This is a genomic window from Neobacillus driksii (genome assembly GCF_013409995.1).
Classification (GTDB): Bacteria; Bacillota; Bacilli; order Bacillales; family Cytobacillaceae; genus Neobacillus; species Neobacillus driksii.
The window spans coordinates 57,672-114,847 of record NZ_JACCBX010000003.1 but is presented as its reverse complement, the minus strand read 5'-3'; the positions used below and the strand labels follow the sequence as shown (position 1 = coordinate 114,847).

General features: G+C 38.2%; 64 protein-coding genes, 1 pseudogene and 1 other annotated feature (2 of these 66 cut by a window edge). Of the genes and pseudogenes, 51 read left to right on the top strand and 14 right to left on the bottom strand.

From position 1 onward, the window contains the following. From F4694_RS06775 to F4694_RS06750, 6 genes are all read left to right on the top strand, one after another. Positions 1-860 carry the 3' portion of a spore germination protein gene (locus F4694_RS06775; protein WP_179596189.1) on the top strand. 658 nt of this gene lie to the left of the window's left edge, so only the last 860 of its 1,518 coding nucleotides appear in the window; its start codon lies beyond the left edge, outside the window; the stop codon is at positions 858-860. A 12-nt stretch (positions 861-872) separates the two neighbouring features. After that, entirely contained in the window at positions 873-1,994 is a 1,122-nt protein-coding gene (locus F4694_RS06770; RefSeq protein ID WP_179596187.1) for a GerAB/ArcD/ProY family transporter, read from the top strand. After that, entirely contained in the window at positions 1,978-3,138 is a 1,161-nt protein-coding gene (locus F4694_RS06765) for a Ger(x)C family spore germination protein (RefSeq protein WP_179596185.1), read from the top strand. The genes F4694_RS06770 and F4694_RS06765 overlap by 17 nt, the downstream gene beginning before the upstream one ends. 75 nt (positions 3,139-3,213) lie before the next feature. Next, positions 3,214-3,789, top strand: a complete 576-nt coding sequence (locus tag F4694_RS06760) for an SCO family protein (RefSeq protein WP_179596183.1) — start codon at positions 3,214-3,216, stop codon at positions 3,787-3,789. Between the two features lie 107 nt (positions 3,790-3,896). Further along, entirely contained in the window at positions 3,897-4,721 is an 825-nt protein-coding gene (locus F4694_RS06755) for an SGNH/GDSL hydrolase family protein (protein WP_179596181.1), read from the top strand. 6 nt (positions 4,722-4,727) lie between these two features. Further along, positions 4,728-5,306, top strand: coding sequence for a YpmS family protein (locus F4694_RS06750; RefSeq protein ID WP_179596179.1), 579 nt, complete (start codon positions 4,728-4,730; stop codon positions 5,304-5,306). Positions 5,307-5,337: 31 nt separating this feature from the next. On the opposite strand, the gene F4694_RS06745 is transcribed toward F4694_RS06750, so the two are convergent. Beyond that, positions 5,338-6,084: a DUF4397 domain-containing protein gene (locus F4694_RS06745; protein WP_179596177.1), complete on the bottom strand. Its 747-nt coding sequence runs from the start codon at positions 6,082-6,084 to the stop codon at positions 5,338-5,340. Positions 6,085-6,392: 308 nt separating this feature from the next. Between F4694_RS06745 and rsgA the strand changes: the two genes are divergently transcribed. The 3 genes from rsgA (at position 6,393) to msrB (ending at position 8,557) form a co-directional block, all read left to right on the top strand. After that, entirely contained in the window at positions 6,393-7,463 is a 1,071-nt protein-coding gene (gene rsgA, locus F4694_RS06740) for a ribosome small subunit-dependent GTPase A (protein ID WP_179596175.1), read from the top strand. Positions 7,464-7,641: 178 nt separating this feature from the next. Further along, complete coding sequence (msrA, locus tag F4694_RS06735) at positions 7,642-8,133, top strand: peptide-methionine (S)-S-oxide reductase MsrA (protein WP_218895574.1); 492 nt, start codon at positions 7,642-7,644, stop codon at positions 8,131-8,133. Further along, entirely contained in the window at positions 8,123-8,557 is a 435-nt protein-coding gene (msrB, locus tag F4694_RS06730) for a peptide-methionine (R)-S-oxide reductase MsrB (protein WP_179596171.1), read from the top strand. The genes msrA and msrB overlap by 11 nt, the downstream gene beginning before the upstream one ends. Positions 8,558-8,581: 24 nt before the next feature. On the opposite strand, the gene F4694_RS06725 is transcribed toward msrB, so the two are convergent. Further along, the gene (locus F4694_RS06725) at positions 8,582-9,208 is read right to left on the bottom strand and encodes a DUF502 domain-containing protein (RefSeq protein WP_374757412.1); all 627 of its coding nucleotides are present in this window, start codon (positions 9,206-9,208) and stop codon (positions 8,582-8,584) included. Positions 9,209-9,294: 86 nt separating this feature from the next. Between F4694_RS06725 and F4694_RS06720 the strand changes: the two genes are divergently transcribed. The 3 genes and pseudogenes from F4694_RS06720 (at position 9,295) to F4694_RS06710 (ending at position 12,172) form a co-directional block, all read left to right on the top strand. Continuing rightward, positions 9,295-9,450, top strand: a complete 156-nt coding sequence (locus F4694_RS06720) for a YjcZ family sporulation protein (protein WP_179596167.1) — start codon at positions 9,295-9,297, stop codon at positions 9,448-9,450. Positions 9,451-9,626: 176 nt separating this feature from the next. Continuing rightward, the gene (locus F4694_RS06715; RefSeq protein ID WP_179596165.1) at positions 9,627-11,093 is read left to right on the top strand and encodes an NAD(P)/FAD-dependent oxidoreductase; all 1,467 of its coding nucleotides are present in this window, start codon (positions 9,627-9,629) and stop codon (positions 11,091-11,093) included. A gap of 105 nt (positions 11,094-11,198) precedes the next feature. Next, positions 11,199-12,172 (top strand): annotated as a pseudogene (locus tag F4694_RS06710) (S66 family peptidase). 22 nt (positions 12,173-12,194) lie between these two features. Here F4694_RS06710 and F4694_RS06705 read toward each other — a convergent pair. Then, positions 12,195-13,559 carry a TrkH family potassium uptake protein gene (locus F4694_RS06705; RefSeq protein WP_179596163.1) on the bottom strand — a complete coding sequence of 455 codons (1,365 nt, stop codon included), beginning with the start codon at positions 13,557-13,559 and terminating at the stop codon, positions 12,195-12,197. Between the two features lie 181 nt (positions 13,560-13,740). Between F4694_RS06705 and F4694_RS06700 the strand changes: the two genes are divergently transcribed. The 9 genes from F4694_RS06700 to F4694_RS06660 all read left to right on the top strand — a co-directional run bounded on the left by F4694_RS06700 (position 13,741) and on the right by F4694_RS06660 (position 23,769). Continuing rightward, the gene (locus tag F4694_RS06700) at positions 13,741-15,090 is read left to right on the top strand and encodes an aspartate aminotransferase family protein (protein ID WP_179596161.1); all 1,350 of its coding nucleotides are present in this window, start codon (positions 13,741-13,743) and stop codon (positions 15,088-15,090) included. Further along, the gene (locus F4694_RS06695) at positions 15,091-15,783 is read left to right on the top strand and encodes a CoA transferase subunit A (RefSeq protein ID WP_179596159.1); all 693 of its coding nucleotides are present in this window, start codon (positions 15,091-15,093) and stop codon (positions 15,781-15,783) included. Beyond that, a complete protein-coding gene (locus F4694_RS06690; protein ID WP_179596157.1) occupies positions 15,768-16,433 on the top strand; it encodes a 3-oxoacid CoA-transferase subunit B in 666 nt (221 codons plus the stop codon). The genes F4694_RS06695 and F4694_RS06690 overlap by 16 nt, the downstream gene beginning before the upstream one ends. A gap of 34 nt (positions 16,434-16,467) precedes the next feature. Next, the gene (locus tag F4694_RS06685; RefSeq protein ID WP_179596155.1) at positions 16,468-17,736 is read left to right on the top strand and encodes a peptidase; all 1,269 of its coding nucleotides are present in this window, start codon (positions 16,468-16,470) and stop codon (positions 17,734-17,736) included. 72 nt (positions 17,737-17,808) lie between these two features. Then, positions 17,809-19,236, top strand: coding sequence for an aldehyde dehydrogenase family protein (locus tag F4694_RS06680; protein ID WP_179596153.1), 1,428 nt, complete (start codon positions 17,809-17,811; stop codon positions 19,234-19,236). A 383-nt stretch (positions 19,237-19,619) separates the two neighbouring features. After that, positions 19,620-20,474, top strand: coding sequence for a putative beta-lysine N-acetyltransferase (gene ablB, locus F4694_RS06675; protein WP_179596150.1), 855 nt, complete (start codon positions 19,620-19,622; stop codon positions 20,472-20,474). 52 nt (positions 20,475-20,526) lie between these two features. After that, positions 20,527-21,912, top strand: a complete 1,386-nt coding sequence (locus F4694_RS06670) for a sigma-54 interaction domain-containing protein (RefSeq protein ID WP_257029163.1) — start codon at positions 20,527-20,529, stop codon at positions 21,910-21,912. Positions 21,913-22,045: 133 nt separating this feature from the next. Further along, positions 22,046-23,479: a lysine 2,3-aminomutase gene (gene kamA, locus F4694_RS06665; RefSeq protein ID WP_179596146.1), complete on the top strand. Its 1,434-nt coding sequence runs from the start codon at positions 22,046-22,048 to the stop codon at positions 23,477-23,479. An 11-nt stretch (positions 23,480-23,490) separates the two neighbouring features. Continuing rightward, the gene (locus F4694_RS06660; RefSeq protein WP_179596144.1) at positions 23,491-23,769 is read left to right on the top strand and encodes a YokU family protein; all 279 of its coding nucleotides are present in this window, start codon (positions 23,491-23,493) and stop codon (positions 23,767-23,769) included. A 35-nt stretch (positions 23,770-23,804) separates the two neighbouring features. Here F4694_RS06660 and F4694_RS06655 read toward each other — a convergent pair whose 3' ends face one another. Next, complete coding sequence (locus tag F4694_RS06655; RefSeq protein WP_179596142.1) at positions 23,805-24,908, bottom strand: AI-2E family transporter; 1,104 nt, start codon at positions 24,906-24,908, stop codon at positions 23,805-23,807. A gap of 115 nt (positions 24,909-25,023) precedes the next feature. Here F4694_RS06655 and F4694_RS06650 point away from each other — a divergent pair, with 115 nt between their 5' ends. Both F4694_RS06650 and F4694_RS06645 read left to right on the top strand, forming a co-directional pair. Beyond that, positions 25,024-25,245 (top strand): YozE family protein, encoded by a 222-nt coding sequence (locus F4694_RS06650; protein WP_308806323.1) that lies wholly within the window; start codon positions 25,024-25,026, stop codon positions 25,243-25,245. A gap of 125 nt (positions 25,246-25,370) precedes the next feature. Then, positions 25,371-26,081: a hypothetical protein gene (locus tag F4694_RS06645; RefSeq protein ID WP_179596138.1), complete on the top strand. Its 711-nt coding sequence runs from the start codon at positions 25,371-25,373 to the stop codon at positions 26,079-26,081. 10 nt (positions 26,082-26,091) lie between these two features. Here F4694_RS06645 and F4694_RS06640 read toward each other — a convergent pair whose 3' ends face one another. Further along, positions 26,092-26,259, bottom strand: a complete 168-nt coding sequence (locus F4694_RS06640; RefSeq protein ID WP_179596136.1) for a hypothetical protein — start codon at positions 26,257-26,259, stop codon at positions 26,092-26,094. A gap of 180 nt (positions 26,260-26,439) precedes the next feature. Between F4694_RS06640 and F4694_RS06635 the strand changes: the two genes are divergently transcribed. The 4 genes from F4694_RS06635 (at position 26,440) to F4694_RS06620 (ending at position 28,962) form a co-directional block, all read left to right on the top strand. Beyond that, on the top strand, positions 26,440-26,613 hold the full coding sequence (locus F4694_RS06635) for a YozD family protein (RefSeq protein ID WP_081954691.1): 174 nt from the start codon (positions 26,440-26,442) through the stop codon (positions 26,611-26,613). Positions 26,614-27,005: 392 nt separating this feature from the next. After that, on the top strand, positions 27,006-27,770 hold the full coding sequence (locus F4694_RS06630; RefSeq protein WP_179596134.1) for a serine/threonine protein kinase: 765 nt from the start codon (positions 27,006-27,008) through the stop codon (positions 27,768-27,770). Between the two features lie 13 nt (positions 27,771-27,783). Continuing rightward, complete coding sequence (locus tag F4694_RS06625) at positions 27,784-28,554, top strand: sporulation protein (RefSeq protein WP_179596132.1); 771 nt, start codon at positions 27,784-27,786, stop codon at positions 28,552-28,554. Between the two features lie 99 nt (positions 28,555-28,653). Then, entirely contained in the window at positions 28,654-28,962 is a 309-nt protein-coding gene (locus F4694_RS06620) for a YodL domain-containing protein (protein ID WP_179596130.1), read from the top strand. A gap of 38 nt (positions 28,963-29,000) precedes the next feature. Here F4694_RS06620 and F4694_RS32075 read toward each other — a convergent pair whose 3' ends face one another. After that, positions 29,001-29,129, bottom strand: coding sequence for a hypothetical protein (locus tag F4694_RS32075; protein WP_257029162.1), 129 nt, complete (start codon positions 29,127-29,129; stop codon positions 29,001-29,003). Positions 29,130-29,286: 157 nt separating this feature from the next. Between F4694_RS32075 and deoD the strand changes: the two genes are divergently transcribed. The 4 genes from deoD (at position 29,287) to F4694_RS06600 (ending at position 33,439) form a co-directional block, all read left to right on the top strand. Beyond that, positions 29,287-29,991 carry a purine-nucleoside phosphorylase gene (gene deoD, locus F4694_RS06615; protein WP_179596128.1) on the top strand — a complete coding sequence of 235 codons (705 nt, stop codon included), beginning with the start codon at positions 29,287-29,289 and terminating at the stop codon, positions 29,989-29,991. Positions 29,992-30,096: 105 nt separating this feature from the next. Further along, a complete protein-coding gene (locus tag F4694_RS06610; RefSeq protein WP_179596126.1) occupies positions 30,097-30,894 on the top strand; it encodes a M15 family metallopeptidase in 798 nt (265 codons plus the stop codon). A gap of 144 nt (positions 30,895-31,038) precedes the next feature. After that, positions 31,039-32,535, top strand: coding sequence for a lmo1851 family serine protease (locus tag F4694_RS06605; RefSeq protein ID WP_179596124.1), 1,497 nt, complete (start codon positions 31,039-31,041; stop codon positions 32,533-32,535). Between the two features lie 112 nt (positions 32,536-32,647). After that, on the top strand, positions 32,648-33,439 hold the full coding sequence (locus tag F4694_RS06600) for an LCP family protein (RefSeq protein WP_179596122.1): 792 nt from the start codon (positions 32,648-32,650) through the stop codon (positions 33,437-33,439). Positions 33,440-33,477: 38 nt separating this feature from the next. On the opposite strand, the gene F4694_RS06595 is transcribed toward F4694_RS06600, so the two are convergent. After that, positions 33,478-34,188, bottom strand: a complete 711-nt coding sequence (locus F4694_RS06595) for an AlbA family DNA-binding domain-containing protein (protein ID WP_179596119.1) — start codon at positions 34,186-34,188, stop codon at positions 33,478-33,480. Positions 34,189-34,304: 116 nt separating this feature from the next. Between F4694_RS06595 and F4694_RS06590 the strand changes: the two genes are divergently transcribed. Together F4694_RS06590 and F4694_RS06585 are read left to right on the top strand one after the other, a co-directional pair. Next, complete coding sequence (locus tag F4694_RS06590; RefSeq protein ID WP_179596117.1) at positions 34,305-35,246, top strand: CobW family GTP-binding protein; 942 nt, start codon at positions 34,305-34,307, stop codon at positions 35,244-35,246. Between the two features lie 62 nt (positions 35,247-35,308). Further along, positions 35,309-36,130, top strand: a complete 822-nt coding sequence (locus tag F4694_RS06585) for a hypothetical protein (protein WP_179596115.1) — start codon at positions 35,309-35,311, stop codon at positions 36,128-36,130. A gap of 47 nt (positions 36,131-36,177) precedes the next feature. Here the strand turns inward: F4694_RS06585 and F4694_RS06580 are convergent, their stop codons facing one another. Then, entirely contained in the window at positions 36,178-36,420 is a 243-nt protein-coding gene (locus F4694_RS06580; RefSeq protein ID WP_179596113.1) for a DNA alkylation repair protein, read from the bottom strand. A 177-nt stretch (positions 36,421-36,597) separates the two neighbouring features. Between F4694_RS06580 and F4694_RS06575 the strand changes: the two genes are divergently transcribed. Next, entirely contained in the window at positions 36,598-37,047 is a 450-nt protein-coding gene (locus tag F4694_RS06575; RefSeq protein ID WP_179596112.1) for a FixH family protein, read from the top strand. Positions 37,048-37,144: 97 nt separating this feature from the next. Here the strand turns inward: F4694_RS06575 and F4694_RS06570 are convergent, their stop codons facing one another. Beyond that, a complete protein-coding gene (locus F4694_RS06570; RefSeq protein WP_179596111.1) occupies positions 37,145-37,609 on the bottom strand; it encodes an Hsp20/alpha crystallin family protein in 465 nt (154 codons plus the stop codon). 148 nt (positions 37,610-37,757) lie between these two features. On the opposite strand from F4694_RS06570, the gene F4694_RS06565 reads away from it, so the two are divergent. Next, on the top strand, positions 37,758-38,540 hold the full coding sequence (locus F4694_RS06565; protein ID WP_179596110.1) for an SDR family oxidoreductase: 783 nt from the start codon (positions 37,758-37,760) through the stop codon (positions 38,538-38,540). Positions 38,541-38,639: 99 nt separating this feature from the next. Then, the gene (locus F4694_RS06560) at positions 38,640-38,798 is read left to right on the top strand and encodes a hypothetical protein (protein ID WP_179596109.1); all 159 of its coding nucleotides are present in this window, start codon (positions 38,640-38,642) and stop codon (positions 38,796-38,798) included. 50 nt (positions 38,799-38,848) lie between these two features. On the opposite strand, the gene F4694_RS06555 is transcribed toward F4694_RS06560, so the two are convergent. Together F4694_RS06555 and F4694_RS06550 are read right to left on the bottom strand one after the other, a co-directional pair. After that, complete coding sequence (locus tag F4694_RS06555; RefSeq protein ID WP_179596108.1) at positions 38,849-39,412, bottom strand: GNAT family N-acetyltransferase; 564 nt, start codon at positions 39,410-39,412, stop codon at positions 38,849-38,851. Positions 39,413-39,720: 308 nt separating this feature from the next. Further along, positions 39,721-40,845 carry an amidohydrolase gene (locus tag F4694_RS06550; RefSeq protein WP_179596107.1) on the bottom strand — a complete coding sequence of 375 codons (1,125 nt, stop codon included), beginning with the start codon at positions 40,843-40,845 and terminating at the stop codon, positions 39,721-39,723. Between the two features lie 174 nt (positions 40,846-41,019). On the opposite strand from F4694_RS06550, the gene F4694_RS06545 reads away from it, so the two are divergent. The 7 genes from F4694_RS06545 to F4694_RS06515 all read left to right on the top strand — a co-directional run bounded on the left by F4694_RS06545 (position 41,020) and on the right by F4694_RS06515 (position 45,980). Next, positions 41,020-41,343 (top strand): DUF4870 domain-containing protein, encoded by a 324-nt coding sequence (locus tag F4694_RS06545; protein WP_179596106.1) that lies wholly within the window; start codon positions 41,020-41,022, stop codon positions 41,341-41,343. A 108-nt stretch (positions 41,344-41,451) separates the two neighbouring features. Further along, complete coding sequence (locus F4694_RS06540) at positions 41,452-41,652, top strand: PLDc N-terminal domain-containing protein (protein ID WP_179596105.1); 201 nt, start codon at positions 41,452-41,454, stop codon at positions 41,650-41,652. Further along, the gene (locus tag F4694_RS06535; RefSeq protein ID WP_179596104.1) at positions 41,652-42,560 is read left to right on the top strand and encodes an ABC transporter ATP-binding protein; all 909 of its coding nucleotides are present in this window, start codon (positions 41,652-41,654) and stop codon (positions 42,558-42,560) included. Before F4694_RS06540 ends, F4694_RS06535 begins: the two co-directional genes overlap by 1 nt. Further along, positions 42,557-43,336 (top strand): ABC transporter permease, encoded by a 780-nt coding sequence (locus tag F4694_RS06530; protein WP_179596103.1) that lies wholly within the window; start codon positions 42,557-42,559, stop codon positions 43,334-43,336. Before F4694_RS06535 ends, F4694_RS06530 begins: the two co-directional genes overlap by 4 nt. A 165-nt stretch (positions 43,337-43,501) precedes the next feature. Then, on the top strand, positions 43,502-44,287 hold the full coding sequence (locus tag F4694_RS06525; protein WP_179596102.1) for a hypothetical protein: 786 nt from the start codon (positions 43,502-43,504) through the stop codon (positions 44,285-44,287). A gap of 62 nt (positions 44,288-44,349) precedes the next feature. Further along, complete coding sequence (gene dapF, locus F4694_RS06520; RefSeq protein WP_179596101.1) at positions 44,350-45,330, top strand: diaminopimelate epimerase; 981 nt, start codon at positions 44,350-44,352, stop codon at positions 45,328-45,330. Between the two features lie 506 nt (positions 45,331-45,836). Continuing rightward, a complete protein-coding gene (locus F4694_RS06515) occupies positions 45,837-45,980 on the top strand; it encodes a hypothetical protein (protein WP_179596100.1) in 144 nt (47 codons plus the stop codon). On the opposite strand, the gene F4694_RS06510 is transcribed toward F4694_RS06515, so the two are convergent. Next, entirely contained in the window at positions 45,981-47,813 is a 1,833-nt protein-coding gene (locus F4694_RS06510) for a DNA ligase D (protein ID WP_179596099.1), read from the bottom strand. A 129-nt stretch (positions 47,814-47,942) separates the two neighbouring features. Here F4694_RS06510 and ku point away from each other — a divergent pair, with 129 nt between their 5' ends. The 4 genes from ku to F4694_RS06490 all read left to right on the top strand — a co-directional run bounded on the left by ku (position 47,943) and on the right by F4694_RS06490 (position 50,698). Further along, positions 47,943-48,845: a non-homologous end joining protein Ku gene (gene ku, locus F4694_RS06505; RefSeq protein WP_179596098.1), complete on the top strand. Its 903-nt coding sequence runs from the start codon at positions 47,943-47,945 to the stop codon at positions 48,843-48,845. Between the two features lie 106 nt (positions 48,846-48,951). Then, on the top strand, positions 48,952-49,938 hold the full coding sequence (locus F4694_RS06500) for a nucleoside hydrolase (protein WP_257029161.1): 987 nt from the start codon (positions 48,952-48,954) through the stop codon (positions 49,936-49,938). A gap of 245 nt (positions 49,939-50,183) precedes the next feature. Next, a complete protein-coding gene (locus tag F4694_RS06495) occupies positions 50,184-50,384 on the top strand; it encodes a cold-shock protein (protein ID WP_179596097.1) in 201 nt (66 codons plus the stop codon). A 110-nt stretch (positions 50,385-50,494) separates the two neighbouring features. Then, positions 50,495-50,698, top strand: a complete 204-nt coding sequence (locus tag F4694_RS06490) for a cold-shock protein (RefSeq protein ID WP_179596096.1) — start codon at positions 50,495-50,497, stop codon at positions 50,696-50,698. Between the two features lie 42 nt (positions 50,699-50,740). Here the strand turns inward: F4694_RS06490 and F4694_RS06485 are convergent, their stop codons facing one another. Then, positions 50,741-51,034, bottom strand: a complete 294-nt coding sequence (locus F4694_RS06485) for a DUF6509 family protein (protein ID WP_306458411.1) — start codon at positions 51,032-51,034, stop codon at positions 50,741-50,743. Between the two features lie 261 nt (positions 51,035-51,295). Here F4694_RS06485 and F4694_RS06480 point away from each other — a divergent pair, with 261 nt between their 5' ends. From F4694_RS06480 to F4694_RS32070, 4 genes are all read left to right on the top strand, one after another. After that, entirely contained in the window at positions 51,296-53,689 is a 2,394-nt protein-coding gene (locus F4694_RS06480; RefSeq protein WP_257029160.1) for a DMSO/selenate family reductase complex A subunit, read from the top strand. Between the two features lie 3 nt (positions 53,690-53,692). After that, the gene (locus tag F4694_RS06475; protein ID WP_308806304.1) at positions 53,693-54,283 is read left to right on the top strand and encodes a DMSO/selenate family reductase complex B subunit; all 591 of its coding nucleotides are present in this window, start codon (positions 53,693-53,695) and stop codon (positions 54,281-54,283) included. Between the two features lie 30 nt (positions 54,284-54,313). Then, entirely contained in the window at positions 54,314-55,219 is a 906-nt protein-coding gene (locus F4694_RS06470; protein WP_179596093.1) for a 4Fe-4S dicluster domain-containing protein, read from the top strand. 74 nt (positions 55,220-55,293) lie between these two features. Next, positions 55,294-55,422 (top strand): hypothetical protein, encoded by a 129-nt coding sequence (locus F4694_RS32070; protein WP_257029159.1) that lies wholly within the window; start codon positions 55,294-55,296, stop codon positions 55,420-55,422. Between the two features lie 49 nt (positions 55,423-55,471). Here F4694_RS32070 and F4694_RS06465 read toward each other — a convergent pair whose 3' ends face one another. After that, entirely contained in the window at positions 55,472-56,758 is a 1,287-nt protein-coding gene (locus F4694_RS06465; RefSeq protein ID WP_179596092.1) for an MFS transporter, read from the bottom strand. A 170-nt stretch (positions 56,759-56,928) separates the two neighbouring features. After that, positions 56,929-57,176: a binding site (T-box leader), on the top strand (it continues 5 nt past the right edge of the window).

The following is a 57,176-nucleotide window of genomic DNA, read 5'->3' as shown; positions in this document are numbered from 1 at the left end:
TTCTTGGTCAGTATATTGAGAGCGACAGTTGGTCCGTATTTCCACAGTTAATGACAACAGAGCTCCCTGACCGTATATCTATAGCATTATATAGGGGGAAAGTGGCAGTATTATTAGACAGGAGTCCTGACTGTCTCTACGGTCCTACTTCCTTTTTCTCCTTTTTCGAATCAACGGAAGATGTTTATATGCGCTGGAACATGGGGTTGTTTTTACGGATGCTGCGGCTAGTGGCTACTTTTTTCTCCGTATTACTAACACCTGCTTATGTGGCTGTTTTAACCTATCACTATGAAGTCATCCCTTCCCCATTGCTGCTGTCTTTGGGGGAATCAAGGGCGAGAGTTCCCTTTCCACCCGTCATGGAAGCACTATTACTCGAATTTGTTATCGAATTATTACGAGAGGCAGGGGCTAGGCTGCCGACAAAAGTGGGTCAGACAATGGGTATTGTAGGAGGTATCGTAATTGGGCAGGCAGCAGTTGAGGCAGGATTTACAAGTAATATCCTGATTATCATCATTGCACTAAGTGCTCTGGGTTCATTTACGACGCCGAGTTATTTAATGGGTACTGCCATTCGAATCATTCGGTTCCCGATCATATTGATGGCAGGATTATGGGGAGGTATTGGGATCATGCTATGCTTCTGCTATTTCATTATTCATTTACTTAAATTAGAGACCATCGGAGGACCTTATCTTACACCCGTTTACCCTATTAGATTAAAGGATATTGGCTACAGCTTTTTCAAGCTGCCGCCGCAATATCTTTCATTCCGCCCCTTAACGAATCGAACAGATGACCAGGAGCGCTTTTCTAAAAAGAAGGCGAAACAAAAAAAGGATGTAGATGAATAGGAGCGAATAAAAATGAAGGTAAATTTACATCCAAAAGAAGGATTATTGTTCAATGCATTTATGCTCGCTTTCATCATCAACTCCGTACAGGTGGGAGTTGGGTTAGCCGGTTTGCCAAGAGTTGTTTATTTAGAAGCGAAGCACGATGCTTGGATTTCAGTTTTCTTAGCAGGGATTATCGTTTCGGTTGTTTTGGTATTTATGATCCAAATGCTCAAGCAATATGATAGTGCAGATTTGTATGGAATTCATGTTGATATATTTGGAAAATGGGCAGGGCATTCGTTGAATGTCCTCTACATGATTTATATGACATCGACTTTCTTTATCATTCTAATGAACTATGTTGAAATTGTTCAAGTATGGATCTTTCCGACCTTGCCAACTTGGCAGCTTTCCCTGGTTCTCATTTTGCTAGTCATTTATGCTGTTTATGGTGGAATAAGAGTTGTGGTTGGAGTGGCATTTTTTTCAGTTGTTGGGACCATTTGGCTGGCTGTAGTCATATTTGTTCCACTACAATTCGGTGATTTTACTCATTTGTTTCCCATTATGAATGCAAATGTGAAACAACTACTCATGGGAGCACATAGTACAACACTTTCAATGCTCGGATTTGAAATTATTATGTTTGTTTATCCATTTGTGAAAGAAAAGCAAAAGGCTATGTTTTTTGTACAAATGGGAAATTTGGTTACAACGCTTATATTTACTTTTGCGACACTCATTTCTATTGTTTTTTTTGCCTCTAATAGCCTTGAAAAGACGATCTGGCCGGTTTTATCAATGTTTAAGATTGTTCGACTCCCCAATTTAGAAAGGTTTGAATTTATTGCTGTTTCTTTTTGGATGCTCATTATTTTGCCTAATATGTGTTTCTATCTTTGGGCAGCTTCAAAGGGATTTTCTAGAATCCTTCGAAGAAAACAAAAATGGGGTGTTTGGATTATTGCCATTGCGGCCTTTGCAGGATCCTTCTTCATTAAGACAAGATATCAAATGAATACAATGACAGATTTGGTAGCGAAGTTAGGATTTTACTTTGCTTTTTGCTATCCTGTTCTTCTTGCAATGATTGTCTTTGTGAAAAAATGGTATAAAAGGAGGGAGAGTAAGCATGCAGAAACGTCGTAAATGGCAGAATCTGGTGATTGGGATAACTTCATTCTTTTTACTAACAAGCTGTGGAGTCGAAACGAAGCAATTGGAAAGGTTAGGTCTCATTACGGCGATTGGATTTGATTTAAAGAAAGAAAATCAAATCAAAGGGACCGTTGCGGTATCAAAATTTGACCCCATGGCCAAAGTGATGACCAACGTCATTTCTGCTGACGCGAATACCCTCCAAACCTTACGAGCAGAGGAAAATCTTGCAACCGACCAGAGACTTGAAATGGGGCAGCTCCGCTGTGTTATTTATAGTGAGGAATTGGCGGAAAAAGGAATCATTCAGCTTGTAAACGCACTAAATCGTGATCCAACAGTTGGGAATATGGTTTATTTAACGATTGCTGAAAAAGATGCTTTTTCAATCATAAGTATGGAAGAAAAGAAGATAAAGGTAAATATCGGAACTTATTTATATAATTTAATTAGACAAAACGTGGAAAGGGAGCTATTAATCTCACCGACACTTCACGAATTTAATCACAAGTTTTTTGATTACGGACAGGATCCGGTGCTGCCAATACTAAAAGTCAAAAAAGACAAGGTAGCCATTTCAGGAGTTGCTCTATTCAATGATGATAAAATGGTAGCAACGTTAAACAATGATAAGCTCTTTTATTTAAAACTTATAACAGATGAATATCGAACAGGATCAAAGGAATTAGAATTTAATCGCGATGAATTTTCGAAAATAATCAATGTACAAGGTGGACAGTCTTATGGGGAAATTTATAATAAATTATTTATAAGTATCGATAATTTACGCAGTAATACAAAAATTCATTTAATCAACAAAAAGAATCTAACTTTTAAAGTCGAGGTAAAAATGGATTCCAGATTGCTTGAAACTACGAATTATTTAGATTTAGGCAAACCTGCTAACATGAAGTTCATAGAGAAAAAAATAAATAAAGAAATGGAAAGTCAAATCAAAAAACTACTTTTGTTTTTCCAAGAAAAACAGGTAGACCCTGTTGGAATTGGTAATGAGTATATGGCTCATGTCCGCGGCAAGCCTATATCACAAAAAAAATGGAAAGAATTATATAAGAATGCTAAATTTGACGTTCAGGTAAAAAACACATTAACGAAAACAGGAACTATGGATTAATAAGCTGTTGTCTTTCTTCTTTTGTGAATGTTTGTTAAACTAATCACGAAAAGAAAAAGGTTGCGGGGGATTAATATGAAGGTTAGGTTATCGTTTCTTTTAGTAGTAATTGTGGCACTCCTATCTGCTTGTGGGCAGAAGGGGATTGAGAATCCGCTTGATTATCCAGTAAATGATTTTAAGGCTGTCACACAAGACAATAAACCATTTGAAAAGAAGAATTTGGACGGAAAAATCTGGGTTGCTGACTTTATTTTCACCAATTGCGCAGATGTTTGTCCACCAATGACGGCTAATATGACCAAGCTGCAAAAAATGGTTGTTGAGGAAGAGTTGAAGAATGTAGAGTTTGTATCATTTAGTGTCGACCCAACTGTTGATACACCCGAAAAACTAACAGGGTATGCAACGAACTTTGGTCTGAAGGATTATAATTGGACTTTCTTGACAGGCTATTCACAAGAATTTATTGAAACTTATGCGAGAGAAACCTTCAAAACGTTAGTAAAAAAACCACAAGAAGGTGACCAGGTTATTCATCAAACATACTTTTTCTTGGTGGGACCAGATCAAAAGGTTAAGAAAATTTACGATGGCTATAAAGAAGTACCATATGATGAAATGATTAGTGATATAAAATCGTTACAATAGACCTCCTCTGGGTCTATTTTTTTGGTAATGAATAGTATGTAGTACGAGCTTGTTTTGTATTATTTATGTTCTGTTATAATATCATTAGTAAGAGGGTGGTGAATTTAATGAAAAAAGTGTTCACCCTTCTCATTCTATCGGCATTTTTCTTAAGTTCTTGCAGTCAATCCAATCGATTGGAATTACATAAAGAACGGACTGCTTCAGCTGTTGTTTATGAAGAGATTCCTGACGATTTTGTCCCAAAGGAAATAAAAATTATTTCTGCTGGTGATTCTTTAACAGAAGGTGTAGGAGATAGTACAAATACTGGAGGATACCTGCCTTACTTAAGAACTTTGCTCGAGGAAGAAAAGGGAATTAAAGAAGTAGATTTTTATAACTTCGGTGTAAAAGGTAATCGTACCCCGCAATTATTAAATAGATTGCAGACAGAAGACATGAAAGAATCCCTTTCTACTGCTGATTTGGTAATATTGACGATTGGCGGCAATGACATTATGAAAGTAGTCAAGGATAATATTACAAATCTCGAGTTATCTATTTTTGAAAAAGAAAGAGAAGTGTACATTAAAAATCTCATCGAAATCATGAATTCCATCATTCGAGTAAATCCTGAAGCCTATATTGTTTTGGTTGGAGTATACAATCCATTTTCACAATGGTTTTCTGATGTGAAAGAGCTCGACAAAATCGTTTCAGATTGGAATGCTGCCAGCCAAAGCGTTGTTTCAAATTATTCAAATGCCTATTTTGTTGGAATAGAAGATTTATTTATTAATCCATCAGAAAGTTTATTGCATACCGATAACTTCCATCCTAACGATAAAGGGTATGAATTGATCGCAGAGCGATTAAACGAAACCTTAGAAGAACGAACATTACCTGATCTTGTAAAAAAAGCGTATATGGTCAGTAAAGAGGAGAATTAGCTTTCTATGAAAAATAAATGGAAAACGGGATTCTTTCTTTTATTGGGATTCATTGTCACTATTGTTATTATTCTTTTATCCTTAATCATGGTACCTGCTAATGAAAGCGGAAAAATCCAACAAACGTTACCCAATAACAAGAATGTTTCTTTCGAGGTTAAATCGAATAAGGAAGATCTCAATGTATTGATAAACCAATATATAAAAAAGGAAGCGGCGGATTCACCGATAGAATATAGTGTACAGTTGCAGGATGAAGTGGAGTTGTATGGAACCTTACAATTTTTTAGTCAAGAAGTAGATTTGAAGCTTACCTTCGAACCAGAGGCATTGGAGAATGGTGATTTGGTTCTAAAGCAAAAGTCAATTTCAGTTGGGAGCCTGCCTTTACCCGTTTCCTATGTACTTAGATTCATCAAAGAAAATTATAAACTGCCAAATGGTGTAGAAATTCATCCTAATGAAAAAATGATTCATGTAAACATGCAGCAATTAAAACTAAAAAGTGATGTTAGTATAAAAGTAAAGACATTTGATTTAATGAAAGATGATATTGCTTTTACGATACTCGTACCGGTTAATTAAGGTGGCTCATATCATGTGCCACCTTGTTTTTTTAATCTTTCAAAATCATTGCTTGAAAGGATGGTTCCCCTTCTGTAAGACCTAGCAATACAATGGTATAGGTTTCATTTGGACGAAACTGCGATTTTGGCAATGGGAGGATCACATTTTTCGTTCCAGCCTCTCTCACCTCTAAATCTACGGTCATCGGCATGATTCCTAAATAATCGGTAGCCTGTTTGTATGAAATGTTTGGAAAGACAACATCTCGGTCTTTTACGGCAATATCCAGGGCACCTGTATCAGAGGATAAATGCAGGAAACGTATTTTAGATTCGTTTGGCGGCACTTCTGGCTGAGTCAGGTAAGGCAACAGGCGCATTTTTTTCACAGAGTCAATAGCTGCTAAGGTATATGACTTACCAGGCTCAATCGTAATTCTCTTGTTGAGAACACTATCGACAGAATTTCCTGTTGGGTAAATATCAATGTGATGCTTTCCAGGCTTTAATGCTAAATAATTACTTGCGACTCTAAATGGAAGGCGCTTCACTTGCATTTGCCCATTTATATAAATATCGATATCCGGGGAATCTGGTGAGGTGTGCAGGAACCTGACCCTTCCATCGGTCTGGTTTTGTTGGATGTTACGCATCATCATCGCTTTATTCATATATTTTAAATGTTTCAGATAGTAATGCATGTGCAGGTTGGGGTTAGAGTATTTAAAATTATGAGCCAGCAAATCATACATTGCAGCCCTTTGAAGATAATCAGAATGATTTCTATTTCCAGACATACCATTTGCTCCTTTCTTTCGTTCTTTACAAATTAATTTATTCATGCATGTTTAGGTGGGTGTCTATATTTGGATTTTTTGTTTACAAATGGATAAAGTTGTCATATACTTAAAACAAATAAGTCGGAAGGCGGGTGAAGTGTAATGTTAAATGAAAAAACGTTAATTGCCGTGAATTTCAATATCGTTTGCACAGCCCGCGGATTCACCATTTAGGGGAATTCTCTACCCATTATTCCTTTGTGAAGATAAACCATGGGCTGTGTTGCCTATGGTTTTTTATTTTACTTTTTTTTGGAGGAATATGGATGAATTTAAATACAATTGGACTAACTGAAAAGATCAAAAATGACTTTCAAGCTTTAAAACAAAATGATGAGATGATAATCGGCCGAGTAGCCTTAGAACATAAGCATATGTATCGTGTATGGACGGAGCATGGCGACTTACTTTGTGAGGTTTCTGGAAGGTTTAATTTTGAAGCACTAAGTCGTGAGGATTACCCAGCAGTAGGAGATTGGGTGATTTTGAAACCGCGGGTAGACGAAGCCAAAGGAACCATATATGGAGTAATGCCTCGATATAGTAAATTTTCAAGAAAATCGGCAGGGAGAACAACTGAGGAGCAAATCGTTGCGGCAAACGTTGATACTGTTTTTCTTGTAAACTCATTAAATGATGATCTTAACTTAAGAAGAATTGAACGTTATTTACTGCTGACATGGGAAAGTGGTGCCAATCCTGTTATTGTTTTAAGTAAGGCGGATTTATGTGAAAATATTGATGAGAAACTTGCTGAAGTCGAAGCTATCGCCTTTGGCGGGGTACCGGTAATAGCGATTAGTGCAGAGTTAAAGAGTGGAATTGAAAAGCTTGAAGCTTACTTACAACCAGGGAAAACCATTGCATTATTGGGGTCATCAGGGGTGGGGAAATCAACCTTGACCAATTTGCTGCTGGGTGACGATAAGCAAGTGGTAAAGGATATTCGTGAAGGTGATGACAAAGGGCGCCACACGACCACTCACCGTGAACTGATTCAGCTTCCAAATGGCAGTGTGTTGATTGACACCCCAGGAATGCGAGAATTACAGCTTTGGGAAAGTGCGGATGGTTTAACAGAAACGTTTTCTGATATTGATGAATTGGGTGAAATGTGCAAATTTCGGGATTGTATGCATAAGGATGAGCCGGGCTGTGCTGTGCTGGAGGCGATTGAAGAAGGTACATTGGCTCAAGGACGTTTAAACAGCTACAATAAGCTCCAAAAAGAACTCGCCTATATCGAAAGAAAAGCCGACAAACGTGCACAAACCGAAGAACAGAAAAAGTGGAAAAACATTACCAAACAATCGAGGCAAAAAAAGAAAATGAAATAGGTAACTGCAGCCGAACCCGGGGACGTGGTTCGGCTTTTTGTACCGTTTTGGTCAGCAAATTGTATTTCTTATTAAAGATTCGGTATACTCATAGTCATAGCAAATAAAAACCAAAGGAGTGGGAATTGTGGAGGAAACGAAACAACAGGCAACATTTGCCGGCGGCTGTTTTTGGTGTATGGTGAAGCCATTTGATGAACAGCCGGGCATTATTAGTGTCATTTCTGGATATACCGGCGGTCATGTTGAAAATCCTACATATGAACAGGTGTGTTCGGAGTCAACAGGGCATTATGAGGCCGTTCAAATTACTTTTAACCCGGATATTTTTCCATATGAAAAATTGCTTGAGCTATATTGGCAGCAGATAGACCCAACCGATCCCGGTGGTCAATTTTACGACCGCGGTCAGTCATATCAAACAGCTATTTTTTATCAAGATGAAAAACAGAAAGAGCTCGCGGAACAATCCAAGCAAGCATTGCAGGAGAGCGGTCGCTTCAATAAACCAATCGTAACGCCAATTTTACCAGCAAAACCCTTCTATCCAGCTGAAGAATACCACCAACATTACTATAAGAAGAATAAAGCACATTATGAAGGATACCATGTAGGCTCTGGCAGAGCAGGATTTATCCAAACACATTGGGGGGAGAAGAATGAAAAATAAGGAAGAACTGAAAAAAGAATTATCGCCAATGCAATACGAAGTAACTCAAAATAATGGTACAGAGCCTCCTTTCCGAAACGAGTATTGGAATGAGACGAGAGATGGCATTTACGTTGATATCGTTTCAGGGAAGCCATTATTTAGCTCTCTTGATAAATATGACGCAGGCTGCGGCTGGCCGAGTTTCACCAAGCCAATTGTTGAAGAAGAAGTAATTGAAAAAGAAGATTACAGTCATTTTATGGTTCGGACAGAGGTAAGAAGTAAAACCGCTGATTCTCATTTAGGTCATGTCTTCGATGATGGACCGGGTCCAAATGGACTGCGATATTGCATTAACTCTGCTGCCTTACGCTTTATTCCGAAAGATAAGCTGGATGAAGAAGGATACGGAGCCTATAAGAAGCTGTTTGACGAAAATTAAAAAGCCGCATATCCGCGGCTTTTTCTATTGACCTTTTGCTTTTGAAGTGGAGGTCATTCCACCTGAAAGGATAAATTTCATGGCATCTTCGGGTTTAACGTCTATAATTTCTACTTGCTCTTTCGGGATTAAGAAGGTAAATCCGGCAACTTGAAATGTTTGCGGAACATAGACGGCCACATGGTTTTTAAGCGGACTATAAAAATCCTCTAGCTGTTCGGAAGTAATAAACCCCATACTCCTCATCTCTGTCCCAGGAATGACGACCAGAGCTACTTTTGAAAAAGACTTTTTCTCGCCTAAAAAGGATTGAACAGTATCTTTTATAACAGAGTAGATTGTTTTTACAACCGGAATTTTTTCCAGCCATTTATCAATCAGTCTAATAATGCTGCCAGTTATAAACTTTGTAGATAACCAGCCTAGCAGGGTGATTAATACAATTGTCGTTAGCAAACCAATGCCAGGAATGTAGTCTTCCTGAAGATAAGGTCTTAATGTATTGCCAAGCAATCCGTCGAGAAACAGAAAAGTTTTGTAAATAACAAAGATTACAAGAATAATGGGAACAATCGTCAAAATACCGTTAACAAAGCTCTTCAAGAGAGTTTTCAAAATATCATCACCTACATTTTCTTCATTGATTCTCATAATATAGGCGAATGCACAGACAGGTCAAGTACCTATTACATAAATTAAGAGTGTAAACAGACAAAAACCTTAAGGAGTGAATAGGTATGTACGGACAATTTGGTCATGGGTTTGGTCAAGATTGCTGTGGATTTGGTTATGCAGGACCATCAGTAGGTGGCTGCGGATGGGGTTATGGTACTTTCGTATTAATTGTGGTGTTGTTTATCTTATTAATCATTATCGGCGCTAGCTATTGCTGAACCTAAAAAGACTCAGGTAAAGTCCTGAGTCTTTTTTTGTTATTTTCAAAAAAAGAGCAAAACACGAACGATGTTATTTTTATTTTATAAATAGTTCGCTTTTAATGTTGACGCAAAGAAATATCTTTGATATATTTACCAAGGGTTAAGTAAATACGTCTTGGAGGTTTTGGACAATGGAAAATAGATATGATGTTATAGTAGTGGGTGCAGGCCCAGCGGGGATTTTTACCTGTTATGAACTTACACTAAAAATGCCGAACGCAAAGGTGCTGTTAGTGGATAAAGGGCATGATATTTATCGGAGAAATTGTCCAATTTTAGATAATAAAATAGAGAAATGTCCTCCGGCAGCAGGCAGGAAAGAATATGCAGGATGTTTGCCGGCATGCTCAATTACAGCAGGTTTTGGTGGAGCAGGTGCATATTCTGACGGTAAGTTTAATATCACGAGTGAATTTGGCGGTTGGATGACCGATTATCTTCCAGATTCTCAAGTTGTTGATTTGATTAAATATGTTGATTCTATAAATTTAAGTCATGGTGCAACAGAAAGTATTACCGATCCACTAACAGATAAAGTTAAGGACATCGAACGACGCGGCTATGCAGCAGGATTAAAACTCTTACGTGCTCAGGTTCGTCACCTTGGAACAGAGCAAAATCTAAAAATTATGAAAAGCATCTTTGAATACTTAAATGATAAAATTGAAATGTTATACAAAACAGAAGTTGAAGATATCATTACTGAAAGAACATCTGATGGACATACCATTAAGGGAATAAAGCTTAAAGGCGGAAAAGATCTTTATGCTGAAAAGGTCGTTATTACCCCTGGAAGAGACGGCTCCAAATGGCTGACCGAGGTTTTAAAGGCTCGTCGTCTCAAGATGAGTAGTAACCAAGTAGATATCGGCGTTCGTGTTGAAACATCTGATATCGTTATGCAGGAAATTAATGAGAATTTATATGAAGGAAAATTTGTTTTCAATACCTCTGTTGGAACAAGAGTGCGTACATTCTGCAGCAATCCATCAGGGCATGTCGTGGTTGAAAATCATTCCGGTATCATGCTAGCTAATGGGCATGCTTACAAGGATCCGAAGCTAGGGAGCCCAAATACCAACTTCGCTTTGCTTGTATCGCATACATTTTCAGAGCCTTTTGATAAACCGACTGAATATGCACACGAGGTGTCACGACTTGCGAATGCTCTTTCAAATGGCGGTTTAATCGTTCAAAAGTATGGAGATATTTTAAAAGGACGCCGTTCAACAGAGAGAAGAATTAAAGAGGGATTCATCGAACCGACATTAAAAGAGGCGGTACCTGGAGACCTTGGCTTAGTTCTTCCGTATAATACACTTAAGAGTTTAATAGAGATGACTGAGGCATTGAACCAAATTACGCCAGGATTAGCTTCAGAACACACATTGTTCTACGGAGTCGAAGCAAAATTTTATTCTGCAAGGCCAAAGCTCAATGATAAGTTTGAATCAGAAATCAGCGGATTATATGTTGGTGGAGATGGCGCTGGTATCACTCGCGGTCTTGCTCAAGCAAGTGCATGCGGTGTCTGGATCGCAAGAGATATCATCAAAAAAGCTGCAACAGAACCAAATAAAGAAGTCGTTATCGCCTAAACCCGCAAATTAAGCGGGTTTGTTTTTGTTTGAAAGCAAATATCTGCGCTACCCCCAATACCGCATTTTTGTAGTAAACTATTTAAAAAGGAGGGATTCATAACTATGCTGCCAAATCGATTATCTCCCGGGGATGAAATTAGGGTGATTGCGCCATCCACGAGTATGGCGGTTATCAAAGGGAAGCAAGTAGAACTTGCAACACAGCGTTTAAATCAGCTGGGTTTTACCGTCACGTTTGGAAAACATGTGGAAGACCACGATGAATTTTTCACGACTTCAATTGAACAAAGGATTGAAGATTTACACGATGCCTTTCGAGACCCAAATGTGAAAGGAATTTTGACTGCACTCGGAGGTTATCATGCGAACCAGTTACTAAAGTACATAGATTACGATCTAATCAAAAAAAATCCTAAAGTTTTTTGCGGCTACAGCGACATCACAGCATTAAATGCTGCAATCTATAAAAAACAGGCTTAGTCACGTATTTGGGACCATTTTTTTCAACATTTGGTGTGAAATATGGAATAGATTATACGCTCCAATCTTTCCTAGAAGCTGTAACGAATGACGCACCCTATGAGGTGTATCCTTCACCTACCTGGAGTGATGATAAGTGGCATCTGGATCAGGAGGAACGCACCTTTATAGAACAGGAAAACTATTTGGTCATCCATGAAGGTGATGCAGAAGGAAAACTGGTTGGCGGGAATTTAAGTACGCTGCACCTATTGCAAGGAACGGAATTCATGCCGTCACTAAAGGATTGTATTCTTTTTATCGAGGAGGATAATGAAGCACATATTCATTCTTTTGACCGCGTGCTTCAATCTTTGCTTCAACTCCCTGATGCAGCCAGTATAACAGGAATTCTCATTGGCAGGTTTCAGAAGGATTCAAACGTAACAGAAGCTGCAATTAAAAGGGTCATCGCAACAAAAAGTGAACTAAAAAATATACCTGTAATCGCAAATGTGAATTTTGGCCATGTTCAGCCTATTGCCACTATCCCAATGGGAGTGAACGCAGCGGTAAGTGGTTCAGGAACCACAACTACTATTACCATAAATGCATAAAAAGGGGGACCGAAATCCCCCTTTAACCAATCGTAACCTTTTCTTTTGGATAATGAATTTTCTCCTGGCTATTATCTTTGCCTCTTAAAATCAGCAGGCACGTAACAATCCCCAATCTTCCGATAAACATCAACAGGATAATGAGAATTTTCCCGAATGTAGTTAATAACGGGGTTAAACCCATTGATAATCCATTAGTTCCAAACGCAGACGTTACTTCAAACACTACTTGGATCAAGGTTCCTTTTTCCGTAATTGATAGAATTAATATCGAGAGCAAACAAAGGGCTGCCGCAGTTGAAATCACAATAAATGATTTAATAACATCCTCCGTATGCAGTTCTCTTCTAAATACTTTAATTGAACCTTTTCCCCTCGCATAAAAGAAAATCGCTAATAAAACAATTGCAAACGTCGTGGTCCGAATTCCACCGCTGGCGCTGCTGGGTGAGCCGCCAATGAACATTAAAACGGACATAAAGAGCTGATTGCTGACGGTAAATTCATTTATATCCATAGTAGCTAAACCTGCACTTTTGGTGGTCACTGAATTAAATAGTGAATAAAAAAACGTTTCATGCCAGGATTTATCAGCAAAAAAATGATAACTATCAAGTAAATAAATGATCAGACCTCCTACGATTGTTAGAATGACAAAAGTAGATGTAGTTAATTTTGTAAACAAGGTAAAATGATATCTTTTTTTACTTTTTAAACTTAAGAAGAATTCATAAACCTCAACAATAACGGGGAATCCAATTGCTCCGATAATCATCAGAAAAATAATAACTGTTTGTGCAAAGTAGTCATTATTAAAGGGTATTAATGAACTTCCTGTAATATCAAATCCTGCATTTGTAGTGGCACTAATCGAACCGAAAAATCCATGCTTAAAAGCAGATAAGGGGCTTTCATAGTAGTTTAAGAATCGTAATCCTAAAATAATTCCTCCAATAAATTCAACCGAAATGATGGTAATAAAAACCCGTTTAGCCAGCTGTACTAAACCAGATAAGTTAGATTGATTTTGGTCCACCATAATCAGTTGCCGTTCCTTTAAACCTACTTTTTTACCTATCATAATCCATAGGAAGGTACTAAGTGACATCACACCTAATCCACCTATTTGGAGGATGATACATAAGAGAAAAATGCCAAAATGATTAAATGTATCTTTTAAGGAGATGACACTTAGACCTGTTACACTTACAGCACTAGCAGATGTAAATAAGGCATCAATATAACTAATGGATGCATTTTCACGATGTGCCAACGGTATTTTTAGAAGTAACGTAGAAATGATTAACGCAGATAAGTAAAAAATAACAATTAATTGAATCGTTGATAATTCTTTCTTTTTAGAAAACGGCTTTTTTGGTATATTCATTTAATCCATCCTTATGTAAATCTAAGTGTAATTTTATATGAACCACCCTAAAAAGTAAAAGATAGTTTTCTATTAGAAAAGTAACCGCAGACTGAGGTGTTTATCCCTTTTAAATCTAAATAAGATGAAAGTATTAAAAAACTCGCTCATACAATGAACTAAAAGGGGAAGTGGTGTCAGGTTGGAACGTACGTATCTCATAAAACCAGCACTCGATGATATCCTGCCGATAATTGATTACGGCAAAGGGGTTTATTTGTATGATCGGGAAGGAAAGAAATATCTTGATGGTGCCTCAGGCGCTGTCACCGCGAATATTGGCCACGGAGTATCCGAAATTATTGAAGCAATGCAGGAACAAGCAAAAAAAATATCGTTCGTTTATCGCTCTCAATTTACGAGTGAAGCAGCTGAAAAGCTGGCTGAAAAAATTTCAGCACTTACTCCACGAGACTTAAATTGGTGCTTCTTTGTTAATAGCGGTTCTGAAGCGGTTGAAACAGCAATGAAAATGGCGATTCAATATTGGCAGGAAAAGGGTATACAAACCAAAACGAAGGTGTTATCTAGGTGGGTCAGCTATCATGGAATAACTTTAGGTGCACTTTCATTGTCTGGACATACAGGAAGAAGAGCGCGATTTGTTCCGCTGCTCGAAGATTTTCCAGTAATAAATCCCCCTTACTGCTACCGCTGTCCCTACAGCCTTCGTGCACCATCCTGCGGTTTTCTATGTGCACAGGAGCTTGAACATGCTATTAAACGTATTGGTGCGCAACATATTGCCGCCTTTGTCGCAGAACCGGTAATCGGAGCTGCAGGCGGTGCCATTACTGCTCCGAAGGATTATTTTAAAGTAATCAAAAAGATCTGTGATGAAAATGACATCCTTTTTATTGCGGATGAGGTTATGACAGGTTTTGGACGAACGGGATCTATGCTTGCAATGGAACAATATGAGGTTATCCCAGATATTGTGGCATTAGGTAAAGGGATGGGGGCAGGCTACGCACCAATAGCTGCGGCACTCGCAAGTGAAAAGGTCATTGAGCCCATTTTAGCGGGCACAAAAGTGGTGATGAGCGGACATACCTTAAGTGCAAATCCACAATCCTGTGCCGTTTCTCTCGCCGTACTGGAATATTTAGAAAAAAATAAGATTGTTAGTAGGGTAGAATCAAAGGGAGAATACCTAATGAATCTCCTGCTACAATTAAAAAATCAATATTCCTTTATCGGTGATATTAGGGGGAAAGGCTTATTGATTGGAATTGAATTTGTCGAGGATGCCGCCAATAAAACTCCTTTTCCTCGAAACGCACAAGTCACCCATACCATGATTACTCTTGCAAAAGAAAAAGGCCTGCTCGTTTATCCAGCTGGTGCTGGTATTGATGGGGTAACCGGTGACTCAATTATCGTTTCGCCGCCATTAACAATTTCGAAAAGTGAAATAGAAGAATTAGTTTCTCTGTTAGCAGAAACATTTGAAGGTTTTTCAAAGCAAATGAAGTCGGGCGGTGGTGTTTAGATGGAGAATCCATTTGGAAAAATTACAACCTTAGAAAAGGTTTTGGAACTCTTCTCTAACGGAATGACGTTAATGTTTGGGGGATTTGGCGGTGTCGGAACCCCGCCGACGCTCATTGATGGAATCCTCGAAAAAGGGATCCGGGACATCACATTAATTGGAAATGATACTGGATTTCCACATATCGGCATTGGAAAACTAGTGAGTCAGGAAAGGGCAGTAAAAGTGATTGCCTCTCATATTGGTTCCAATCCAATTGCCGGTAAACTCATGCACGAAGGAAGGCTTGAGGTGGAATTTTCACCGCAAGGGATATTAGCAGAAAGAATACGTGCTGGGGGAGTTGGTCTCCCAGCGATTCTAAGTGATATTGGAATGGACAATGAACTCGTATCAAAAAATAAACCCCATTTTCTCCTCAACGGGAAGGACTACTTAATTGAAACAGCTTTAACCGCAGAAGTATCAATCGTTTATGCCAAAAAAGCAGACCCCTATGGAAATTTAATTTATGACAAAAGTGCTCGAAATACGAATCCACTTGTGGCAATGGCTGGAGATATTACCATTGCAGAGGTAGAGGAAATCGTTCCGCTCGGAAGCCTTGACCCTGATGAGATTATTACTCCTGGTGTGTTCGTTGACCATATTATTCCTTCGAAGGGAGTGAACTGGAAATGGGCTTGGGAGTAGATTTTCGCAATACGATTGCCAAAAGAGCAGCAGAAGAAATCCACAATGGAATGGTGGTAAACCTAGGTATTGGAATTCCCTCCTTAGTTCCCAACCATTTACCGAAGAACATGATGGTCATGTTCCATGCTGAAAATGGGATTACAGGAATGGGACCAAGCCCAGAAAAAGGGATGGAAGATGAGAATTTATGTAATGCAGGCGGCTTTCCGGTTACCTTGAATCCAGGTGGTTCTTACTGTGATAGCGCTGTGGCATTTGGGATGATACGACGAGGACGGGTGGATATCACCATTTTGGGTTCCCTGCAAGTCAGCGCACAGGGGGACTTGGCAAACTGGATTGTTCCAGGAAAAAAAGTCCCTGGGATGGGCGGTGCGATGGAACTGGCCCAAAAGGCAAGAAAAGTAATTGTATTAATGAATCATTGTGATAAGGCAGGAAATCCAAAAATCGTCACGTCTTGCACGTTACCGCTAACCTCTGCTGCATGTGTGGATATGATCATAACAGAATTGGCCGTATTCAAGGTGACTCCTGATGGATTATTGTTAACAGAATTGTTCGCGCCATACGATTTACAGATAGTCGCCAATAGGACTGAATGTGATTTTATGGTAAGTGATACGATCCGGAAAATAGCCAATTAATCTCACCCATTCTTCTGAGGAAGGAGTGAAAGTATTGAAAAATCATGCAGAATTAATCAAGCAATGGCTGAAGGACAATCGGGCTAGAGGAACCCGGTTTTTACAAATCCTAGTCCAAGAGAATAGTACAAGGGGAAATGAAAGCAGTGCACAGGCTGTCATCATTGAAAAATGCCGGCAGTTAGGATTGGATCTTGATATTTGGGAAATTGACCGGGATGAGTTAGAGGGGCATGAGGCATTCTGCTGTGACCGTCAGAGTTTTGAAGGGAATCCGAATGTAGTGGCTCTGTTAAAAGGAACGGGAGGCGGGAAATCAATCATCCTAAATGGTCATATCGATGTGGTACCGGTCGGCGATGAGAAGAACTGGGAACATGATCCATTTAGCGGACATATTGAGTGCGGTAAACTCTATGGCCGCGGAAGCACAGATATGAAGGGTGGGACCGCAGCGCTTATTATGGCAATCGAAGCAATTATTGCTACGGGAATCAAGCTTAAAGGGGATATTATTTTTCAAAGTGTGATAGAAGAAGAAAGCGGAGGTGCTGGTACGCTTGCTGCGGTCATAAGGGGCTACCAGGCCGACGGGGCAATTATCCCGGAACCAACGGGTATGAAGATTTTTCCGAAACAGCAGGGTTCGATGTGGTTTAGGATTACCGTGAAAGGCAGGGCAGCACACGGAGGAACGAGATATGAAGGTATTAGCGCCATCGAAAAAGCCGTACTAGTGATACAAAAACTGCAGCAATTAGAGAAGAATCGTAATATTAAAATCACGGATCCGCTATTTAACAGCATACCAATTCCAATCCCGATTAACATTGGAAAAATAAATAGCGGCGAGTGGCCGTCATCTGTTCCTGATCTGGCTATTATTGAAGGAAGAATGGGTGTATCCCCTGAAGAGACAATTTCCGCCGCTCAAGGAGAAATGGCAGCTGTATTGGATGGACTAAATCAACAAGATGAATGGTTCCAAGAAAATCCACTTGGGATTGAGTGGTTTGGGGGAAGATGGCTTCCTGGGAATCTGGAAGTCGATCATCCATTAATGAAAACACTCTCTGAGAGTTTTATAGAAATTAAAGGTGAGAAGCCTGTCATTGAAGCTAGCCCATGGGGGACGGATGGCGGTATTCTCTCAAATGTGGGAAATACACCTGTGGTTGTTTTTGGGCCAGGAATAACTGCCACGGCTCATGACGCTAACGAACACATTCTTTTGGAGGAAATGTTTGCTGCATGCAAGATTATAGCTCTAACACTATTAAAGTGGTGTGAAGTCAGTGAATAAGATGAAATCCCTTCGAACTAGTAGAATTTGGTACAATAGTAAAATATGAATCTTTCATGTGGAGGGATTGGGATGAAGATGAAGAAAGACTTATGGATAGGCGGCGAATATCGAAGTGCTTCTTCCTATATGGAGCTGAAAAATCCATTTAACTTGGAGAGCCTTGCACAGATAGGTATTGCCAGCCATGAGGATGTGCAGGCAGCAATAGCTGCCGCCGAACAAGCTCAAGTAAAAATGGCAGAACTGCCTGCCTTTGAACGGGCAGAAATACTGGAAAAAGTAGTACAATTTCTTAAGGATGACCGTGAAGAATGTGCAAGAATCATCGCGTTGGAGGCGGCAAAACCACTAAAAGCAGCTAGAACGGAAGTAGACCGAACGATTATGACCTATACCTTCGCTGCCCATGAAGCGAGAAAAATTCATGGTGAAACCGTGCCAATGGACGCTGCTCCTGGTGGGCAGGGGAGGCTCGCTTTTACAGTCCGGGAACCCTTGGGTGTCATAGCAGCCATCACTCCGTTTAATTTCCCTATGAACCTAGTTGCCCATAAAGTAGGGCCGGCAATTGCAGCCGGAAATAGTGTGATTCTAAAACCTGCAAGTCAAACGCCATTATCTGCTTATAAGATAGCTGAATATTTTCACCGTGCAGGGCTGCCTGCTGGTGCACTTAATGTCATTACCGGAAGCGGCCGCAGTATTGGTGATATACTAATGAAAGATGAACGTATCAAAATGATTACCTTTACGGGGAGTCCTGAAGTGGGGCGCTATATCCGTGAAAATTCGGGATTAAAACGGGTAACACTAGAATTAGGGTCAAATTCGGCATTGATTGTCGATGAAGGAGTAGGTTTAGATCAAGTCATCCCTAGGATTGTCAATGGAGCCTTTGCCTATCAAGGTCAGGTTTGTATTTCCATTCAAAGGATATTTGTTCATGAAAACATATTTGAGACTTTTGTGAAACAGTTCGTAAGTGAAACGCAAAAGTTGAAGGCTGGAAATCCATTAGAGGAAGATACGGACATTTCAGCGATGATTACTCGTTTTGATGTACAGAGGACACAAAGCTGGGTTGATGAAGCTGTCAAGAATGGCGCTGAATTGAGGCTGGGCGGCGGAGCGGAAGAAGGAATTTTCCAGCCAACTGTTCTTGTAAATGTTCCAACTACCGAAAAGATAAGTTGTGAAGAAGTATTTGCTCCTGTAGTTCATATTAATACATTCACTGAATTTAATGAAGCGATCAATTTGGTGAATGATTCAAAATATGGGCTTCAAGCAGGAATTTTTACGAATGATATTCATAAAGCACTTCAAGCAGCAAAAAAACTTGAGGTAGGCGGTGTCATGATAAATGAAATCCCTACATTTCGAGTTGACCAAATGCCATATGGCGGGGTAAAAATGAGCGGAATGGGCCGAGAAGGCATTAAATATGCGGTTGAAGAAATGACTGAACTAAAGCTGATTAGCTTTAAAACAGTGTAGAAGAAAATGTCTGGCTGATTTCCAGTCAGGCATTTTTTGTAAATGGGTAATTGGCATTGGGGGATTCAGTGTTTGGATTCAGCTATACACCAACCAAACACATAGGTTTACGAAGCTTGAACTAGAGGTTTATTCGAGGAGAATGGTCCTCATAAAGGGTTCATGAAGCCCAAAAAGTAAGAGAAAGAGAGGAAATGGTCCTCATGAAGGGTTCATGAAGCCCAAAATGAAAGAGAGTGAGAGGAAATGGTCCTCATGAAGGGTTCATGAAGCCCAAAATGAAAGAGAGTGAGAGGAAATGGTCCTTATGAAGGGTGTGAAGCCCAGGCGAATATGTGCACATGAACTTTGTTTAAAACTAGAATACGAATGGAGTGTCGGGGATGAATCAAAGTGCTTCCACCATTCATATTGAGGAAGATAGATTATATTTAGAGGCTTATCTTGATCCCTTTAATAAAAGAATCCGGATTGACGATTATCGCGGTAATACTCAACTAGTGCTGGAAAAAGCGGAGGAGTTAGCACACATGCACCACGTCGAAAAATTAATTATGAAAGTACGGTCAGAAGATTTTTTACACCTATTAGAGAAGGGTTTACAGCCGGAAGCTGTAGTGGATCGATATTTTCTCGGATCTGATGCCCATTTTTTTTCGAAGTTTTATACAGTGGAACGAAAGAAAAATGATCATTGGATTACAGAGGACGGAATGATTCACAGCATTTATCAATTAGATAGCAGCTTCGATAAACCCTATCCGACGAAGGAGTATGAATCAAAGAAAGCAGATGAATCTTGTGCAGAAGAGCTTTCGGGGTTATACCGCGAAGTGTTTCAAATATACCCCACACCGTTACATGACCCAGATTATGTTAAAAAGACCATGAAGGAAGGGACCGTTTATTACGTTTTCTTTCATCAGGGGAAAATTGTCAGTGCTGCATCTGCTGAAGTAAATTCATTTTATAAAAATGCTGAATTAACAGATTGTGCAACCTTAAAGGAACACAGAAAATATGGGTTAATGAAAATTATTCTCCGGGAGCTAGAGGGTGAGCTTAAACAGCAGGGAGTATACTGTGCGTATTCGATAGCAAGGAGTTTATCCTTTGGAATGAATGCGGTGTTATACCAGCTCGGATATAAGTATCGCGGCAGGCTAATGAATAACTGCTATATTTATGACAAGCTTGAGAATATGAATATGTGGGTAAAGAATCTGGCAAATGGCTAATTTTTCGGCTCTATGTGCTGAATTTTTGGCACCCCTAAAGCGAGGTGAAGTATTGGTGCAATTAACTGCGTTAACGCAGGAAGTTCTTTCAGCTATCCTGAAAACCATCGATGAAGGAATCCATGTGGTCGATACAGAAGGTAAAACCATTTTCTATAATGAGGTAGCAGCAAGGCTTGATGGAATGAATGTCAAGGAGGTTCAGGGTAAAGACCTGCTGGACGTTTTTCCTTCCTTAACTGAGAATTCAAGTACGCTGCTCAGGGTAATTAAAACGGGCAAACCTATCTATAATCAGACACAGGTTTATGTAAACATCCATGGAGCAAGAATTGATACCATAAATACCACACTTCCTATTTTTGTGGATAAACAAATTATTGGTGCGGTTGAGATTGCAAAAGATTATACTCGGTTGAAGCAGCTATCAGAAAGTCTATTAGATTTACAAAAAAATGTGAATAAAAATAATAAGAAAAAAATAGCGAAAAACATCAAATATACTTTAGATGATTTAAAAACAATTAATCCGATATTCCAGAGCCTGAAGGACGAAGCTAAAAAGCTGGCAAAATTAGACTCTCCCATTCTTGTATACGGAGAAAGCGGTACAGGAAAGGAATTATTTGTGCAAGGTGTTCATCACGAATCCCTTCGCGGGGAAGGACCGTTCATTGCTCAAAACTGTGCAGCCATCCCAGAAACATTGCTTGAAAGCATTCTTTTTGGCACTGCAAAAGGGAGCTACACAGGAGCTGTTGAAAGAAAAGGTCTTTTTGAGTTGGCAGATGGAGGAACATTGTTTCTCGATGAGCTTCATACCATGCCGATTGAGCTACAGGCAAAGTTATTGCGTGTCTTAGAGGATGGGATCATAAGAAGGGTTGGAAGCTCACAAAATATTTCCGTTGATGTACGTATCATTGCAGCCATGAATGTCCACCCAAATACAGCGCTTCAGAATCAAAAGCTACGCTCTGACCTGTATTACCGCCTAAATGTGTTTACTTTTTCACTGCTCCCTCTTAGAGAACGGAAAGAGGATATCCAGTTGCTGACCCAATATTTTATTGCGTTTTTTAATAAGTCATTGCAGAAAAAGATTAATGGAGTCGAGCAAAAAGTAAAAGGTCTCTTTTTGGATCATCCTTGGCCAGGGAATGTAAGAGAGCTGAAGCATACGATTGAATACATGATGAATGTTTGCGATGACGAAATCTTGGAAGTGAAAGACCTCCCCATTATGATGAAACAGCTTGCAGCAGGGAATGAAAATAGTGACAACAATTTATCTCTAAGAAAAAATCTCGAAGAACTAGAAAAAAAACTGATCCACACTGCACTCGACCTATCAACTGGAAATGTCAAACAAGCAGCCGAGCTGTTAGAAATTCCAAGGCAAACCTTACAATATAAGATCAAAAAGCTACGAGAATAACTGCCGAAAAATCGGCGTTTTTTTTTGAAATCATCACTTAAAAATCTATAATATTGTAACCTTACCCGGACTAAGTGCATTGGCATAGTTCTTGCATAATATCTTAGTAAAGTAGGGTAAGGAGGAAATACAAATGAAACAGACATTATACAAGCCAAATAGGCATTGGAAAGATATAGAGCTATGGAAAGATGTAAGCGAGGAGCAATGGAATGATTGGCTGTGGCAGCTCACCAATACCATCCGTACACTAGACGATTTAAAAAAGGTAATCAATTTAACCCCAGATGAAGAAGAAGGCGTTAGAATTTCAACAAAGACAATCCCGCTAAATATAACACCGTATTATGCTTCACTAATGAACCCGGATGACCCACGCTGCCCAATACGGATGCAGTCTGTTCCAATATCTAAAGAAATCCATAAAACAAAATACGATCTTGAGGACCCATTGTATGAGGATGAAGATTCACCAGTTCCGGGATTAACACACCGGTATCCAGATCGCGTTCTGTTTCTCGTCACCAATCAATGCTCGATGTATTGCCGTTATTGTACAAGGAGACGCTTCTCGGGACAAATCGGAATGGGGGTTCCAAAGAAACAGCTGGATGCGGCCATTAACTATATCCGTCAAACACCGCAAGTTCGAGATGTATTAATATCTGGCGGTGATGGTCTTCTTATTAATGATAATATCCTAGAATATATATTGAAAAACCTTCGTGAAATTGACCATGTAGAAATCATTCGAATTGGAACACGAGCACCTGTAGTATTTCCTCAGAGGATTACGGAGGACCTTTGTAACATTTTAAAAAAATATCATCCAATTTGGTTGAATACTCATTTTAATACATCCATTGAAATAACAGAAGAGTCTAAAAAGGCTTGTGAAATGTTAGCGAACGCAGGTGTCCCAGTCGGGAACCAATCGGTCATCCTTGCCGGTATTAACGACAGTGTTCCAATTATGAAAAAGCTCATGCATGATCTCGTGAAAATTCGTGTACGACCATATTATATTTATCAATGTGATTTGTCCGAAGGAATTGGTCATTTCCGGGCACCTGTTTCTAAAGGTCTAGAAATTATCGAAGGATTGCGTGGTCATACTAGTGGCTATGCGGTACCAACTTTTGTCTTGGATGGTCCTGGCGGCGGCGGGAAAATTTCACTTCAGCCCAATTATTTAATTTCACAAAGTGCAGAAAAGGTTGTTCTCAGGAACTTTGAAGGCGTCATTACCTCGTATCCTGAACCAGAAAATTATAAGCCTGGAACAGCAGAGGCTTATTTTAAAGAGGTTTACCCAGATATGGAGGAGAAACGATCCAATATCGGGATAGCAGGAATTATGAATGACCAGCATTTTAATCTTGTTCCAGAGGGTCTAACAAGACTAAATCGTCGTAAAGAATACATTCAAAATCCTAACCATTCCACACTCAAGGACAAACGAAGTAAACGTGATGAATTGAAGGAAAAGAAATTCCAGGCATTGCAGAATAAACCAGCCTCTGCTGAAAAAAATGAGTCTGATGGGAAGCAGCCTCAGGAAGAATAGAGGGATCCAATATGGAATTATTATGTGAATGGTGTGGTCAGGCGGCCGAAAAAGGAGAGAATACCGTCTATTGGGAGCTGCCAGACGGCACTAGAGCGATTCAGATTACAGAAACGCCGGCAGTTGCTTGCGAGGATTGTAAGATGGTATATCAAACTGATGAGATTATTAAGAAAATTGAGGATCAATTATTTTTGATTGATACGAAAAAAATAGGAAAATGTATCAGTTATGAGGAGTTAATGGCTCTTCCGAGACTTTTAAAGAGGAATTATTTTGACTTTTCATAATCAAAACCCCTATCTGCTGATAGGGGTTAATTTTATCATTCTGTTTGGATGGATTTGGCAGCATTTTTTCTTGCTCTTAAAAATTTAACCAGGTTTAATACAATGGTCTTCATGACTGCGTAAAATGGAATAGCGAGTACCATTCCTAGCACGCCGGCTAAATTTCCAGCAGCCAGTAAAATAATAATAATCGTTGCTGGATGGGTGTCTAGGCTTTTTCCAAGAATAAGCGGTGATAATACATTGCCTTCAATCTGCTGCGCGATGAGAATCACTATAATTACTAATAATGCTTTCGTAGGTGAATCAAATAAAGCTACGATGACGGCTGGTGCTCCTCCAAGAATTGGGCCGATATAAGGAATAATGTTGGTAAATGCTACGATTAAGGCCATGACGAGTGCAAATGGTAAATCAATGATCAGGTACCCGATAAATGCAAGTGTACCCACTGCCAAAGCTACAGTCACCTGTCCCTGAATATATGCAGAAAGAGTCTCCCCTGTCTCTTTCAAAATCGATAGTCCTTCCTCCCTGTACGCAGTTGGAAGAAATTTCGAGATAGCTGTAGGGAACTTGTGCCCATCTTTAAACATATAGAACAATAAAAAAGGAACCGTAACGAGAATAATCGCAATATTGGTAATAACACCAAGGATGTTCGTAATGCTGCCAGTAATCGCGTTTGGCAGGGTATTGGCGAATTCTATAAGCCTTGTCTGTATAGTCTCAAGAATATCCTTTTGCTCATCCATGATCCATTTAAATTCAGATGATTTCATAACACTGTCAATAAATTTCATGGTTTTGTCTGCATATACTGGAAGTTCGTTAGCAAGTGCGGTAAATTGTTTTGTAATAGCAGGAATTAGGTTTCCAATCGCAAGTACACATAGGAGTATAAAGACAACATAAATGATAATGATGGCCAATAGCCTGGGAACTTTATGACGCTGCAAGAAATTGACAACTGGATTAAGTAAAAAGTAAAGAAAGCCCGTAATCAGAATGGGGAAAAAGATGGTTGAAAAAAAGATTCCGATTGGTTCAAATAAGAAGGATATCTTAGTTGAAACCCAAATGATGGTTAAAATTAACAAGACCTGAATTAACCAGTATTGAAATTTTTTCTTTGCCAATGTATGTACCTCTGTTTCTTTATATATTTGGTAAAATTATATCAAATCTTACTCTGTTATAGTATCTTTAAGTTAATTCAATTTTTGTCACAGGATAGAAAGGCGCTAAGTTATGATTAAATCATTTTATCACTTCTTAATGAAATACCGGCACCCGGAACCAAAGGATGCCATCAGTGTGTTTGCAAATGAGGCTTTTTTGGACCATAGCTTCCCAAAAACATCGGAAGACTACCATGAGCTCAGTTCATACCTTGAATTTAATGGTCATTATCTAGAGTCCATGACTATATTTGATGAAGCCTGGGATCTTTATTTGCTATCTGAAAGTAATTGAATTTATGTAATTCCCTTTAAATCGTCTCTCGAAAAAGAGGCGATTTTTCTTTTATCCGTTGTGAGCGATACTTCGAATGGTGCATATACTATTGTAATCAAAATTCACGACTCATCATTGAGAGGATGGAGGATATGAAAAGAAGGAATATACCGAAGTATAAGGTCGGTGATACGGTCGTGATAACGATGTATGGTACAGTTGGCAAAGTAACAGATGTCAAGTTGATTGACGGAAATTATGTATATGAAGTGAATAAAAGTGATGGTCTTTTTGTTGAATCAGGACTACAGCTTCTTTCAGAATACGAAGGAACTTTGGTGGAACAGGAACAAATTGATATCGAATATAAATTCTTTTTCGGTGATTTAGTACAGGTCGCTGGATATGGCTCCGATTTGTTTAAAATTGTCGGGTTTCGAACAGAAATTTGGCGCTACAAAGAAGATGCATGGGAAGATGTTATCTACGAACTATCAAGGATTAGTGACGGGGAATGGCTAGAAGCTGGTGAAGAGGAAATGACACTCGTTGCAGACGCTGAGAGTGCGGATACTTTTATTCAAAAGTTAGGGCTTCTTTACCTAGTAAATAATGAAGAGAAGCAGCAGGTGGCAATTTCAAAAACACAAAAAAACATCGTGAGAAAAGCAGAACTTGAAGAAATTGAACGAAAAAAGGAAAAGAAACAGCTAATCGATAATTTATTAGACATTTTTAATGATTACAAAATTCTATATAACATGTTCAACGATCAGGAGTATTATCAAGTTATGCGAGTCATTCTTAGAAAATTAAAAAGTGTCGTAAATGACGATGGTAAAAGCCATGTCTAGCTTTTACATTTTACCAAGTGGAAATGGACACTAGTAAGTAAATAACTAAAGGAATCCCACCCCATTTTATTAGAAAAAAAAGACCGTCTAAAATCTTCTCAAAGGCAGTGATGATTAATCCATCCTCCTGATTTACATCTTCCAAAATAGCTTCAAATTTTGCTTGTAGATTTGACATACGATCACCTCATAATAGTTCTTTTTATTCATCCTATGCTTGTCCTACGAAAAAAAGACATATTTATTCTTTTATTTTGCTCTCTATGTTTAAGCTGTAGAATATTTACCGATTCTTCTAGAAGTAAATAGCATGAATGAGCAGAAATCATCATACATTCTGTAAAAAGGGGGCGATGCTATGAGAGAAATTGAAGTATTTATTGATACGGAAGAAATTGCTGAATTTTTCTTTCATGAGCTGGTGAAAAGAGGATACGTTCCTACGGAAGAAGAATTGGAAGAAATCGCTGATATCACCTTCGAGTATCTCATCGAGAAAAGTATTATCGACGAAGAAGTAGAAGATGAATAGGTAAAATACCACGATAATTTATTCATCTTTATAATAAGAAGTAACGAAAGACGAGCATTTGAATCTGCTCGCTTTTTGTTTGCGAAAATTTTTCTTATTATTTTCTTTAATGGGTGAAACTTTCCTATTTCTTTCTCGTATTACATACAACGAGGCTAAGGAGGAATGATGATGCTAAAAAAGATTTTAAAGTCAATTCTAGGAAGTAAATCTCATCATCAAAAATATTCACATTCAAGTAATGCCTGGAAAAAAATGAACCATCAGAAACATAAACACTTGGGCCACAAACACTACAAAAAGAAGCATAAAAGTGGCAGTTCCTTTTCGAGCTTTTTTAGCAGTTAGATACTTATATGTTTAAAAGAATCACTTTATTAGCGGCTAACATAATGGAAAGCCGATTTCAGCAAAATGAAATCATAGCTCAGCGATATAAGGTATTGAACCTTCTTGGCACGGGAAGTTACGGAAACAGCTACTTAGTGTTTGATCTATTGTCACAACAAAAGAAAGTGTTAAAAGCGTTGCGAATCCATAAAAGAATTAAAAAGTCAGGGAGAAACACATTCGAGATTGAAAAAAAGCTGCTTCTTTCAATTAATCACCCTGGATTTCCAAAATACTTCGAGGATGGCACACATAAAAATATCCCATTTTATACGATGGAATTTATTGAAGGGAAGAATTTTGAACAGCTAATTTTTCAAGATGGCCATAAGTATTCAGAAGTAGAGGCATTCAAAATAGCCCTTGATGTACTAGCACTCATCAACTATTTACATGAACAGCGGCTAATTCACCGAGATATAAGGATTCCCAATGTAATTACAAATGGTTCTGAGATTGCACTCATTGATTTAGGACTCGCAAGGAAATGGGATGATCAAGGTATTAATGAACTCAATAAAACAAAAAGAAATATACGAAAAGAGATCAATCCGCAGGCAGACTTTTATGGTCTTGGGCATTTTTTGCTGTTTTTACTCTACTCTAACTATTCTTTTCCAAAAAATAAGAAGGAAAGCAGTTGGGAAGAAGAATTGGAGATATCTCATCTTTCGAAGCACATTATAAGCAGGCTTTTACAAATAGAAGATTGCTATGAAAGCTGTGAACAAGTAAAGTCCGATATGAAAATATTAATTGGGAATTAAGGAGGAAAATAGGATGTCTTTTTTTGACAAAGTATTTGCTAGTGTAGGTATTGGTTCTGCTACGGTTGACACAAAGCTTGAGAGGGATACGTACACGCCAGGGGAAACGGTTAACGGTGTAGTAGAAATCAAAGGTGGAAAGGTAGACCAGCAGGTAGATGATATATATTTATCATTAAATACTACCTATTTGAAAGAGTCAGATGATAAAAAGTATAATGTTACAGCTACTATCGATCGTTTTCGAATTACCAGCCCATTTACAATTGGAAAAAATGAAAGAAAGGAAATACCTTTTTCCTTCCAGCTTCCACTAGACACGCCGCTGTCAATTGGAAGGTCTAAAATCTGGGTTACGACAGGTTTAGACATTAAAAATGCAGTGGATCCTGGCGATAAAGACTATATACAAGTTGTACCGAATCCTTTAATGAATGCCATCTTTAATGCCGTTGACGGTCTTGGATTCCGTTTGCGTGAGGCGGATTGTGAAGAAGCTTCATACAAAGTACGCGGTCGACTGCCATTTGTACAAGAATTTGAATATGTTCCGACTTCCGGACCTTTCCGTGGAAGATTAGATGAACTTGAAGTAGTATTGCGACCGTCTGGAAATGGTGCAATTGAATTACTTTTTCAGGTTGATCGTCGTGCTCGTGGATTGGGAGGACTATTTGCAGAAGCAGCAGGTTTGGATGAAACCAATGTAAGATTAACGGTTACATCCGCAGATATTCCAAATCTTCAGCAGCAAATTCACAGTGTTATTCAGAGATTTTCTTAATCGTCGACAAAAAAAGACGAAATTCTCTGAAGGATTCTTCTATGTTCATCTCTAATTATTAAAGTAATGACAATTATTTTAATGATTGGAGGGGATAAGATGATCAAGGCTATAACAAGAAGAGCTAATATACAATATGATGTGACAATCTTTCAAACTCCAAAGTACAGAGAATACAAAGGGTACAAACAAGTTTTTCGTACCTTTATTCGTGCGGGAAACCACGAAAATTGTTTGGAAGAAACATTTAGTCTCTTTAATGTTACCGATCGAATACCATCGAATTATAAGGGAAGATTTCTCACGACTGGAGATATCGTATTAATTGATGAAGGTCGCCGAGGACAGCATTATTATCAACTAAAGCCAGGCGGTTGGCAGCCTATAAATCGAATTCATATACGTTAAGAAAACCTAAGGAGAAATTCCTTAGGTTTTGTTGTCGTTTAATGCTTTCTTCCGCCAGCAGCGCTATTTTCTTTTGCGTGTGCTTCATGTTCTGCTATGATTGCCTCGGGTGGAACGTGATTATTTTTCTTTGGGCGATTTGTTTGTGCCCTATGCTTTTTTCCCATAATGTAATGAACCTCCTTTGGTTAATCTAAAAATAGCTTCCCACAAATTTAAAAAATCATGACCCTTTCAAGTTAAGGTTTTTCAATCGAAAATGGATATGATATATTGACAAGTGTGAGGTTAGGACTTCACTTAAATGATTGGAGGATTTATTTTATGAGTGTACATATTGGTGCGAAGGAAAATGAAATTGCAGAAACGGTATTGTTGCCTGGAGATCCACTAAGGGCTAAATATATTGCAGAAACCTTCTTAGAAGATGCAAAATGCTATAACGAAGTAAGGAATATGTTTGGTTTTACTGGTACGTATAAAGGAAAAAGAATCTCAGTACAAGGAACTGGAATGGGAGTTCCATCTATCTCCATTTATGTGAACGAATTAATGAACAGCTACAATGTTCAAAATTTAATCCGTGTCGGCACTTGTGGTGCGATCCAAAAGGATGTAAAAGTACGCGATGTGATTTTAGCGATGACAAGTTCAACTGATTCTAACATGAATCGTATGACCTTTGGAGGCGTAGATTTTGCTCCTTGTGCTAACTTTGATTTGCTCAGAAAGGCCTATGATGCAGGTGTGGAAAAAGGTTTAAATCTAAAAGTAGGCAACATTTTTACAGCAGACTCTTTCTACAATGACAATGCTGAACTTGAAAAATGGGCTAAGTATCAGATCCTGGCTATTGAGATGGAAACAACCGCTTTATATACATTAGCTGCTAAATTTAACCGCAGAGCATTATCCGTTTTAACTGTAAGTGACCATATTTTAACGGGTGAAGAGACAACTGCTGAAGAGAGACAATTAACATTTAACGATATGATTGAAGTTGCATTAGAAGCAGCAACAAAAGAATAAGACTATTGACCTCTTTCGCTTAATGAAAGGGGTTTTCTTATTGACCTTTTTGGTAAAAATAGATATAGTGCATAAAGGATGAAGAAAGATAGATAGGTGAGAGTTATGGTATGGAAAAATGTATTATTGATTGGTTCTATGACTGTACTATTAAGTAGTTGCAGTCAAATCAATTCACTATTAAATAAGATCCCGTTCACTGCAAATGATTCTGGTAATAGCCATGAACAAAAAGAAGAAACACAGATAAATGATCCCCTTAGTTTAGAATCGATTTTTTTCAATGATATTAAAGAGGTTGATGGAAAAAACGTCATTCAGAATTCTACTAATGTTATGGCATTGGTTAATAAAGAGTTTTACCTTCCGGATGATTATATTCCTCAGGATCTTGTTAAACCAGATGTTGAGTTCTCATTTGGTGATGTGGATACAGAGAAAAGCTTAATGAGAGAAGAAGCTGCAACAGCTTTAGAGAATATGTTTTCTACTGCTCAGAACAGCGGGATTGAGCTTTATGCCGTTTCCGGTTACCGCTCTTATAACCGGCAACAACAATTGTTTAATGCAGAAATAAATAGAGTTGGGATTGAAAAAGCTGAACAAGCTGTAGCAATACCAGGTGCGAGTGAACACCAATCGGGATTAGCTATGGATATTTCGAGCAAATCCAATAAATTCTACTTAAATGAAGCCTTCGCCAATACAACAGAAGGAATATGGCTGAAGGATAACGCCCATCGCTTTGGATTTATTCTAAGGTATCCGAAAGAGAAAATCGATATTACCAATTATATGTACGAGCCATGGCATTTTCGCTATGTTGGAGTGAAGGCTGCAACGATTATGTACGAGCATAATTGGACATTAGAAGAGTATTTTAATGAAGTAAAGAAAATGTAGAACATAAAGCACGGCACCCCTTTGGCAGGTTGTGCCTGCTTTTTTTAAAGAGCCTTTTATAATGATAACTTTTCTTTGTTAATTTTTAATAAAAGATGTTATTCTAATCACTAAGGGCTAGTTTTACATAATATTTTTTCGACAATGAAAGTGGTGAAGGCTTTGGATGAACAAAATGTTGAACAAGAACATACCGAACAAGAACAAGTAACAGATAAAAAAACGGGATATGTGCACATTAAGAAATTTCACTTTATATTGATACTTTTCTTCCTTGTATTACTATCTACTGGAATAACAACATTCGCTCTATCATTCGGAGAAGAAAAAGTTATTACAGTGGGAACAGAAAGGTCAGAGTTTGATAAACTTTACGCAGCCTACGATACATTAAAAAGCGGATATTTTGAGGAACTTGACCAGAAAAAACTGATCAATGGGGCTATTGATGGGATGGTAAAGGCACTTGATGATCCATATACAGACTATATGAGTGTGGAGGAAGCAGAAAACTTTCATAGCTCTATCAATTCATCTTTCCAAGGAATCGGTGCTGAAATCCAAGAGAAAGATGGCCATATTACCATTGTTTCACCAATTAAAGGATCACCAGCAGAAAAAGCGGGATTGAAACCGAATGATATCATCACGTCAGTAGATGGCAAAAGCCTGCAAGGGATGACTTCGAGTGAAGCGGTGACCATCATTCGTGGTAAAAAAGGTACAAAAGTTGAGTTGACCATCCAACGGCCAGGAACGGATGCCCCTGTTAAGGTTCCGATTATTCGCGATGATATTCCGATTGAAACGGTTTATGGTGAGATGGTTGGTGATGGAATCGCTAAGGTTCAAGTTACTAGTTTCTCTACCAATACGTCAAAAGACCTTGCGGCAAAGTTAAATGAACTTCAGAAAGAAGGTATGAAAGGCTTAGTCTTGGATCTACGTCAAAACCCGGGTGGATTATTAGATGAAGCTATTAGTATATCGAGTATGTTTGTTCCAAAAGGGAAGTTGATATTGAAAGTAGAAGATCGTAATGGAAAGACGCAGGAATATCCTTCACAAAATGATGGAAACTCTGACTTCCCGCTGGTTGTTTTAATTGATAAAGGCAGTGCCAGTGCGTCAGAAATTCTGGCCGCAGCAGTAAGTGAATCTGCCGGAGTAAAGCTTGTAGGTGAAACCTCCTTTGGTAAAGGTACCGTTCAAACAGCCAAGGATTTCCCTGATAAATCAAATATTAAATTTACAACAGCTAAATGGCTGACTCCAAATGGAAATTGGATTCATAAAAAGGGGATTAAGCCTGATATCGAAGTTCCGCTTCCTGAGTATGCTTCTTTACCAATTATAAACCCAGATAAAGAGCTGAAGCTATCTAGCTCTTCAACCGAGGTTGAATCCGCACAGAAAATGCTTAAAGCGATTGGTTTTGATCCTGGTCGGGAAGATGGATTCTTTGATGAAAAAACCCAAGCAGCTGTAAGCAGTTTCCAAGCGGCTAATAATTTACCTGCTGATGGCGTTTTAAAAGGGGATTCCACTATCAAATTAATGGAAAAACTGAGAGAAATGATTGAAACCAATGATACTCAGCTGCAAAAGGCAGTGGAAGTGCTAAAAGAGGAAATGAAATAATGAAGAGGTCTGGACCATTTGGTTCAGGCTTTTTTGTGTGAAGAAAGTATAATCTTATCCTGTTTTTCCGACAATGGAGATGAAATAAACGGATATTAGGTGAACTTTAAATATGAAAAAATTAATCATTGCCGTAATAGTCCTATCGCTTTTCGGATTTGGTCCGTTAAAGTCTTTTTTTCAGAGTGGTACAGAAAATGACGGGGAAGGAAAAAAGAGTATCCCCATCCTAGAAAAATTAAAGGACTCATCAAAAAGTGAAGCGAAGGTTGAAACCTATCTTATTATGGAAAAGAGGACAGAATCTGCTTCATCCAATACAGAACCAGGAATGCTTTTAAAATATGATAAAGCTAAGAAAAAAATCGAATATGGGACGATCTTGCTTCCTATGATTGAACAAGATGATGAAATAGACGAGCTGAAAAGTTCGGTTAAAGAAAAATATCAAGTAGAGATTGATTATTGTGTCCTCTTTGATTCGAATAGTATAGGTACTGTCATCGATTTGCTTGCACCAAATGGTGTTGAAATGACCAAAGGGGGGCATTTAGCTGGTGAAGCCCAAACACTTAAGGGCCAGGATTTTGTTTGGTATTTGGAGCAGCTAAAGATGAATCCTAGTTCCTCAAACGAATTATCTCAGATATTTATGGTCTTAAAACAAGGAATCATCAATGAAATATCGCCAGAAAAAATACTTACTCTAGCTCCGCAAATCGTTAATGAGACTTTAAAGAGTGTCACTACTGACATTGGTAAAGGAAAATTAATGGATTTAGGATTATCTGTGTTGATAGACCCTGTTACTTCAATTGAACAAATAAACATAGTGGCGGTTAATCAAAGAGGTGAGTTTGAAAAGGTAAATAAAATGTTGGAAGATGAACAAGAGTTATATTAAGCACAAACAAAAAAGTGTATGATTCATTCTCCTTGTTCTCAATTTTCGGGAAGGATATCTAATAATTGCCGAATTCTTTCTTTTTTACGTTCTATCAATTCTGCAATAAATTGCCCATATTCGCTGTCTTTTTGTGAGGTCATCTCTTCATATAGTTCCTTTAACTGGTCAAGGTGCTCTTTTAGGGTATATTCATTCACGCCAGAACCTCCAGACTGTACTTTGCGAAGGATGATTTCAACGAGCTTGTCATTGGTTGCCTCTAGTGATTTTGTTCCTTGTCTGACATAAATGGCGCCATAACGAAGCTCGTTTCGTTGAACAACCGAAGTATAGGGAACATATTTTGGATCATATTCAATAATGAGTACCTGAAACCGTTTATTGCACAAGGCTGGTTGATCTTTATTATAATGAAAATCTTCTGTCCGATATTTTAAGTATTTTGGCAATAAATTGGCCAGTTTGTTGTCAATATCTGCTTTATCTAAGAAGTCAACTTCGTTTAGGCCAGTTAATGCAATAGCACCCTCATCATTTTGACTGATACCGACTATAATACAGCCTCCACCCGAATTTGCGATCGCAAGAACATGTTTTGCCATCTTAGAAAATTCTGTCCATTTGGTTTTAAAGTCTAGAAAATCCGTTTCTCCCGTATTGTGAAGCAGCAGGTCCTTTAACGATTCATGTGAAGGATTCTTAATGAAATGCAGGAGACTTTTTGGGTAGACATACTCATAGATCATGAGGAATAGTCCTTTCTGAATATTCTTTTTACTACTATTATAAGCGGTTTGTATCTAGTTGTTAGCCCAATTTCAGATATAATAAAAGGAATATCAGATGAATAGAGGTAAGCAGTATGCACAACACTGAGGTTTATATATTATCAGGTTTTTTGGGAAGCGGGAAAACGACTCTTTTGAAGCGATTACTTGAGAATGAGCGTTTATTAGGCAGAAAAACGGCTGTCATGATGAATGAACTGGGGAAGGTCTCGATTGATTCTGAAGTCGCTCGAGATGAGGATATCGCTTTGAAAGAACTGTTAGGAGGCTGTATCTGCTGTTCGATTCAGGATAAACTTGAAGCGCAGCTGCAGGGCTTATTAATAAATGAAAAGCCAGAAGTCATTTATATCGAAACAACGGGTGCCGCACACCCCGTTGAAGTTCTAGACGCCATTCTTTCACCATTATTTGCCGATCAATTTACGATAAAAGGCATTGTAACGACAGTAGATGGATTAAGATGGAGGGATAGGAAAGCGGTAGGACCTCAGCTTCAACAGTTACTTCTTGAGCAGGTCAGACATGCGGATTTCATTTTGATGAATAAAATGGATGAACTGTCAGAATCTGAGCAGGCAAAAATTATTTTTGAAATCCAGGGAATCAATCCGGTGGCACGTTGTTTATTCACTAATTTTTCACAGGTTGCAATCGATGAATTGAGAAAACTAACCTTATCATTTGATAAAAAAACGAGTTCATCATTTTCTAAAAAGGCCCTTAATTTAACAACCTTTGTTTATCAATTTCAAGGGCCAATAAGCCATGTAGAATTCGAGGAATTTCTGATGGATTTACCAGAGATGATTTATCGGATCAAAGGATATGTGAAATTTGACGCTTCATCAAAACCATATCTCTTTCAGTACTCATACGGAATGCCTTTTTATATGAAGGAGGAAATGAACTTACCCTTAAATCTAGTGTTAATTGGTGAAAATATTTATTGGTCAGAGATCGAAGCGAAGCTCAAAAAACTTGAAAATGACTTCAAAATTCAAACAGAAAAATGAATGAACATTTCTTCTTCAGGTAACTCTTTAAATGTAGTTATTTTCATTAAAAGGGGGATTAGATGAAGAGTAAAACAGTTATTGTGATGGTGATTCTTTTCCTCCTATATGGTCAAGGGATTCATGCTGCCACAAATGTTAGTTACAAAATTGAAATGCTGCCATGGGAAGAAGTTAATGAAATTTTGCCAAAGTATTCAAAGTTTACCGTCCTGGATATTGAAACCGGGAAGAAGTTTAAAGTTCAAAGACGTGCGGGAAGTCATCATGCCGACGTACAGCCATTGACACCAAAAGATACCAAGGTTATGAAAAAAATCTACGGTGGAAAATGGAGCTGGAAACGGCGGGCCATCATTGTGATTAGTAAGGACCAATGGATTGCAGGATCCATGCACGGTATGCCTCATGGCGCAGGGGCTTTAAAAAATAACTTTCCTGGACACTTTTGTATCCACTTTTACGGAAGTACGACCCATCGAACCAATGCGATGGACCTCTCGCATATGTTGATGATTTTTAAGGCTTCAGGAAAGCTGGGGGAGTACTTAAGTAAGGCATCGCCTTATGAAACAGTTCAAGCATATATTGCTGGTTTAAAACAGCAGGATGTGTTTATTTCCAGGTTAATCAGCGCACAAAAGATTAATTGGGTGCCTGTTTTAGGTAAAATTGACAACGTTAGAATAACAAGAATGCCAGTATTACCGGCCGAAGATTTAAGACAGGAAATAAGCATGGATGTACCAGTGGAAATTGACTGGTTTATAAAAAATAGAGGAAGGCAGCACTATAGTGGCGAAATCCATTTAATGCGTTTTTCAACGATGGAAGCCTGGAAGATAGATTCTGACTCGTTCTTGAAAGAAAATCATTTAAAATAACATGAAAAAACACCTTTACTCCTAATAAGAAAAGGTGTTTTTTCATGTTAAGCTTGTTGGCCAAATTTAATGAACGTTCTCTCGTCCTCAATTAAGCCGCAGGAAGCGCATTGAATTCGATAATCTGGTCCGTTATAAGGCAGATGGAACGGTTCTAATTCATTCTGACTATATTCTCTGATGACCTCACCGGATAGTGGGTCTAGTTTTACAGACTGGGATACTTGTTGGATAATATTGAAACGACTTCGATTGGTTTTACAATTAGGGCATTTATATGGTGTAGACATGGATATCTCCTTCCAAGGATAGTTTTATTTATTTTTTGCAATAATGTCCGAAAGTATGTAACAATGCAATTGAGGAGATTACAGAACACCTAGTCAACAACCTGAAAAACGAAGCAAAGTATCACTCATCCGTTTGCACAATGGTGTTTTGGAGCAATTAATAAAGGAGAGTTAACCATGAAAAAATTCTTATTTATAATTCTTATCATAGCATCTGTATTGAGTATCAGTGCATGCAATAATAAAGATAAAAAAGCTGATGAGCTGCCTGAGTTTGTAGAGGTGGATTTGAAGGTTAACCCTGAAAAGGGAAAAGTTAATGAGCCGATGGTTTTTGAAGCAAAAGTAACCCAAGGAGATGAAAATGTTGAAGATGCCGAGGAGGTCACCTTTGAAATTTGGCGTTCCAAAGATGAAAAACACGAAAAAATCAAAGTAGAACATACTGCAGAAGGAATCTATCGTTTAGAAAAATCATTTCAGCAAGACGGGACATATTACATCATTTCTCACGTTACCGCAAGAGACATGCATAACATGCCTAAAAAAGTATTCGTTGTTGGAACACCAAGTGAACCAGAAGATCCAAGTGAATCGAAGCATGATATGAATATGGAAGGGCATTAAGAACAAAACCTGCAGCGCCTTAATCCCGAGGGCTTGGCGCTGCAGCTAGTTTAAAAAGGGAAAGACGGCTTAGTATTTGTATGCTGTCTTTCCCTTTTTAGATTTCTGTAACATCGATTTGAGAATATTGAATGTCATGTGATTTTATTAATTTAATCTCGAGTATTCCATCTTTATATTTTGCAGTAGATCCTTTCTTTTTTACCATTGCTGGAAGCTTAATCGAATGTTTATCATCTCGCTTTGGTATATGCTCCACCATCAACTGGTTAGCCGTATGATATATCTGCAAATCTTTAAGGTGAGATTCCTCTTTAATTGGGATCCTGACAAAAACAGCATCATGTGTTTCAAAGGCTGAAGCGTTCAATGAATTTGCCTGCTGAGAGGGTTGGGGGCGAAAATGATTGACGAAATCATGAGCATTTAAGGTGCTTTCGGATTGAGCGGGCATGACGTTACCCAAAATCCCTTTGATAAATTGATCAATTTCATCAGGTTTCATTTGCTGAAGCTTATTCTTCATATCTTTATTAAACGGAAAAAAATTAAACGGGAACATACACTCCCCACCTTTCAGCACACTGAGCATTGATACCTTATTCTATGCAGCATAGGCTGATAGCGTTATAAATATCTAGAAATTTGAAAATATAATTAAGCCATCCAAACATATAGTTTTAGAAAACATTATTGTGAGGTTATGGCTCGTGAAGAAAAAAACCGCTTTAATTACTGGAGGAGCTACTGGTTTAGGGAAAAAAACTGCCTGCCAGCTTGCAAAACAAGGTTATCAGCTTGCTATTAACTATCGGAACAGTAATCGAGAAGCAATACTTCTTTCAAAGGAGCTTGAAGAGAAGTTCGGAAGTAAAATTATTTGTGTTCAAGGAGATGTATCTAATCAGGCAGATTGTACACAGATAGTTGAAACAGTTATTTCTGAATTGAACTCCATCGATGTTGTCATTCATAATGCAGGACCCTATATACGTGAAAGGAAAAAAATGACGGATTACTCGTTCGATGAATGGAATTATATAATTAATGGGAACTTAAATGCTGTTTTTCATTTATCGAAAGCGATAATTCCTATGATGAGAGAGAGGCGATGGGGGAGAATCATCACAATGGGATTTGAAAGAGTGGAAACCACTCCTGGCTGGGTTTACCGTTCAGCATTTGCTGCAGCAAAAACAGGGCTGGCATCACTGACTAGAACCATAGCAATCGAAGAAGCCGCTAATGGAATAACGGCTAATATGGTTTGCCCTGGGGATATCATATCTCACTGGAAAGAGAAAGGTATCGGGGAAGCGAGCTCTAGTGAACAGGTTCCAGTAGGAAGACAGGGAACAGGGGAGGATATATCGCGAGTCATTTCATTTCTCGTTGACGAAAAGTCTGACTTTATAACCGGAAGTATCATCCCGATCACTGGAGGAGTGGATGTCCTCGGAAAAGTTTATTCTCAAAAAGGTCAGGCACAATAATGCTCCTTTTACAATTTTTTGAACTATTCTATTTTTTGGAATGATTTTTGTTCCTTTTGTGGATAATAGATGTAACACATCTATGAAAGGAGCAAAAAAATGAGTTTTAACATGAATCGTATTAATCCAAATCAAACTCAAGTATTTTTTCATGATGGTCGTTTTGAAACATTAACGAACGAGGAACTAGAAGAATTTTTGCTCCATATGGGTATTAGTGAGGTTAATTCCGGAATGGAACTAAACTTAACGGATTAATTTAAATTCTTTTTATATTAAAAAAAAGCAATCGGCTATGCCGGTTGCTTTTATGCTTCTAACAAATGTGATGGTTCCTCTTGTACAGAACCATTATTGCGCATGAGGTAGAAGGAGTATTGATCTTTTGGTATTTCATATAAATCATACACATCACCATCAGCATTCAACTGATCGTAAAGTGATTTTCTCGTTTCATTTGCCTTAACCACGTAAGGGAGTTTTTCTGCAGCCTTAATAGACCTAATATTAACTTTACGAATCCTCATAAAAATCGTTTCTATACCCAACGTATAAAAAACCTCTTGAAAAAAGGCATCCTTTGCAGGTGCGTTATAACCTTTACCGTGATAAGGCTTTCCAAGCCATGTGCCTAAAAATCCTGCATTATCTTCGATATCAAAAAGATTAATGGTTCCGATAGGGGCACCCCATTCGTCAAGAATGGTCCGCGAAATTAATTCACCGCGCTCTTCTGCTTCTATTGTTTGTTTGGTCATGAATATAAATTCTTCATAAGAAGAACATTTTTGACGCACAAAAGGGAAGACATCTGGATGCGACATAAGTTCAAATAATACATGGCTGTCTTGAAGATCTCGTTTCTTAAGCATTGAATTTCCCTCCATTGGGCAATCCGATCCCATGTCTAAAGAAGCGGCCCACCCACGAAATTTTTTATTCAGATAAACTAAAAAATTTCGGGGTGGGAATCGAACCCACTAGAACCAGGTATTACTGGTGGCGCACCATTTGCCTTCCCTATATCATTTTTTTTGCTGCAAAAATAATGTGATTTACCCCCTAGATTTTTAGGCCTTTTTCGGTTTCACTTAGAGTATCATACTAGAAAAAATAAAAAAAATAAATAGGTTTTTTGTGGTTTTTTCGTGTTTATTTATTGGCAAATTTCAACATATTTCTACTGTTCTGAGAAAACGATTTCACCGCCAATCATCGTCCATTTTGGTTTTGCTAAATAATGAAAAGGATGGTGACTCCATAAAACTAAGTCGGCATCTTTTCCTGCCTCGATGCTGCCTAATTGGTGATCTAACCGTAGGTTTCTCGCTGGCAAAATGGTAATCCCTTCTAATGCTTTTTGCTCAGAAAGACCTTCTCGAACTGCAATCCCCGCACATATATTCAAATACTGAATAGGTGTGTAGGGGTGATCAGTCGTAATCGATACTTCGACACCGTTATTTGTAAGCTCTTGATAGGTTTTCCAAGTTTTGTTTTTGAGTTCAATTTTGGATCTCCTAGTTAAGGTTGGACCAACAGATACTTTTAAATTCATTCCAGAAAACTCACTGGCAATTAAATGGCCTTCCGTACAATGCTCAATTCTTAAATCTAGGTTAAATTCCTCAGCGAGACGTAATGCAGTAATAATATCATCTGCACGATGAGCATGAATTCTAACTGGGATTTCCCTCTTTAAAGCCATAACCAGTGGTGCAACTCTAAGATTTTCTGGGTTATCTGTATGGATTGCTTTATAGAACGCTTCCCGCAGCATTCCCATTATGCCCATTCTCGTTATCGAGTCATTATTCCCCTGACTATGGATTCTTTTTGGATTTTCTCCTAATGCAAGCTTTAGACCTGCGATTTCTTGGACAATCATTTTATTTACATTTTTCCCGATTGTTTTGATAACAGATGTGGTACCGCCAATAACATTGGCACTTCCAGGCATGACATGTGCGGTGGTGATTCCGCTTTTAATTGCGTCGGAAAAGGCAGGATCTAATGGATAGACGCCGTCAATGGCCCTTATGTGTGGAGTCATTGCTTCAGCTGTTTCGTTTGCGTCATTACCAGCCCAGCCCGTCCCTTCATCATAAAGTCCTAAATGTGTATGAACATCAATGAAACCTGGCAATAAATAGAGATTAGCACAATCAATAATTTTGACATTTGTATCGGTAGGAAGATTCTTTCCCACTTTAATTATTTTTCCATTATCAATTAGAACATCACCGTTTTTTAGTGGTTCAGATGTAATGGGATAAACTGTTGCATTTTTTAAAAGAATTTTCATGAACATTAAACCTTTCTACACGCTGGTAATATTATTTTTATTATTTTATCAACTAGAGGACCCCGTTGATAGTGGAAAATAAATGATTTTTATAAAAATTATGAAACCTTTTACTCATGGCAGCGTAAGTATTAGGGAAAGATAGAAAAAATTTTCCGTTGGGGGAATCATCAAATGATAAAAAGCGAAGAAAGAATGCTTGCAGCAATTCTCTATGTTGTTAGTCTATTTTTTCCGATTATAGGTCCTCTTGTTATTTGGTTATTAAAGAAGGATGAGTCATCATTTATCAATTATCATGGAAGAGAATATTTTAACTTTTTCATATCATACACAGTTTATTCTGTAATTAGCGGCATTTTAATTTTCCTTATTGTTGGTATTTTCTTATTATGGATTTTGGGTATTATGGCCCTGGTATTTACAATCATTGCAGCAGTCAAGGCATATGAAGGAAATGAATATCGATTCCCATTAATTTTTAGAGTTATAAAATAATAAAAAATAGACCAACTAGCCCAGCAAAAAAATTTTGCTGGGTTTTGAACGTTTTTATAGTTCAAACGTCATATCAATATATAAAGCATAAAACAAGGGGGAATTCGCATGGAATTATTAGAAGGATTAAACTGGGGATTGATCGCACCATTATTTATTATCCAATTAATCTTACTAATTGTATCGTTTGTGGACTTATCACGCATTGAAAAGACCAATGGTCCGAAACTGCTTTGGGTGTTCATCATTATTTTTGTAACCATTATTGGACCTATTCTTTATTTTGTAATTGGAAGGAGAAATGATTAATGTCTCTCATCCAAATTAAAGGGTTAAAGAAGAGTTTTCAAGGTAATCAAGTCATTAAGGGGCTTGATTTTAAGCTTGAAAAGGGCAAGTGTATTGCTTTATTAGGTCCTAATGGTGCAGGTAAAACAACGACACTTCGGATGCTTTCAGGATTAATGAAACCAACTGAGGGCTCAATCTCTTTTAGCGAGGCTAAAAAGGATGGAGATATTCGCCATCTAATTGGCTACCTGCCACAGTTTCCTGTTTTTTATGACTGGATGTCAGGATTCGAATTTCTTCAATATGTAGGTAAGCTTGCTGGATTAACTAGTAAAGAGGCAAAGGAACGTTCGTTAAAACTCCTAGAACTGGTGGGGATAATCGATGCAAAAAATAGGAGAATAGGGAAATACTCTGGAGGGATGAGGCAAAGGCTTGGTATTGCACAGGCGATTATTAACCGGCCGCAGCTTGTCATCTTAGATGAACCTGTTTCTGCATTAGACCCATTTGGCAGAAGAGAAGTATTAGAACTTCTCGAAAGATTGAAAAAGGAAACCACTATTTTGTTCTCAACACATATTTTGAATGATGCAGAGGAAGTTTGTGATGAAATCATATTTTTACATAATGGAGAAATTGTGGAATCCGGAACAATGGATGATTTGCGTGAACGGCACCAACAGGCTAAGATAGACTTGATTTTCCATAGGAAAACAGAGGGGATGGAAAGGACATTTAGAACCCATAGCTTAACAAAATCTATTCTGGTAGATGGAAATCGGATTAGTGTGTTTGTTACCAATGTAGAGAGTGCCAGGAAGGAGTTCTTGAAACTGATCTACGAAAAAGAGTGGCAATTGGATAAATTTGAAGTGAGCAGTATGACCCTCGAAGATGTATTTATGAAGGTGGTGGGGAAATGAGCCAATGGATGACGTTGTTTAATAAAGAGGTTCTAGAAATGTGGAGAAATTTTAAATGGATCTGGGTTCCAATTACCTTCATCTTACTAGGTGTATCTGAGCCATTAACAAGCTATTATTTGCCGCAAATCATTAAGTCAGTTGGCGGCCTGCCGGAAGGTGCAATTTTTGAAATGCCAAAACCAACAGCAGGGGCTGTTTTAGCTTCCGGTCTTAGCCAATACTCAACATTCGGTGTGTTAGTCATTGTACTTGGAACAATGGGTATTATTGCTGGTGAAAGAAAAAATGGAGTTGCAGCAATGATCCTTGTAAAGCCGGTTTCTTACTTTTCCTATGTTACTTCTAAATGGGCTGGTAGTCTTTTGCTAGTGTGGATTTCATTATTTATTGGGTATATATCAACCTGGTATTATACGGGGCAGTTGTTTGATTGGGTACCTATTGGGGAATTTTTTCAATCGTTTGCTCTTTATGGGTTATGGCTGACGGTAATATTAACGGTTACAGTGTTTTTTAGTGCTGCTCTTTTGTCACCAGGATTGGCAGGATTTATCTCTTTGGCGCTTGCGCTGATAGTAAGTATCCTTAGCGGTGCACTTTCACACTTACTAGAATGGAGCCCTTCGCAATTAACTAGTTATGCAGGTGCTTTGCTTACAGGAGGAAAACTTCCTAGTGATACAATGCCTGCAAGTTTAACAGCGCTCTTGCTTATCGTCCTCTTTTTATGGTTTAGTGTGTTCCTATTTAAGAAAAAAGAGCTTGCCGCTTAATTAGTTGAATTGGGATGAGAATAGGGAATAATAATGAAGAGGCCAGTCAATTGGCCTCTTTTTTTTATTAATTTTTAAGAGATTATATAAAGAAAAACTCCTATCATTTTTTTTATCCAAGTTTAATAGAATAAATATAAGAGGGGCAGATAAGGAGTTTTCAAGATGAAAATACATGAATTTTACCGTGGCAGTGCCAATATTACCTTAAATGGAAGCATAGCAGCACTCGTGCCTGCAGTAATCATCGCAGTTGGAAATCTATATTATTTTCATAACAATCACATTATGCTATTTACAATACCCTTTGTGGTTTACAGTTTTATTAGTTTTCAAATCTACCTGTATAGACGGAAACAGGCTATTTCAATCGATAGAAATATGTCTCACTCGACTAGCTATTATCAAAGTTTATTTTCAGTGAGATACCTGTTGGTTCTTTACATGAACCAGCAAGAATCAATTGTACATCTTTTCTATCCTGATGGACATCAGGCAGGAATGATAAAGAAATATAAGCAAAAGGGGTTTTTTCTGTTTAGAAAAGCAAGAATTTATGCACTTTATAATAGCCAAAATCAAGCGGTTGGATTTTATAAAATAAAAAAATCAACATCATTAGTTATTGAAGCCTATGATCAAAACAAGAGATATTTAGGCTGCTATGAAAAAGAAAGAGTATCCTGGGTGAAAATAAAGAAAGAAATGTTGGATGAGTCAGGGGAATCTATTGGCTCTGTTGAGGGTTCAGGATATTTTATGGATGAACGGATTTTTAATAAGACGAGGCAGCAGGTTGGTCAGCTGAGAAGGGGATGGATGCCAGTTGAGTGGGAAGGTCGATTTCCGGAACCTAATACACCAGTACTTTCGCTATCTGAAAACTTATCAGAAAAGGACAAGCTTATAAGGATGTCTTTTTTAATTGATGAATATTTTATTGAGAGATAAGGTAGTGTCATTCTCCGTGAATATTTGATAGAATAAGTTAAAAAAATGCGGAGGTTTTGGCAGTGCAGATTGAACTAATTAAAGGTCATGGATCAGGAAATGATTTTCTCTTAATTGATGAAATAACGAATTCGTATTCTTTTTCAGAACATGAAAGAGCGAAGATTGCTACATTGTTATGTGATCGAAATTCTGAATTAGGGGCAGACGGTATTCTTTTTATCATGAATAGTGATCATGCTGATGGAAGAATGCGGGTTTTTAATACGGACGGTTCAGAAGCTTCAATGTGCGGAAACGGTCTGCGGTTAGTTGCTCGATATGTTTGTGAAATGAAGGGGCTAAATGAAGCGATTATTGAAACCATGAAGGCGGATTTAAAGGTGAGTAAACAACAGGATATCTATCCGAATGTGACAACTTACCAAGTAGAAATCTCACCGGTTTCATTCTTTTTGGAAGACTTGCCATTGAAATTAGATCAACCTAATTTACTAAATGAAAAAATCCCAGAGCTTTCACAGGAGTTAACATTTTCTGCGCTTGCAGTACCTAATCCGCATTTAATCTCGGTGGTAAATACGGAACAATTGCAATCCGGAGTGCAAAAAGAGATAAGCGAGAAGGTAAATAATCCAAATGAGCTATTCCTTGACGGTGTGAACGTCAGCTTTGTTAAGTCTTTGGCAGAGGGAAGTATTTATGTAAACACCTTTGAACGAGGGGTAGGTTTCACAAATGCCTGTGGAACTGCAATGTCAGCATCTTCATTGGTAACATGTCTGCAAGGACTGAATAACGTGGAAGAGATTATTAATGTTTTTAATAACGGCGGAAGAGTCCAATGTGTAGTACATGAAAATGATGAAAACTATAGCATTGATTTAATTGGTAATGCAACGTACATGTACCAGGCACAGGTTGATGTTGATCTAGAACGCGAAGGCTTTTCTGTGAGTTCGAAAGAAGAATTTACTGAGCAGTCAACCTATGAGAAACTTCAAGCTGACGCGCAAGAGTATCTTCAAAAAGCAGGTTTGTAATAATTTTTTATTTGAAGGTCACATAGAGAGATTCTATGTGACCTTTATTATTTATTTAACCATGTAGACAGTCTGAAGTGACCAAAGAGCATGAAGAAAAAGCATTTGGGTCAATGCAGGCGGCCTGGAGTGACCGAAGAGTATGAAGAAAAAGCATTTGGGTCAATGCAGGCGGCCTGGAGTGACCAAAGAGTATGAAGAAAAAGCATTTGGGTCAATGCAGGCCGCCTGAAGTGACCGAAGAGTATGAAGAAAAAGCATTTGGGTCAATGCAGGCGGCCTGGAGTGACCGGAGAGTATGAAGAAAAAGCATTTGGGTCAATGCAGGCGGCCTGGAGTGACCGAAGAGTATGGAGAAAAAGCATTTGGGTCAATGCAGGCGGCCTGGAGTGACCGAAGAGCATGAAGAAAAAGCATTTGGGTCAATGCAGGCAGCCTGGAGTGACCGGAGAGTATGAAGAAAAAGCATTTGGGTCAATGCAGGCAGCCTGGAGTGACCAAAGAGCATGAAGAAAAAGCATTTGGGTCAATGCAGGCAGTCTGGAATGACCGAAGAGTATGAAGAAAAAGCATTTGGGTCAATGCAGGCAGCCTGGAATGACCGAAATCAAATTAGAACAAGAGAACGGTCACTTTACCAAGTCAGCTGACTATTTTTTAGCATTCAACACTTCCAACACCGGTCCAAAGGACTGAATCGATTTGGTTTGAAAATAATTTTTAAACGGGTCACCTTGTTTCCTAAGCCGAAGTAATGCATTTTGCATGTTAAAGTTTATTGGATCCAGATTATAATCCACTTCTTCCCAATATAGCGGGGTAGCAACGCCTGCATGTTCATTTCCCCTCATGGAGTATGGAGCAACTATGGTTTTTCCTTCACTATGCTGGACATAGTCAACGTATAACCTGTTACCGCGATTCTTTTTCATTCTCTCCGTTGTGAACGAATCTGGGTCCTTCGAAATCAAATAATCTGCTATAAAGCTTGTGAACAACCGTGTATCTTCAAAGGTAAATACGTCCTCCGGCAAAGGCAAATAAACCTGCAACCCTTTATTTCCGGATGTTTTAATAAATCCAATTAGATTTAATTGATCGAGAACCTCCTTAATTAACAAAGCCGCTTTAACGGCCAAGTGAAAGTCTTCCTTTGAGGGAGGGTCTAAATCAAAAACAATTTCACTGGGGCCCTTACTGTAAATCGTTTGAAATGGAATATGGTATTCAATTGCTAACTGATTTCCGAGCCATATAAGTGTTTTTAGGTTGTTACAAACAATATAATCAATTCCTTCGGATACATGTGTCTTTACAAAATCAGGTGCATAGTCTGGACAATTTTTTTGATAAAAAGGCTCACCGAACATTCCGTGTGGATAACGAATGACTGTTAATAGCCGATTTTCTAAAAAAGGCAGCATGTACGGCGATACTTCCCGTAGATACAAAATGAAATCAGCCTTTTGAATGTCATGGTTTTTCCAAAGTGGTTTATCGGGGTGAGTAATATCCAAATCCTCCGGTAAATTTTTTTGCTTAAAGATAAACTGTTCGTATGTACATTCAGTCGGTTTTAGATCAAAACGAAAGCGATGAAAGTGCGGTTCGCGCAGCTGACTTTCGTAAAGCTCTAAATATTTAACCTCCAAACAAATAGCAGGCTCAACATATATAAATTGATGATCTTCACTAACCATATTCTGTTTAATCGTACTTTGAAGAGCTTGCTTTTCATCCGGTTTAAAGCCAAACAGGACTTGACCGATTCCCTGAATTGTTCCTTCTTTATACACTCCAACGTAAAAGTATCCATTTGTCTTTTCAAGAGCTGTAATAAAACAAGAGACATATTTCCAATTTTTATATTTTAACCATTGTAAGGATCTCTTTCCTTCCTCCCATAGGCTGTTTTTCTGTTTTGCAATAATCCCTTCACCATCGTGAAGAACAACGTTTTCCCATAATCTTGAAAAATCTTTATGGGCCTTAACTAGCTGCAGCAAATTATTACTATAGGGATCTGCTTCTAGTGGGAAATTAAGCTGGTTAAAAAGTTCGCTGAGCCTTGCCTTCCGTTCGTGAAATGTTTTCGAATGTTGAGGTTTGCCTGCCAATACAAGGATATCAAAGACCATTAGACGACATGGAGATTTAGCAGCTTGTTCAGCAATTCTTTTAGCAGCTTTTGTCCTTCCGCGGATTTGAATTGCCGAGAAGTTAGCCTTATAGGGATTTTCAAGAAAAACAAGCTCGCCATCCAGTTGCAGAGGAAGAAACGGTTGAAAAAGTTTCTCTAGAGGCTCGAGAAAATCTTTTATTTCTGGGAATTGTGGAAGCAATGGCTTATCATTCCTGCTGGTTAATGTAATCCCATTCTTATCCCAATTTAATATCGCCCGAAATCCATCATATTTAACCTCGTACAGCCAATCCGGTTGAAGTGTTAGATCGAAAGTTAGTGTTGGCAGCATCGGTTTCATTGATTTAATTCCTCTCTTTTTTCTTTATTTTGTTTCAAATCACGATGATTCATCCTTTACCAAATGTTTTTAGGAATTTCTTTAAAAGGAAAACCCACAATAATAGTAAAAAGATTGGAGACCTACACTATGCATACGATGTGGAAAGGCAGTATTAGTTTTGGGCTTGTAAATATCCCAATCAAGCTTCATACTGCCACTGAGGATAAAGACATTAAGCTTCGGACTTTGCATAATAAATGCCATGCCCCGATTAAATATGAAAAAATTTGCACTGTATGTGAGCAGGAAGTAAAACCTGAGGATATTGTGAAAGCATACGAATATACAAAAGGGAAATTTGTCGTCCTGGATCAGGAGGACCTTGAAAAACTTCGGAAGGAAAACGAAGAAAAAGCAGTTGAGATCATTGATTTTGTCAAAATGGAAGAAATCGATCCTATATATTTTGACCGAAGTTATTATATGTCCCCTAATGAAGGGGGCGGTAAGGCATATTCCTTGCTTCGAAAAGCTCTTCAGGAATCACAAAAGGTTGGAATAGCCAAAATTATTATTCGCTCAAAAGAGCAAATGGCAGTGATTCGTGTGTATGAGAATACACTGGTTATGGAGACGATTCATTTTCCAGACGAGGTTCGCCGTGCTGGAGACGTTCCCAATGTCCCAGCTGACGATAAGGTCACCGAAAAAGAATTAGCTACCGCGATTATGTTGATTGATCAATTAACAACTGAATTTGAACCTGAAAAATATACAGATGAATACCGTACAGCATTATTAGAGTTAATCGAGGCAAAACGTACAGGACAAGAAACAGTCACTCCAACAGCTAAAGAGACACCATCAAACGTTACCGATCTAATGGCTGCACTTCAGGCTTCTATTGATCGGACAAAGCCTAAGAGTGAGGGGACCGGAAGAAAAGAACCGGCATTAAAAAAGGAATCCGCAATAAAGAGGGAAACCACAGCGAAGAAGCCTGCAGCTCCAAGGAAAAAAGCTGCTCCGAAAGTAAAAAAAGAAGCATAAGTAAAAAACCGATTCGACAATTTCGAGTCGGTTTTTTAAGACATCTCCGTATATGAGAAAGTACTTTGAATCAAATTTATCGCATAGTATTATGGGAGAATTAAAAATGAAGATGTGCGGGGGAGATGCCATGGCTTATAATGTGCTTTTGTTTACGGATCCGGGAATTGATGATTCCTTTGCAATAATGTATGCATTATTAAATCCAGACATTAATCTTGTCGGTATTGTCAGTGGATATGGAAATACTCCGAAAGAGCAATCAATAAAGAATACAGCCTATTTAATTGATTTAGCTGGGAGGGAGGATATACCGATCATTGCTGGAGCAGCTGGACCATTATCTGGTGAACCTGTTCAATTTTATCCTGGAATTCATGGACCGGAGGGACTTGGCCCAATCAAGCCGCCTGAATCCCTTCAAAAAGTAGAGGTCCATGACATTAATAAAATCCTAGAGATTATTAATGAATATAAAGACAATATTATTATCGTCAATGTTGGCAGATTGACAGAATTAGCTTTAATGTTCATCCTGTACGGGAACAATGCTTTAAAGAATGTAAATGCTTTTTATATAATGGGCGGTGCTTTCTTAGTTCCTGGGAATATTTCGGCAGAAGCAGAAGCCAACTTCTATTCCGATTCCATTGCGTCAAATATAGTGATGGAAAAAGCACATAATATATATTTATATCCCTTAAATATTACGAATAAAGCTATTATAACACCAGATGTTATCGATTTTCTTAGTGAAAACAGCCCAACACCATTTAGACCATTATTAAAACCTGCATTTGATTATTATTTTAAGGCTTATCAAAAAAATGTACCAGGGATTAAAGGTGCTCCTTTACATGATGTTGTCCCACTTATGGCGTTAACGAATCCTGAATTTGTAAAGTATATTCCTAAAAGGGTAAGAGTAGAGGAATTTGGAAACGCCAAAGGGAAAAGTATCGCTGATTTTCGTCCCAAACCCGATCCAGAGCCCCCTGAAACATTAGATTATATCGGTATGGAAGCTGACATCCAAAAGTTTGTCATAAACTTTATGGAAGTCTTTTTAAAAGGGGATTATGAAAAAAATTAATTATCCTGCGAATTTTTATAGTTAGTGGCTTGGTAGTATGCTATACTGTAAATTTAATTGACTTTCAGAGTAATAAATAGTATAATGAAGGTACGCTTTTAAGTTCGTCTAAATATTTTTTGGTTTAAGTAGTCGTAACTGCACGATCTGTGGGTGATGTCTATTACCCAGTGGTGTATTACGACTTTTTGATTTATTAAATGGTTATGTACTTAAAGTGAACAAAATCGTTGGGGGTTCTATTAATGAGTAACGGTAAAGTAAAATGGTTTAATGCAGAAAAAGGATTTGGATTTATTGAAGCTGATGGCGGTCAAGACGTATTCGTACACTTTTCTGCTATCCAAACAGAAGGTTTCAAAACTTTAGAAGAAGGTCAAGCAGTGTCTTTTGAAATCGTTGAAGGTGCTCGTGGACCACAAGCTGCTAACGTAGTTAAAGCTTAATTCATGAAAAATAAAAAGGTGGTGCAATGATCCGGCATCACCTTTTTATCTTTATAAAAGATGTTTCAAAGTGTCCAACAGTCTTGCAAAAAGTACAAGGGGTGATCATTTTGGCGTTTGGTAGAAGAAATGATGAAGAAGTAAAGCTTGAAGAAACTAAAATTTGGGAATGTAATTCAGATAATTGTAAATGCTGGATTCGTGACAATTTTAAGAGCACTGAAGTGCCCCTCTGTCCAATATGCAAAAGTGAAATGAGCCTTAATACGAAAGAATTACAGGTCATTCATAATCATAGTAAAAACTTTATGTAATAACCATAAGAAAAAAGCAGGGGGTAATTCCTCTGCTTTTTCTTATGAATCAATGTTTTCCTTACAATAATTAAACACCGTTAATTCCTCGTCTTCTTCAAGAGCAAAGTCTAAAACCTTTTCTGAACCTCTTTCATAGAGATGATAGTGTGAAATTCTAGGTCCCTTTTCATCTATTACTAACAATACCTTAATTCCAACACCTTTTTCCGTGTAGAGTTCATCTTCTTCATCCACTTCTATTTCAAGAAAAAATTCATAGCGGTCACCCGATAATAATCCAAATGGATCTACTAGTTTTTCAACTGTATGACCAGTTATATTCAATGATATCATCCTTTACAAAATAGTTTCTTTTTTATTATATACATAATTCGTGATTAACTAGAAACAAATGACACTTTTCGCCCCATAATTGTTATCAAAATATGGATAATTATTATGAAATAAGTGTGAACGATGTGAAATTTAATATTTATTTAATAACTATAAAGTAAAATTGAATTATAAAGAGTACAAGTTGGGAAATAGAGGTAGAAACTGCACTCTATAATTGTGAATGTTTTCACAATAAAAAGAAAGAGGGGGTAAAAATCAATGTCTAAAGACAATCCTGTAAGGAGTTTACTGGCCAATAAAATGCAGCGTAGAACATTCTTGAAATGGTCGGGGGCAATTGGTGTCCCAGTGATCGCTGGCGGTGTAGGAACTAAATTATTGATTGACAAGCAAAAAGAAGAAAACGTTGCAAGTGCCAGTGATTGGGATAAGGTTGTATCGACTTGTAGTATTAATAATTGTGGAGGACGCTGTGTTATAAAGGCATACGTAAAGGATGGTGTAGTGGTACGTGTAGCAACCGACACTCAAGAAAGTGGTGATCCAAGCATCCCTCCACTTAGAGCATGTGTACGAGGACGAAACTATCGAAATTTGCTTTATCACCCTGACCGTCTTAAGTATCCAATGAAACGGGTAGGAAAACGGGGCGAAGGTAAATTTGAAAGAATTTCATGGGAAGAAGCAATCAATACCATTGCCTCTGAGATTAAACGAATTGGTGATACATATGGCCCGGAATCAAGATATGTCAATTATGCATCTGGACAAAGCTGGGGGCTTCATGGGGGTAGAAATAGTGCAAGAAAGGTATTAGCACTAACTGGAGGCTACTTAAATTACCGGAATGACTACAGTTCCGGTGCAGGAAATGTGGCAACGCCATATACCTATGGAACGAACAATTCAGGTTCTAGCTTTGATTCCTTATTGCATTCTAAGTACATTATCCTTTGGGGACAGAACCCTTCAGAAATGATATTTTCGACTCCATATCGTGAGTATTTAATGCAAGCAAAGAAAAACGGGGCAAAAATTATTCTCATTGACCCTCGGTATACCGATACTGCCATTACTTATGCCGATGAGTGGATCCCGATTAAACCAACAACTGATAATGCGATGATGGATGCAATGGGCTATGTGATTGTAACCGAAAAATTACATGATCAAACATTCCTTGATAAGTACTGTGTAGGATTTGATGGTGACCATATGCCTGACGGTATTGCAAAGGAAGAGTCAGTAAAGAGCTATTTATTAGGTGAAAAAGATGGAGTGGCTAAAACACCAGAATGGGCAGAAAAAATCTGTGGAGTGCCTGCAGAAAAAATCCGTGAGATTGCCAGAAATTACGCAACTATTAAGCCCGCAGCCCTTATTCAAGGCTGGGCAGCACAAAGGCAGGCATATGGTGAACAATTTATGCGCGGCGGTGCACAGCTTGCGTGTATTACAGGGAATGTAGGTAAACTAGGCGGCTGGGCAGCTGGTACTGGATACTGGAGCCGTGCAGATATTGTTTATCCATTTAAAGTGGAAAATCCGGTTAAGGCTTCTATTCCTTGTTTCCTATGGACAAAGGTTGTTGAACAAGGCACAGAGATGACAGCAGCAGACGGTCTTCAAGGAACAGATAAATTAACAACAAATATTAAAATGATTTTTAATATGGCAGGGAATATGCTGGTTAACCAGCACGCTGATATTAATAAAACGACAAGTCTGTTAGAGGATGAAAGCAAAGTAGAATTTATCTGTGTCAGCGATCTTTTTATGACCCCAAGCGCAAAATATGCAGATATTGTTCTTCCTGGCACAACCTTTTTTGAAAGATACGATATAGGGGTGCCGTGGTGTTTTGGTGATTACGTCGTTTTTGGTGATAAAACGATTGATCCGCTTTATGAATGTCGAAATGAATATGATGTATTTGCAGAAGTGGCAGAAAAATTAGGGATTAAGGAGCAATTTACCGAAGGCAGGTCAATACTGGATCTGGTAAAAGAAAGTATTAAAAGAACACGTGAAGAGCTTGATCCAAGCTTCCCAACATTTGAAGAGTTCAGGGAAAAAGGTGTTCACCATTTTAAATTTGATGAACCGCTTGTTGGTTTCAAAGCGCAAATTGATGACCAAGAAAACAATCCTTTTGAAACACCTTCAGGCAAAATTGAATTATTTTCTAAAGCACTGTGGGATATGAAACAGCATGAAGAGATACCAGCGATTGCGAAATATATACCTTCATGGGAAGGACCGGAAGATCCATTAATTGAGAAGTACCCACTACAGCTCATTAGCTGGCATTATAAGCGAAGATGTCATTCCACTTATGATAACATGCCGTGGCTTGAGGAAGCAGCGAAACAAGAAATGTGGTTAAATCCTAAAGACGCCGAAAAGCGTGGAATCATGGATGGAGATAGAGTTCAAGTATTTAACGAGCGGGGAAGCTTGTATATTGATGTGAAGGTAACAACTCGAATCACTCCTGGAGTGGCTGGAATTCCACAAGGTGCATGGTATACACCTGACAAAACAGGCGTAGACCAAAGGGGATCTGTAAATGTGTTAACTTCACAACGACCTACGCCTTTGGCAAAATCAAATCCGCAATTAACAAACCTTGTTGAAGTGAAAAAAGCGTAAGGAGTGATTATTTTGGGCCAAATAGGATTCTACATTAACCAAAGTATCTGTCAAGGCTGTAAGGCATGTAGTGTAGCATGTAAAGATAAAAATAATATAGAAGTAGGGATAAACTTCCGTAGAGTTTATACAAAAGAAGAAGGCTCCTATCTGCTGCAGCCGAATGGCGGGATCGTCCAAAACGTGAAATCGTATTATTTCTCGATTGCTTGTAATCATTGCGAACAGCCGGCTTGTTTATTAAACTGTCCGACAGGTGCCATTACGAAGAGTGATGAAAATGGGGTCGTAACTATAGATCAGGAGATTTGTGCAGGGACTCAACTATGTGTTAAGGCTTGTCCTTACGGTGGACCACAGTACGATAAAGAGACTTTTAAATCCAATAAATGCAATTTTTGTATGGACCTTCAGGAAAAAGGAGAAGACCCGGTTTGTGTCGCAACATGTCCATTAGGAGCCATTGAATTTGGTCCAATAGAAGAGCTTCGTAAAAAATATGGAGATATTAGGCAAATTAAAGGAATGCCAAGTCCGACCATTACAAAACCAAGCATTGTCATTACTCCCCACCGTAACGCAAAATTAGTTTAAATAGAATGCAAAAAAAGAGTGGGTGAAGAGATGTCAATCCTCGTAAATTGGCTGGAAAGCCTGCATAAAGAAATGAAAGTCACAGCTAAATGTTCGAGAGTGAGGAACAAAAAATCTACTTGCCGTTATTGTATGGAAAAATGTAAGCACAATGCTATCGAATTAAACGGCGAATTACTCATCATCGATACAAAAAAGTGTACTCTATGTGGGGAGTGCATGATTGCTTGTCCGTCGTCAGCCATCGAAGGGGTTGCGAGTAACCGTAACTTTGAAAAAGGAAGCTTAATCTTTGATAAAAGCTACACACCTTCATTGAAAGAATTGCTAATTTATAAAAAAAGAGGAATGACATCGATTCAAATTTCTGATCAAGCATTGAATCAAGAATGGGAAAAAGTATTAGTGGATACAAATAAACGATTAAAATTACTTGATGAAAGCCCAATTACTGTTACAGAAAAGGTAAGGGATGAAGTGCTCTCACGAAGAGCCTTCTTTGGATCATTTCAAAGAGAAGGAAAGCAGCTCGCTAAAAGGATGGCTCCTGTCGCATGGAAAATGGAGCAAGATGATTGGAAGATAACGAAATATTTTCCGAACTATCAATTTTACAGTGTGGAAATAAATCCGTATGAATGTACACTTTGCCAGACCTGCTTTTCACTTTGTGGGGAAGTAGTATTCAAATTAATGGACGGCAAGCTCCTAATTAAAGCCGAGTGGTGTGTAAATTGTACATCTTGTAGAGATGTCTGTCCTGAAGAAGCAATTAAGATCCAACCAGAAATAAAAAGAAAAAATGAACAGTATGAATTTGTTCATTCGAAGACTTGTAAAGACTGTGGCCATACTTTTTACACCTTTGATAAAGAAACTGAGAAATGTCATATGTGTAAAAATAGAGATCCTGATTGGTTAAGTCCGTACGAATAAATTTTCATCCGCTTTATCTGAATGATATTGTACCATTTGGATAAATTAAAGCCATCTTGAGATAGGTGGTGAGAATGTTGACAAAACGGAATATAAAAACGAAATCAGGACTGCAAACTGCAAAAAGTATAACGAACTCAGAGTTTGCTAATGAAATGACTCCACAAAATAAAAAGGCAAAGAAAGAAAAGCCTCACACATAATAGGTAGTGAATTTGGATGAGCGCTGGGGAAGCCCCAGCGCTCATTTTTTTAGTTTTGACTTTTGGCTCCCGGTTTTATGGCGATCAAAGCAACAAAAGCTGCAATCATACTGAGACCACTTAGTGTAATAAAAATCCAGTGAGTTGCTTGTTTCATTAACAAGGCAATAATCGGAGGGCCCGCTGCTACTCCGATAAATCTCATTGAGCTGTAAATGGATGAAATGGTTCCACGCTCTTCCTTCTCAATCCCTTCAGTGATTAAGGCGTCAAGACATGGAAGACCAATTCCGATGCCAACTCCGGCTATTAAAAACATAGTAAGCATGAACCAGAGCTTAATCGAAAACCATAGAGCCAGAATAGCCACTGCTGCTGCAATAATTCCGCCGAAGGTGAGCCATTTCATTAGGACTTTATTTTTTTTGATCGTCTTTCCTGCTATAAATGAGGCTAAACAAAGTGCACCAAGCGGCAATGCTAAGAACAAACCTTTTTTCAGATCTTTAATCCCATATTTTGTTTCAAATATTTCCGAAAGGTAAAATAGTATACCAAATAGTACTAACATCAAGATTCCACCAATAAAAAAGATAGCGTATAGCCATTTCCCTTTTTCAGTAAAGGTTTTCTTTACATTTGTAAAAAATTGTTTAAAAGGGATTGGTTTTTTTCGAGACTTTGGACTCTTTACTAAAAGCATTACCATGATGACCGAAATCGTACAAAAGACTGGAAACGAAAAGAATGGTAAAAACCAAATAAATCCTGCTAGCAATGAACCCAAAATCGGGCTTAGAACCTTTCCAAATGTATTAGAGGTTTCAATTAAACCTAGACAACTGCTTACATCATCTTCATCTTTGAACATATCACCAACCAGAGGGAGTACAATAGGCATAGCTCCAGCTGCTCCAACCCCTTGGAGGGCCCGTCCGACTAATATTGCCCAATAGGCATTTTCCAACTTCCAAGCGGCCCATCCTGAAATTAAACCGCCAATTCCTGCGATAATAAGACTTGGAATAATTACTTTCTTTCTTCCAATATGATCTGATATATACCCTGCAACAGGGATTAAGAAAATTGCAACTATTGAATAGACCGTTATAATCATACTCGTTTGGAACGCTGTGATGGATAATTCCTTTTCCATTGAGGGTAGTACTGGTATCAACATGGAATTACCTAGGGTCATCACTAAAGGAATAGATGACAATGAGAGTATTGCCCACTTTTGTTTGGAAAGTTCACCTGATTTTTTCTTTTTTCCAGCTGAAGAGGATTTATTTCTCACAGCCTCTGAACTCGGGCATAATCGTTCAATATGATCCATTTTTCTTCTATCCCGCCTTCATTATGATGTGCTAACGTTAATATTGACATCTTTAATTTAAAATAACTATCAAACAACAATCCTTTAAATGGAATATCCTTAAATTGAATTTTCTAATAATTTTTTGTTGACATAATGCTTTAAAATGGTTTAATATAAAAATCAATAAAGGCAGGGCATTGATGAAGAGTAGTAACTTTTACGGATTCTTTAGAGAGCTGATGGGTGGTGCAAATCAGTGTAGACGTATTAGTGAATGGACTTCGGAGTCTCCAAACCGAACCTCCTATAGGGTCAGTAGGCTTTGGCGAAATCCTCATCGTTACAAGAGGCAGATATTCAAGCATATAATTGCTTCGATATCGGTAAAGTGAGCTGATTTTTGGCTAATTAAGGTGGCACCACGGGTCTTCCGTCC

Excerpts from the sequence above, each read along its gene's own strand:
- F4694_RS06770 (WP_179596187.1), top strand. The coding sequence starts at position 873 with ATGAAGGTAAATTTACATCCAAAAGAAGGATTATTGTTCAATGCATTT.
- F4694_RS06765 (WP_179596185.1), top strand. The coding sequence starts at position 1,978 with ATGCAGAAACGTCGTAAATGGCAGAATCTGGTGATTGGGATAACTTCA.
- F4694_RS06760 (WP_179596183.1), top strand. The coding sequence starts at position 3,214 with ATGAAGGTTAGGTTATCGTTTCTTTTAGTAGTAATTGTGGCACTCCTA.
- F4694_RS06755 (WP_179596181.1), top strand. The coding sequence starts at position 3,897 with ATGAAAAAAGTGTTCACCCTTCTCATTCTATCGGCATTTTTCTTAAGT.
- F4694_RS06750 (WP_179596179.1), top strand. The coding sequence starts at position 4,728 with ATGAAAAATAAATGGAAAACGGGATTCTTTCTTTTATTGGGATTCATT.
- F4694_RS06745 (WP_179596177.1), bottom strand. The coding sequence starts at position 6,084 with ATGTCTGGAAATAGAAATCATTCTGATTATCTTCAAAGGGCTGCAATG.
- rsgA (WP_179596175.1), top strand. The coding sequence starts at position 6,393 with ATGAATTTAAATACAATTGGACTAACTGAAAAGATCAAAAATGACTTT.
- msrA (WP_218895574.1), top strand. The coding sequence starts at position 7,642 with ATGGTGAAGCCATTTGATGAACAGCCGGGCATTATTAGTGTCATTTCT.
- msrB (WP_179596171.1), top strand. The coding sequence starts at position 8,123 with ATGAAAAATAAGGAAGAACTGAAAAAAGAATTATCGCCAATGCAATAC.
- F4694_RS06725 (WP_374757412.1), bottom strand. The coding sequence starts at position 9,208 with ATGAGAATCAATGAAGAAAATGTAGGTGATGATATTTTGAAAACTCTC.
- F4694_RS06720 (WP_179596167.1), top strand. The coding sequence starts at position 9,295 with ATGTACGGACAATTTGGTCATGGGTTTGGTCAAGATTGCTGTGGATTT.
- F4694_RS06715 (WP_179596165.1), top strand. The coding sequence starts at position 9,627 with ATGGAAAATAGATATGATGTTATAGTAGTGGGTGCAGGCCCAGCGGGG.
- F4694_RS06705 (WP_179596163.1), bottom strand. The coding sequence starts at position 13,559 with ATGAATATACCAAAAAAGCCGTTTTCTAAAAAGAAAGAATTATCAACG.
- F4694_RS06695 (WP_179596159.1), top strand. The coding sequence starts at position 15,091 with ATGGAGAATCCATTTGGAAAAATTACAACCTTAGAAAAGGTTTTGGAA.
- F4694_RS06690 (WP_179596157.1), top strand. The coding sequence starts at position 15,768 with ATGGGCTTGGGAGTAGATTTTCGCAATACGATTGCCAAAAGAGCAGCA.
- F4694_RS06680 (WP_179596153.1), top strand. The coding sequence starts at position 17,809 with ATGAAGATGAAGAAAGACTTATGGATAGGCGGCGAATATCGAAGTGCT.
- ablB (WP_179596150.1), top strand. The coding sequence starts at position 19,620 with ATGAATCAAAGTGCTTCCACCATTCATATTGAGGAAGATAGATTATAT.
- kamA (WP_179596146.1), top strand. The coding sequence starts at position 22,046 with ATGAAACAGACATTATACAAGCCAAATAGGCATTGGAAAGATATAGAG.
- F4694_RS06660 (WP_179596144.1), top strand. The coding sequence starts at position 23,491 with ATGGAATTATTATGTGAATGGTGTGGTCAGGCGGCCGAAAAAGGAGAG.
- F4694_RS06645 (WP_179596138.1), top strand. The coding sequence starts at position 25,371 with ATGGAGGATATGAAAAGAAGGAATATACCGAAGTATAAGGTCGGTGAT.
- F4694_RS06640 (WP_179596136.1), bottom strand. The coding sequence starts at position 26,259 with ATGTCAAATCTACAAGCAAAATTTGAAGCTATTTTGGAAGATGTAAAT.
- F4694_RS06635 (WP_081954691.1), top strand. The coding sequence starts at position 26,440 with ATGAGAGAAATTGAAGTATTTATTGATACGGAAGAAATTGCTGAATTT.
- F4694_RS06630 (WP_179596134.1), top strand. The coding sequence starts at position 27,006 with ATGGAAAGCCGATTTCAGCAAAATGAAATCATAGCTCAGCGATATAAG.
- F4694_RS06625 (WP_179596132.1), top strand. The coding sequence starts at position 27,784 with ATGTCTTTTTTTGACAAAGTATTTGCTAGTGTAGGTATTGGTTCTGCT.
- F4694_RS06620 (WP_179596130.1), top strand. The coding sequence starts at position 28,654 with ATGATCAAGGCTATAACAAGAAGAGCTAATATACAATATGATGTGACA.
- F4694_RS32075 (WP_257029162.1), bottom strand. The coding sequence starts at position 29,129 with ATGGGAAAAAAGCATAGGGCACAAACAAATCGCCCAAAGAAAAATAAT.
- deoD (WP_179596128.1), top strand. The coding sequence starts at position 29,287 with ATGAGTGTACATATTGGTGCGAAGGAAAATGAAATTGCAGAAACGGTA.
- F4694_RS06610 (WP_179596126.1), top strand. The coding sequence starts at position 30,097 with ATGGTATGGAAAAATGTATTATTGATTGGTTCTATGACTGTACTATTA.
- F4694_RS06605 (WP_179596124.1), top strand. The coding sequence starts at position 31,039 with ATGAAAGTGGTGAAGGCTTTGGATGAACAAAATGTTGAACAAGAACAT.
- F4694_RS06600 (WP_179596122.1), top strand. The coding sequence starts at position 32,648 with ATGAAAAAATTAATCATTGCCGTAATAGTCCTATCGCTTTTCGGATTT.
- F4694_RS06595 (WP_179596119.1), bottom strand. The coding sequence starts at position 34,188 with ATGATCTATGAGTATGTCTACCCAAAAAGTCTCCTGCATTTCATTAAG.
- F4694_RS06590 (WP_179596117.1), top strand. The coding sequence starts at position 34,305 with ATGCACAACACTGAGGTTTATATATTATCAGGTTTTTTGGGAAGCGGG.
- F4694_RS06585 (WP_179596115.1), top strand. The coding sequence starts at position 35,309 with ATGAAGAGTAAAACAGTTATTGTGATGGTGATTCTTTTCCTCCTATAT.
- F4694_RS06580 (WP_179596113.1), bottom strand. The coding sequence starts at position 36,420 with ATGTCTACACCATATAAATGCCCTAATTGTAAAACCAATCGAAGTCGT.
- F4694_RS06575 (WP_179596112.1), top strand. The coding sequence starts at position 36,598 with ATGAAAAAATTCTTATTTATAATTCTTATCATAGCATCTGTATTGAGT.
- F4694_RS06570 (WP_179596111.1), bottom strand. The coding sequence starts at position 37,609 with ATGTTCCCGTTTAATTTTTTTCCGTTTAATAAAGATATGAAGAATAAG.
- F4694_RS06560 (WP_179596109.1), top strand. The coding sequence starts at position 38,640 with ATGAGTTTTAACATGAATCGTATTAATCCAAATCAAACTCAAGTATTT.
- F4694_RS06555 (WP_179596108.1), bottom strand. The coding sequence starts at position 39,412 with ATGCTTAAGAAACGAGATCTTCAAGACAGCCATGTATTATTTGAACTT.
- F4694_RS06550 (WP_179596107.1), bottom strand. The coding sequence starts at position 40,845 with ATGAAAATTCTTTTAAAAAATGCAACAGTTTATCCCATTACATCTGAA.
- F4694_RS06545 (WP_179596106.1), top strand. The coding sequence starts at position 41,020 with ATGATAAAAAGCGAAGAAAGAATGCTTGCAGCAATTCTCTATGTTGTT.
- F4694_RS06540 (WP_179596105.1), top strand. The coding sequence starts at position 41,452 with ATGGAATTATTAGAAGGATTAAACTGGGGATTGATCGCACCATTATTT.
- F4694_RS06535 (WP_179596104.1), top strand. The coding sequence starts at position 41,652 with ATGTCTCTCATCCAAATTAAAGGGTTAAAGAAGAGTTTTCAAGGTAAT.
- F4694_RS06530 (WP_179596103.1), top strand. The coding sequence starts at position 42,557 with ATGAGCCAATGGATGACGTTGTTTAATAAAGAGGTTCTAGAAATGTGG.
- F4694_RS06525 (WP_179596102.1), top strand. The coding sequence starts at position 43,502 with ATGAAAATACATGAATTTTACCGTGGCAGTGCCAATATTACCTTAAAT.
- F4694_RS06515 (WP_179596100.1), top strand. The coding sequence starts at position 45,837 with ATGAAGAAAAAGCATTTGGGTCAATGCAGGCAGTCTGGAATGACCGAA.
- F4694_RS06510 (WP_179596099.1), bottom strand. The coding sequence starts at position 47,813 with ATGAAACCGATGCTGCCAACACTAACTTTCGATCTAACACTTCAACCG.
- ku (WP_179596098.1), top strand. The coding sequence starts at position 47,943 with ATGCATACGATGTGGAAAGGCAGTATTAGTTTTGGGCTTGTAAATATC.
- F4694_RS06500 (WP_257029161.1), top strand. The coding sequence starts at position 48,952 with ATGAAGATGTGCGGGGGAGATGCCATGGCTTATAATGTGCTTTTGTTT.
- F4694_RS06495 (WP_179596097.1), top strand. The coding sequence starts at position 50,184 with ATGAGTAACGGTAAAGTAAAATGGTTTAATGCAGAAAAAGGATTTGGA.
- F4694_RS06485 (WP_306458411.1), bottom strand. The coding sequence starts at position 51,034 with ATGATATCATTGAATATAACTGGTCATACAGTTGAAAAACTAGTAGAT.
- F4694_RS06480 (WP_257029160.1), top strand. The coding sequence starts at position 51,296 with ATGTCTAAAGACAATCCTGTAAGGAGTTTACTGGCCAATAAAATGCAG.
- F4694_RS06470 (WP_179596093.1), top strand. The coding sequence starts at position 54,314 with ATGTCAATCCTCGTAAATTGGCTGGAAAGCCTGCATAAAGAAATGAAA.
- F4694_RS32070 (WP_257029159.1), top strand. The coding sequence starts at position 55,294 with ATGTTGACAAAACGGAATATAAAAACGAAATCAGGACTGCAAACTGCA.
- F4694_RS06465 (WP_179596092.1), bottom strand. The coding sequence starts at position 56,758 with ATGGATCATATTGAACGATTATGCCCGAGTTCAGAGGCTGTGAGAAAT.